Raw genomic sequence first — 56,362 nt, forward strand, 5'->3', positions numbered from 1 at the left:
CAGACTCCGCCGACACATGACCCTGGTAATGAATACTTATAGAAACTCCAAATAATAATAGGGCTAACTTTAATAATCTTCTTAATAACATATATTTCCTCCTGATTTTGTGTTATTTTCAGTATAATATTTTTCCTTCTTCCTGTATCTACCTATTTTTTAGTTTTTATAAGCTTTATTCACAACAAAAAAACAAGAAAGATCCCGAGATTTCTCTCGCGCCTTTCTTGTTTTTTTGCAGCAGATGACCCTACGCATCCCCCACCGACTCGCCCTTCACCAGCGTGACGTAGATCCGTTCATGCTCGACCTTCTCGCCGGCGATCAACTTCAAAAGCTGTTCCGCCGCCAGCGCGCCCCACTTGTGCTTGGAATAATCGATCGTGGCCAGCCGCGGGCTGACGTACGCCGACAGCTCGATATTATCGAAGCCGATAATATGGATGTGCTCGCCGATGCGGTAATCCGATTCCGCCACGGTATTATAGACGCCAACCGCCATCTCGTCGTTGAGACAAAGAACGGCAGCCGGCTCCTTATAGGCCTCCAGGATGCGCCGTGCGGCTTTCTCCCCGGACTCTTTGTCGAAGCTGCCCGGCAGCTCGGTGCAATCCACATCCTTGTAGCGCCCTACGGTTTGCCGCACGGCATGTAAGCGCTTGTCGGAATCGTAAGAATCTTGCGGCCCCGCTACCACATATAGCTTGCGGTGCCCCTTTTCCAGGACGTAATCGGCAGCCAAATTGGCCCCCGCCTTGTTGTCCAGAAGCACCTGATTGATGTTCGGGTGAATCAGCTCGCGGTCAAGCACGACGATTTTATGGCCCCGGTCCGCATGCTGCAGCAGTTCTTCGTCGGTAAAAGCGGCATCCAGGATAATGGCCCCGTCGATCATCCGTTCCGGCAGGAAGCGGTGGGATTGGGACCCGCTGCAGACGATAAGCTCGTAATCGTGCCCGTTTAAATACTCCTTGATTCCCTGCAAAAGATGTCCGTAGAAAGGTCCGCTGAAATCGGTCAGAAAGACGCCGATAATTTTACTTTCCCGCTTTTTTAGCGTACGGGCTGCCGCATTCGGGGTATAGTTCAGTTCCTTGGCGATCGCCAAAATCCGGGCGCACGTCTCGTCGGTTACCTTGGGGCTGCCGTTCAGCGCGTAAGATACCGTCGAAATGGACACGCCGGCTTTTTTTGCGATATCTTTAATGCTTACCACTATTCTCGCTCCTAACCTTGTTGCATTCGCTGTTTTCTCTGGTTTCGTTTAACCTTCTCACACTCCGTACTCACGCTTCTATTTATTTACTATACCATTAAATGAACCGGTAAAAGAGATGCAAAAGGGCGATCCGTGAAGATCGCCTTTCGCTTCGCCTTTAGCTGTAAATTTCGATCACGTTCGGCCCATCCTCGGTCAGGCTTTTCAGCTGCTCGCCGCTCAGACGGAGTCCTCCCGTCCGGTAACGGTTTGGCAGTCTCTCGGCGGACGCTTCGTGTCCGTTTAGCGTGACGCGGGAAACTTCACGGCCGCTCAGGTGATACTCGAAGGTAACAGGCCGGTCCAGAATGCGGAACCGGAAGCAGAGACCGTCCAGCTCCTCGCCCAGCACGGGGTCCACGATGAGACTTCCGGCGTCCATCCGGATGCCGAGACCGTTCGAGATGAGCTGGTTCATGTAAATTCCCGGACCGCTGGAGTAGATTCTCCAGCCGCCTTTGACCGGCACGCTGCCGTCACGCAGCTCGCTAAAGCGCTCCTGCGCCTCGTAACGGGTATTGAATTTGCCGTCGGAGCTGCTGAAGTACGCGTTGCTCTGGCGGAGCTCCGCATTCGGAACCACGTCCTGCAGGCGGACGGGGTTGATCATCTGGAGCCCGCGCCATACTTCGCCGGTCTTGCCCAGCTTCGCCATCGCTTCGACGAAGCGGATATGGGCGTGCACGTACTGGAGGCCGACTTCGCGGCCGAAGTTCGCGGCCTGCTCCGCGCGCTTGAAGTTCGTGCTGACGCCCCCCGCGTAATTCGCGGGCCGGTTCATGAGCCGGACGCCGTCCGGACAGTACATTTCCGCCTTGATGAGGCGGTAATGGGCTTCCGCCTGCTCCGGCGTCAGCAGCTCACTGATCATGCTGCGCGTCATCGGCAGCAGCCGGTAGGTGATCCCCGTCTTCGTATCCTCCGGATGGAGCATCTTCTCGGCTTTGCCGGGCTCCTCCATGTACAAGAAGCCTGGGATCACGGACGCTTCGGACGGCAGCACATAGCGCATGTAATCGGCCTGGATGCCGTCCGCCATGCCGCGCAGCTCCGCCGCCAGCGCGCTGCGGCTGTCCGCCAGCACGACAGAGAGCCGGCGGAAGACCTGGTAGGTCAGCGACACGGTCCAGGAGCTGACCATAAACCGCTTCAGCTGAGCGTTAGCCGGCTGAAGGGTGTCGTCCCAGTCTCCGTCCCCGTAGGAGGACAGGTGCGTATCGTGCAGGAAATGGCTGCGGATGTAGCCGATTTCCTTGACGGCATGCTCCAGCAGGGAAGCGGTCTCTTCCGTAAAGTCCCCTCCGTGGCGCCTCGTATACGGAAGCTGCTCGTCCAGGATCGAAAAGTCCCCGGTGGCGCTCAAATAATCGGCGAGCACCTTAAGCGGCCAGACGATGACGTCCCCGTGGCTTTCTTCCTGCTGGATATGGGAATACCGGTCGAACATGAACCACTGCGGCCAGCTGCCGTCGTCTTCGAACTGATGGGAAAACACGGTCCGGAGAATGTCCCGGACCTCACCGTATTTCCCGGTCGCCAGGAAGTATTCGGACGGGCCTTGGCATACGTCACGCGTTCCCCAGGCGGCTCCGCCGTACTGTTCCAGACCGTGCGGAACGGAATAATGAACGAGCATGTTGTGAGTGTACCACCAGGCAAGCACGTTCATTTTCGCCAGCTCCGGATCGTCCTCCCCGCCCGCCCGGTACAGGTGGAAGCCGTTCATGACGGACCCGAGGAATGCACGATAACGCTCCGCTTCCAGATCCGCTTCCCGGTCCGCAAACGTCAGCTCTTCCCCGCGCAAAAGACCTTGGACGGTCATACTCCAGGAGGAGCTTTCTCCCAGTTCCAGAACGGCCAGGGAGGCGGAGCCCGGCTCGGCCCCCGCAGCAAGACGCGTTTCGTCGGTCACGCGCAGCGGAGCGCCTGCGACCTGCATGCGGTAGGTAAGATCCGGCCATACCTGCGCACTGTCCGAGGCCGCGTCCGCCGTAAATAGGAGCGTTTGACCGTCTTCTTGTACCGACAGATGAAACGGAGCTTCATATTCGTTGTTGTTCATCGAAACCTGATGAGTAACCAGGTAACGGTAGGTTTTGCCCTGGACGGAACGGAGCTGGAGACGAACCTCCGGCGCATCCGCTGCCGTAAAGCCGGTTACGACGACCGTGTCATCGGCCAGTTTATAGTACCAACGGGTATAGTTGAACCCGATCTCGAACAGGGACGGCATCGTCAGCAGACGGTATTTCCTGCCGGTTTCGATATAAATGCGCTGACCCGACGTTTTGGAGACGTTGAGAGCGTTGCGGGCGTTCGTCAGCATTTTGTTAAACGAAGTATTGCCCACGGTCAGCTGGGAATTGAACAAGCCGTACATGTATGCGGTCGATGTCAGAACGGATTCCCGGAGTCGGGCGTTATCCCCGCTCATCAGAATATGCCCGTGCGGACGCTCTACGCGGAGCTCCTTGGCTTTCAGCACGACATGCTCATTTGTCTCCGTGAAAAAGGAAAGCAGCTCGCCTTCCAGCGTTTCTTCCAGACGGCGGTCGGGAAAATATCCGGCCACTTCTTCCGCAGTCATCGTCAAACCGGTAAGCGGAGCTCCGATGTCATCCGACAAACGCACCGGTTCCAGAGCGCCGGAGCCGCTTTCGCTTACTCTGCCGTTATTGCCGCCGTCGGCAGCCGCGTTCAAAGCCTCGGCCTGCTCCCAGGCTGCGGAAACTTCCGAGCCGTACTCAAGAGCGGTAACGGCTTCGGGGTGATTCTCTTTGAACAGTCCGTAAAAAACGAACCGGACCGGCTCCGCACCCGGAACGACACGACCGGATTGCAGGGCCGTATAAGCAAACTCGTACTGGTAAATCTCATTGGCGAGATGAGGACGGGCTAACGCTTCGGGCTTATCCGTTTCTTTATAGGAAAGCCCGTAAAATTGGAAGCCGTCGGTAGAGTATCCATCCGCTCCCGTCAGCGAACCCTGCTGCACATAGGGAAAAGCCCCCCCCTGCGGCTGGTTCTGTCTGGAACAGACGGCATACCCGCGCTTTTCGTCTTGGAAAACGCTGTGGTCGATATATTGGGACATGTACGCTTCGTTGCTCCGCACCGCTCCTTTGTCCGCTAGACCGAGATCCTGGCCGTACAAGATATCAACCGGGGTATCCCCGGTTCCTCCCGTCAGCAATACGTCCCAAAACCAGATATTTTGCGGAGTCAGCGTAAACGTTACTTCATAAGAAATGCCCTCAATTTCTCCGTTCCAAGCGATGCCGGACTCCTTCCGGCTCATGTGGCTGGCCGAGCGGACTCCGAGCAGAGGATACGCCTGAATGCCTTCTTCACGGTGCAGACGCAGATACAGGTTGTTCATGGAGCCGTCCAGCGGATTACCGATCCACTGGTTGATCAGGGTAGAACCGGATCCAATCTCCGCGATATCCCCGCTGTTCAGGAAGGAGAATTGCAGGCTGCCCGATTTCAGTTGTAACGACCGATCCTTCAACTGGGTCATGGTGATGTTCACTCGCTTTCTTTACTTCGTTAATCGGAACCGGAGCTCTGCGGTATCACGGCTGTTCGGGCCGACGAAGACGGCAAACTCTCCCGGATCGCTTGCAAAACTCAAGTCGGAATGATGGTAACGGAGCTGTTCTTCGGTTAAGTCGAACCGAACCTCGGCCGTTTCACCCGGTTTCAGGAACAGTTTCCGGTACGCTTTCAATTCCTTGACCGGACGGACGACCTCGCCTGCCATGTCACGTATATACAGCTGGACGACTTCTTCTCCTGTGGTCTCCCCCGTATTGATCACATTGACCCGTGCCGTCAGCGGCTGTTCCGCCGTCATACTTGCAGAGTCAAGTGTCGGAGTGTCGTAGGCGAAGGTCGTGTAGCTTAAACCGAACCCGAACGGAAGCAAGGGCTCGTTGGGAATATCCAGATATTTGGAAACGTAATGCTCCTGGGCGTCCGGCGCATCTTTGGGGCGCCCCGTATTAAAGTGATTGTAATAGACCGGCACCTGCCCTACGCTGTGCGGGAAGCTCATGGACAGCCTTCCGGACGGGTTTGCCCGGCCGAAGAGCAGATCGGCGATCGCCGCGCCGCCTTCGGTGCCCGGGAACCAGGCCTCCAGCACGGCGTCCGTCTGATCGATCAGGCCGTGCAGGTCGAGCGGACGGCCGTTGAACAGCACGGCCGCCATCGGCTTGCCGAGCGTCCGCAGCTCGGCGACAAGCCTCAGCTGCGCTTCCGGCAGCCGGATGTCTCCGCGGCTGCAAGCCTCGCCGCTCATGCCGGAGTGCTCGCCCAGCGCCAGCACGATCACATCGGCGCCGCGCGCCGCTTCCAGCGCGGCCGCGGTTTGCTCCGGCGTGCCGCTCTCGATGCCGCAGCCTTCCGCAACCGTGATCCGGGACGGATCGGTGTGCGCGGCCAGGCCGTCGTACAGCGGCACCGCTTCGTCCTGCGAGCCGAGCCACGACCACGGCCCGAGAATGTCGCCGCTCTTGGCGAACGGGCCGATCAGGGCGATGCTGCGGTCCGGCTTCAGCGGCAGGACGCCTTCGTTCTTGAGCAGAACGCACGATTTCTGCGCCAGTTCTCTTGCCGCGCTGCGGTGTTCCGCGCAGAGCACCACTTCCCGCTCGCGCTCTTCATCCGCGCCGCGGTAGGGGTCGTCGAACAAGCCGAGCTTCTGTTTAAGCCGCAGAATGCGGAGCACGCCTTCGTCGATGAGCGCTTCATCGACTTCGCCGGAGGCGACAAGCGCCGGGAGATGATGCACGTAGCACGCGGTCATCATCTCGATGTCGACGCCCGCCTCGATCGCCCGGCGGGCGGCTTCGGCTTCATCCGCGGCGGTTCCGTGCGGAATCAGCTCCTTGACGGCTCCCCAGTCGGAGATCAGGACGCCGTCGAAGTTCCATTCCCCGCGCAGCAGGTCGCGCATGAGGCGTTTGTTGCCGCTGGCCGGAATGCCGTCCACCGTATTAAAGGACGTCATAACCATCTCGCAGCCTTCCTCCAGAGCGGCCTTGTAAGCCGGCAGGTACTGCTCCCGGAGCTGGCGCTCCGACATGTCCACCGTATTGTAATCGCGGCCGCCTTCCCCCGCGCCGTAGGCGGCGAAATGCTTGACGCAGGCCGCCACCCGCTCCTTGTCGCCGGTCAGGTCCGCGCCCTGGAATCCGCGCACGAAAGCCCGCGCGTATTCCCCGTTCAGGTACGGGTCTTCGCCCGTCGACTCCATTACGCGTCCCCAGCGGGGATCGCGCACCAGGTCGACCATCGGGGCGAAGGTCACGTGCACGCCGGATACGGCGGCTTCTCTCGCCGCGATTTCCGCGCTTTTCTCGGCCAGCTCCATATCCCAGGAGCAGCCGGTGGCCAGCGGTACCGGGAAGATTGTCCGGTATCCGTGCACAACGTCCGCCATAAACAACAGCGGAATCGCTTCCGGTCTGCCGCGCAGGTGAGCTTCCTGGACGGCCTTGACCTGCCCGGCACCGGCTACGCCCAGAACGGAGCCCGCGTGGGCCGTCATCTCGCCGGTAATGCCCATGGATGCCATGGGACCGGTAATCTGCCCGTCCGCCCCTTCAAAAAAAGGACCCGCCAGCTGCAGCAGCTGAGCGATTTTTTCCTCCAGCGTCATTTCCTTTATCCTAGCCAGCAGCTGTTGTTCCGTCATTCCGCCGCCTCCTCGCGCAGATTTTTTCTTGCTTTTAGTTATAGAAGTTTTAATGGACACGAGTGCCGAAGCACTTCGCAAATTGCTTACATAGAATGTTAAGTGAAACGTTTCGATTTTCTTTGATTTGAATTATAACCCTCCTTCTCGAATGAAGTCAAACGGAGTTTATCAATAGAAAAGAGTTTTGTAAGCGGTTTATACTTATCCAAAATAGAACTTGAATACGGTTCCAGGATGTTTTATAATGATTTCGAAACGTTTCGATTGTTTTTCAGTTAACATTTAACCTTTACGATTTAGGGTAAACTATCACCATAATAAGGATTCCTACGGGAGGCAGACAGTATGAAACGGAAAAATTGGGCGGCAGGCATTGCGACTACGGTTCTTTTGACAAGCGTTCTATCGGGTTGCGGAGGAAGCAACGCAGGCGGCAGCGATAAAGGCAGCGGAGAGTCCGGAGGTAAGGTGACGCTGAATGTATGGGGAATGGGCGAAGAAGCGAAATCCCTTCCGAAAATCGCGGAACAGTTCGAGAAGGATAATCCGAACATCAAAATCAATGTGCAGGCGCTGCCTTGGGCCTCGGCTCACGACAAGCTGCTGACGGCGGTCGCTTCCAAGAAGGGTCCGGATGTTCTGCAAATGGGAACGACCTGGATTCCGGAATTCGCGGCGGCGGGCGCTTTGATGGACCTTAAATCGATGACGGACAAATATCCCGAAATCAAAGAAGACAACTTCTATCCAGGTTCGATCCAAACGACCAAATATGAAGATAAAACGGTAGGCGTACCGTGGTACATCGACACCCGCGTTCTCTACTACCGCACGGACCTTCTTAAAGAGGCGGGCTATAACGAGGCGCCGAAAACGTGGGAAGAACTTCAGGACGCCGCCCAAAAGCTGACTAAACGCGGCAGCGGCAAATACGGCATCTCGCTCGATCCGAAGGAGCAGTCTCTAACCTTCATGTTCGCCCGTCAAAACGGCTCCAAGCTGCTGGACGGCAAGCAGCCTTTGTTCGATCAGCCGCAGTTCGTTGAAGCCGTGGATTATCTCAACAGCTTCTTCAAGAACGGCTCGGCGCCGAAGGATCTCGGTATCGACGCTGTGCAGGGCTTGAGCGGAGACGGCATCGTGCCGATGTTCATCAGCGGCCCGTGGATGGTTAAGCTCATCAACGACAAGGCTCCCGATCTGAAAGGCAAGTGGGCCACGGCCGTCCTTCCGAAGAAAGAAAACAACATTTCCGCGCTGGGCGGCTCCAACTTGTCGGTTTTCCAGCATACGGAGCATAAAGAAGAAGCGATGAAATTCATTGCCTATATGAGCAAGCCGGAAACCCAGCTGAAATGGCTCGAAATGACACAGTCGATGCCTTCCACCAAGAAAGCATGGGAAGATCCTGTTCTGAAGGAAGATCCGAACTATAAAGTGATCGGCGAGCAGATGAAAGCTTCCGAGCCGATGCCGATGATCAAACCATGGGAAGAAATCGCCCAGGCTTACCTGAAAAGCTTCGAACGCATCTACCGCGGTCAGGCGGAAGTCAAACCGGAGCTGGACGCCTTCAACAAGCAGGCCCAGCAAATTTTGAACAAGTAAACGCACGGACGGGAAATAACCCGAAGCTGACCGGCCCGCAGGGGCCGGTCCGGCTATTAACGGTCCATCCTTTTTACCGGGCTGGACGACAGTGAAAGAAGGGACATGAGATGAAGGGCTTCAGCAACAGCAAAGCACCGTACTTTTTTATTGCGCCGACTCTGATCCTGCTTACGGTTTTCTCGCTGCTGCCGATCTTTATTGCGCTCATTATCAGTTTCACCGATATGGATCTCGCAGGTCTTGCCGATTATTCCAACATTAATTTCATCGGCTTCAAAAACTATATCAGCGTCCTGCAGGACCCGATTTTTATTAAATCGATTACCAACACGCTGTTTTACGTGATCATCGGGGTTCCGTGTGTCGTTATTCTTTCGCTCGGCATTGCGCTGCTGATTAATTACGGAGCCTCCCGCGTTTTCAAAGCATTCCGGGTCATTTACTACCTCCCTTCCGTTACCAACGTAGTCGCGGTAGCTGTCGTCTGGAGCTATTTGTACAACCCGGCGTTCGGTCTGTTCAACTACGTGCTGGAATCGGCCGGTTTCGATAAGGTTCCGTGGCTGACCGATCCCCTGATCGCGAAAATCTCCCTGATCCTCCTCGCCTTGTGGCGGGCCGTGGGTCTGAACATGATTATTTTCGTCGCCGCTCTACAGGGCATTCCGAAAACGTATTATGAAGCGGCTCAGCTCGACGGCGCCAGCACATGGAAGCAAATGATCCATATTACAGTTCCTATGCTGCGTTTCGCCATTTTCTTCGTGTCCATCACGACTATGATCGGCTGGCTGCAATTCTTCGAAGAGCCGTTCGTCATGACGCAAGGCGGACCGCTGGACGGCACTACGTCCGTGGCCCTGTTCATTTACAACAACGGCTTCAAGCTGAGCAACTTCGGTTACGCCGCGGCGGGTTCGTTTATCCTGTTCGTCGCCATCATCATTATTACGCTCATTCAATTCCGGTTTCAGAATAAAGATACGGACATGTAAAAAGAACGGAGGAAAAGCTTATGGCTGCAAAAGCTGCAAAATTACGTCCGGCTGGCGCAGGGACATCGGGATCGAGCCCCTTTTTCCAAGGACTCGTGTTTGTCCTGCTCGCCTTGGGCGGCATCGTCTTCCTCATTCCGTTCGTTTGGATGATTCTGTCGGCGTTCAAACCGGAAAGTGAAGTGCTGCGTATCCCGCCCACCCTGTTTCCCGAGACGTTTACGATGGAAAATTTCAAAAACCTGTTCGAACGGATGAATTTCGGCGTCTACCTGAAAAACACCCTGATCGTCGTGCTGTTCTCCTTCGTCGGCCTGTTCCTGAACGCGATGGCGGGCTTCGGCTTCGCCAAATACCGCTTCAAGGGACGCGAGGGTCTTTTCTACCTCGTGCTCGCCACGATGATGATTCCCGGACAGGTCACGATGATTCCCGTGTACCTGATCCTGAACTCCATCGGGCTGACCAACACGCTGGTCGGCGTCGTGCTGCCCGGCCTCGTCGGAGCGTTCGGCGTCTTCCTATTCCGCCAGTTCATGTCCACCATCCCGGACGAACTGCTGGAAGCGACCCGGCTCGACGGCGCCAGCGAGCTGCGCACCTTCGCTCAGATCGTGCTGCCGATCTCCAAGCCGATCCTGTCGGTGCAGGCGATCCTGACCTTCATCGCGGGATGGAACAGCTTCCTCTGGCCGCTCATTATCGCCAACGACGAGAAGCTGTACACGCTGTCCGTCGGCTTGTCGCTGCTGAAAGGCCAGTATGACAGCAACTTCGCCTTGCAGATGGCCGGTTCCGCCTTTATGGTCGTGCCGATTCTGATCATCTTCGCGATCTTCCAGAAGTACATCATCGACAACTATTCGATATCGGGGATGAAATAAGCGGAGCGATTGAAAAAATCATATAGGTTCGAGGATATAGCCGGTGCTGGGAACAGTACCGGTTTTCTTTTACCATTTTCTTGGTGGATGCTGTAAAATTAGGTATGACCATTTATGGGAAAGCGAGAACCGAAATGAAATTAATTAAATGGAGCATCTTATCCCTCTTTTTATTGATCATTTCCTGTTCAACTGCAGAGAAGCAACCTTTTAAAATTGAAAAGAGGATGGAAGAGAACGAACTCACTCTTCTTTTAAAACAGGATGTGGAAAAAAGCCAAGGGATTATCCTTGCGGAGTTTGAACCTCAGGAGATTAAGCACGAAGGCGAGGATACGTTTGTTTATTTCTTTTTTACAAAAGACAATCAACTCCACGAGGGGCTGTCCTATCTCACGTTTAAGGATAATGCATGGAAAATCATTCGTACGGAAACGGCTCTATCTCTTTCCGATATGGAAATAACCAATTTTCAAATAGGCGGAGAGACGGCAGGAGATGCAAAAAAGCCCTACTTCGTCATGGCGGGTTATTGCACCAATGATAAAATAAATGAAATTAGAATGACCGATTTCAGAAATGATTTGTTCCATCTTAAACTAGATAAGGACAAAAGAACTTTTTTACAGGTCAACATGAACAGCACAGTCGGGATCAAAGAGGTTCAAGGCATAGACGCTGACGGTAAAGTCATTTACCGCAGAGGCTCCTAGACGGTCTACGGGGACGCTGGCGCTTCAATGCACAGAAATCCCCGAACCGCGCCCGCAGGGCTCCTTATTCGCCCCTTGTCCCACCTTCCCCGCGTCCTCCTCCTTCATTTCCCGCTCCTATTTCGTCACTTCCTCCACGTCCTTCGCGCTCACCTTTCCGCCGCCTTTATCGAAGCGCGCGACGTATTTTACATAGCCGTACGGGTCTTTGCCCGCCTCGTCGTCCATCACGTTCGCGTTAATCGTCACGTGTCCGTAATCGTACCCTCCTGCGTCCAGAACGGCCGCGATCTCCGCCGCCGCTTCGGCAACCTGCTGCTTGGAAGCGCCCGCCGCATCCGTCACCACGTGGATGTACAGCGGTTCATCCAGCTTCAGGGACGGAGTCCAGGCGGTATTCTCCGCCAGCTGTCCTTTGACGACCTCAAGCTGGACGGTGACCTCCCGGACCGCAGGAACCCGCCGCGCAAAAACAGCTTGAAGCTCCGCCGCGGCATCCCCGCTCAACCGCTCCATCAAAGCCATATCGAGGTTGGCGGACCGGATGCCGTCCATCTTCACCACGGGTATCCAGCCGCCTACGGAGAATTCATATTCCGCTGGCTCTCCTTTATCCGCGTCTGCCCCGATTTCCTTCACCCGGAATTCGTAACGCTTAAATTTGAAGTCGTAAAACCCTTTCTCAATCCTTAGCCGCTTCTCCGGATAATGCTCCGCCAGAAACTGCTGCAGCTCGCGTCCGGCCAGCCATTTGCTAAGCGGATTCCCGTTCAGCGAGTTATACAGCGAACCGACAAGCAGACCAAGCAGCACCAGCAGGGCGATATACATGCCCTTTCTCTTCTTACGTGTCTTCATTCGGACTCTTCCCCCATCTTTCTGATCTTTACTGCCAACATCCCCATCAAGCTCCCTACAAAGGCAAACAGGCAGTGAATGGAGGCTGTCACAACAGCTACCAATAAAGGCGAAAAGACAAACACTCCCATTCCCCCGTCCCCCGAACCGTTTACGATTTCATAAATGCTGTCTCCTATGGACCATAGAAAAACAGGCGCAAACGAGAGGAAAAACACGATTTTCATCTGTTTATAAAACAGATACGTGACGAAGCCGAGCACGGCATACCACAAAACAAAGCCGAAGCTTTCGTTAAGCAGCGACGTGCGGATGGCCAGCACGAACGAAATCGCCATAAACAGCAGCTGATAGAGAGACAGCTTCCGGTTGATCTTCGCCATCATCTTCGCATAGTCCTCGGCCGGCTCCGGCAGTTCCGGTTTAGGCAAGCTCTGTCCCGACAAGCGGACGAGCTTCTCGTAATCGGCGTCGTCCGCGGTCTGCGCTTCCAGCCACCTGGCCGTCTCTTCGCTCAGCAAGCCTTCCTCGTAAAGCGGCAGCAGATCCTCGATAATGTGCCGTACCGTATGTTTATCGTTCATAATATCCCTCCAGCTCTTTGTGCAGTTGGAGCTTGATCCGGTGGAATCTTACCCGGACGCTGTTTTCCGTAGCGCCGATAATCTGTCCGATCTCCCGGAAAGACAACTCGGCATACATGCGCAGCGTGACGATTTCCTGGGAAACCTCATCCAGCCGGAAAATCCGTTCCAGCAAAATATCGCGGTCCTCGCGGTCCAGCACCTGCTTCTCCGTCGTGACGGATTCGCGGCTTTCCGCCGCAAGTTTTGCCGCCAGTTCCTGCCCGTATTTTTTGGACCGGTAATATTTGCTCAGCTTATACTTCGCGATTCCGAACAACCAGGTCCGGACCGTCGAATCTCCCCTGAAGGAGCCGTGCCCTTTGACCGCTTCGTAGAAAACCTCCTGGGTCAGGTCTTCGGCCGCCTCTCTGCTCTGCGTTTTCACATAGAAAAATGCATACATTTGCGGTTGAATCTCTCGATAAAGCTCTTCAAGCCCCATGCGCCCTCCTCATTCGAAGCCTCATCCGTTGGGCATGCTTTTGCCGTTCTTCTTATTTGTACCAGAAAGCGTCCGTTCGTTACAGGATTCGGAAATTTTTTTCCGTTTTTGCACAGAAAAAAAGCCCCTGGAACCGAGTAGGCTCGGTCCCTGAGGCTTACAAAAAATTCGGAGGCATTATTTGCCGCCGGTAAACGTGACGCCTTTGATGAAAAAGCGGTTGAACACCGCGTAAATCAGCAGGGCCGGAAGCGTGAAAACCATGGACGCCGCCATGATGTAGTTCCAGTTGCTGATGTATTGGCCCTTGAACGTGTTCAGACCCAGCGTCAGCGTGAACATCTTCGCATCCGAGATGAACATGAGCGGCTTCAGGAATTCGTTCCAGGCGCCCATGAAGACGAAGATCGTCTGGGCGGCCAGGGCCGGAAGGGCCAGCGGGAGCGCGATCCGGAAGAAGATGCCGAACCGACTGAGACCGTCGAGCTGCGCAGCCTCCTCCAGCTCCTTCGGAAAGCTGACGAAGAACTGGCGCATCATGAAGATGAACGTGGCGTTCGCCATCATCGGCAGCGTGAGCGACGAATAGGTGTTGAGCAGGTTCAGGTTCTTCATGATCAGATACGCCGGGACGATCGTCAGCTGCGCCGGAATCATCTGGACGGCCAGAATGAGAACGAACATCAGCTTGTTCCCGAAGAAATCGATCCTTGCCAGCGAGTAGCCGGCCATGGAATTGAACAGGATGTTGCAAACGGTGGCAATGACGGCGACGAGCGCACTGTTTAACATCCACCTGCCGAACAGAGGCTCTTTGACGAAGATGTCGTAATAATTTTGCAGGGTAAAATTTTTCGGTATGAAGTTAATGCTGCCCGACACGATCTCGCCCAGTGTCTTGAAGGACGAAGAGAGCGCCCATAGAAACGGAATGAGCGTAATGCACGCGTAGACGAACAAGATGGCGTACAGCAGCACCTTCACGAATTTGGATGATGAAGTCGTCATGAGTACGCCTCCCTAGTTTTTGTCTTCGGTGAACAGCCTGCGCTGGATCAGCGTAATGATCAGGATGACGGCCGCCAGGACGACCGCAAGCGCGGAGGCGTAGCCGAAGTCCAGATTTTTGAACGCGTACTGGTAAATGAGAAGCGCAACCGTCAGCGTGGAGTTATTCGGGCCTCCCGAACCGGCCGAGAAAATGTACGACTGGTCGAAAAGCTGGAACGTTCCGATAATGCCCATCACCACGGTAAAAAAGGTCGCCGGTTTCAGCAGCGGTAGCGTAATGGACCAGAACTGGCGCCATTTGCCCGCGCCGTCAAGCATCGCGGATTCATACAGCGCGTCGGGAATGTCCTGAAGCGCCGCCAGGAACACGACCATAAAGAACGGGTCCGTGGACCAGATGTTCATCATCATGATCGCTTTAAGCGCTACGGCGGGGTCCCCCAGCCAGTTGTAGCCGTGCAGGCCGACAGCCTCCAAAATTTTGTTCAGCAGGCCGTTCGTATTGAAAATCCACATGAAAATCAGCGTCAGAACCGCTGAGGATGTAACGGTCGGCACGAAAAATACGACCCGGAAGAAGTTCTTAAACTTGAGTTTGGCGTTCAGCACAACGGCAAGCAGGATCGCGAAAGCCGTCTGAACCGGCACGACGAAAAGCACGAACGAAGCCGTATTTTTCAAAGCGATCCAGGCCCGCTCGTCGTGAGCCATACGCGTAAAATTATCGAACCCCACCCACTTGTAGCTGACCTGGCCGAGCAGGCTGACTTTGTGGACGGATAAATACATCGAATAAAAGACCGGCAAAAATAAAAAGGTTCCCAGCACGAGCAGAGTGGGAAGCAGAAACAGATAACCGGTCACCGTGTTGCGGAGTTTCCGTTTCCAGGCCGCGTGAACGGTCATGAGCCTTACCTTCCTTTCGCGGAAAAGTTAAAGGGCGGCAAGGAGGAGCAGCACCGCTCCTCCTTCCTTCCCTTCTTGCTTTACTTGGCGGCCGAGATTTCCTTGTTGGCCGTATCCTGGGCTTTCTTCATCGCGTCCTCCAGCTTCGCCTTGCCCGAATACGCTTCGATGAACTGATTGTTAAAGTTGTTCATGATCGTCGGCAGGGTCGCTTTATCCACCCAAGGCGTAGCGTAAGAGGCGCCCGCCACGATAGCCGCGCGGAGCGGATCCTTGTCGTAGCCGAGCTCGGTCGCGACCGACTTGCGCGTCGGAAGCGCGAATCCTTTGCTGGTCCAGGTTTTCATGCCTTCTTTTCCCGTCAGGTAGGAGAGCAGCTTCCAGGAAGCGTCCTTCTGCTTGGAATCCTTGTTCATCACGTAAGCGACCGGGAACGCCATCGTGCCTTTTTTGCCGTTTACCGTCGGAAGCTCGGCCGTGCCGTATTCAAGGTCCTTGTAGTTGGTTTGCAGGAACGGAATCGCCCAGTTGCCTTCGAATACGATAGACGCTTTGCCCTGGCCGAACATTTCGCCGGTCCAGCCTGCGCCGACTTCCTTCGGCTCGCCGGACGTTTTCTCGACATTGTGCATATCGGTTACGAGCTGGAGACCTTTGAGCGCTTCGGGGGAAGCGAACGTCGCGTTTCCTTTGTCGTCCGAGACTTGGCCGCCGAACGCTTTCATCATGTACATTTGGCGGGCGATTTCCGGAGCGGCTCCGAAACCGTAACGGACCACTTTGCCGTTTTCGGTTTTGGTCAGCTTTTTGGCGGCGTCCTGAAGCTCTTCCCACGTCTTCGGCGGGTTCACTATGCCCGCTTCTTTAAAATCTTTCTTGTTGTAAAACATCGCCAGCGTCGAGAAATCCTTCGGGAAGCCGTACGTTTTGCCGCCGTTCTGGAAAGCCGCGAGAAGCGGCTGCTCGAAGTCGGCCGTATCGAAATCGGCCGTTACGTAGCCGTCCAGCGGTTCGACGACACCGGTCTGGATCAGGCCGGGCGCTTCGAAAGCGTCCAGATAGAACACGTCCGGTCCGTTTCCGCCGATCAGCCGGGTTTTCATGACGTCCATATACTGGTCCGCGATAACCTCGTAGTTGACTTTGATGTTCGGATTTTTCTTCTCGAACTCATTTAGAGTTTGCTGCAAAAGCTCTTTCTCATCCGCGCTGGACGTCCAGCCGGCCAGGGTAACGGTTACTTTCTCGCCGGAAGCGCCGCTGGACGGCGTTCCGCCCGGTGCGGGCGTTCCCGTTGAAGAATCGCCGCTGCCGCAGGCGGAAAGCACGACGACGGAGCCGAGGAGCACGGACGTTAAGGTTGCGAAAGATTTTTTCATCATAAACAATAAACCTCCCTAAAAATATCTGTAGGCATGTATTCATTCGGATTTATTCAATCAAAGGGAGCTGCCCGCAAAAGGTTCCATCAAAGCGCTTCATCGTACCGGCTGAAGCCGCTATGTCGTGCAGGACATTCTCTCCGGCAGCTCCCGGTCCTATTCGTTTTACAAGATTTCCAGCTCGTAGCCCGTATCGTTGCCCAGCACGCTCACATCCACGCGGCCTGTTCTCGCATCCCGCTTCAGCAGCAGGTGCAGGCGACCGCCGCCGATGCGCAGCCGGTCCACCTCCAGCTCGCTCATGTCCGGCAGAAGCGCCGGTTTCAGCGTCACGCGCCGTTTCAGCGCATCCGGCACGATACCGAGCATCGCCTGCACGAACGTCAGCGAGGTGCCCGCTGCCCAGGCCTGCGGCGAACAGGCTACCGGATACTTCACCGGGTATCCGAGCGAGTCGTCATAGCCGCAGAACAGCTCCGGCAGGCGGGCGTACTCGAAAGCCTGCGAGGCTTTCAGCAGCCCCTGCATGACGGTGAGCGCTTCCTCCCGATAGCCGCTTCGGCTCATGCCGAGCAGGCAGAGGGAGTTATCGTGCGGCCAGACGCTGCCGTCATGATAGCTCATCGGGTTGTAGCCCGCCGCCCCCGTGCTCATCGTGCGGATACCGTAGCCGCTGAACATGTCGGCCGCCACAAGCCGCTTCGCAACCGCTGCCGCTCTTGCTTCCGAAGCTATGCCGCTCATCAGGATGTGTCCGGCATTGGAAGTCACGGAGTGCACCCGGCTCTTCGCTCCGTCCAGCGCGATCGCGTAGAACTGCTCGTCGTCCATCCAGAAATCGCGCTCGAAGCGCTCTTTAAGCTCAGCGGCCTGCGCTTCCAGCCGCTCCGCCCCGGCCTCCCGGCCAAGCGCGCGGAACAAAGGAGCCAGCCGCGTCTTTGCCTGGTACACATACCCCTGTACCTCCACCAGCGCAATCGGAGCCTTCGCATACTCCCCGTCGGCATTGACCACGGAATCCGCCGAGTCTTTCCAGCCTTGATTCGCTATGCCTTTGGACGATTTCTGGACGTATTCGACGAAGCCGTCGCCGTCCTCGTCCCCATAGGAATCCACCCATTCCAGCGCCGCCTCGATATGCGGCATCAGCTCTTCGATGAGCGGCGTATCTTCGGTCCAGTGGAAGTATTCCGCCGCGAGCAGCAGAAACAGGGGCGTGGCGTCGATCGTGCCGTAATACGGCGTAAACGGTACTTGGTTCGTTCCCGCCAGCTCACCGTAGCGGATCTCGTGCATGATTTTGCCCGGCTGCTCGTCACGCCATTCATCTTCCTTCGTCCCCTGGTAGGAAGCCATCGTCAGCAGCGTTCCCTTCGCGATGGCCGGATTAAGCGGCAGCATCTGAAGCGCCGCGATCAAGCTGTCGCGTCCGAAAGGAACCGCGAACAGCGGCAGGCCCGCCACCGGAAACGGCCCGTGGCCCACGTCCGTCAGCAGGACGCGCAGGTCCTGGACACTCCGGCCGAACAGCTTGTCGAAGGCCGGAAGGTCGCTGCGCACGCCGGTGCTTCCGCCGTTCCACTCCGCATAAGACGCGTCCAGCTTCGCCATCGCTTCCAGAGGATCGTGGAGCCGGGGCTGTTCGCCGTTAATCGAAGGACTCACGGTAAAGGCGATTTCACAGGATTCCCCGTGGTTAAGCTTGACGGGAAAATGCAGACGTCCATCGCCATCCACCGTATGTGCCGGGCCTTGCCAGCCAATCCGGGTTTCCCGGTCCACATTGTCCGCTCCCCGGTAAGTGATGACCCGGCCGTTCGAAGAGAAACTGTCGCCGGTTTTGTGCCCGATTTCTCCGTATTGGAACCCGCGGACCACAAACATGTCTGTAAAATCGGCGTCCATCGCCACGGAAAAATCAAATTCAACCGCCTTCGGATAGTAGCTTGTGATCCGAAACGTTTCGTATAGAGATTCATCGTATATAAAGCGCTTTCTTTCGATTTCGACCGATTCTCTCCATAAAATAAGCTCTCCGTCCCGCTCCATATGCGGATTCGTAAGCCGGATGACGGCAATGTAATTTTCATCCGCGGCCGACGAAAGCAGGATGGGCTTCTCCCCGTTGATTCCGATCTCAAAACGGCTTAAAAACCGCGTATCGGAAGTATACAAGCCGTGTCCCGTCTCGGGATTTATATCTCCGTTTACATCGGTAATCAGAAACAGATTATTCTCTTTAATCACACGGTAATCCAAAATATGACCTCATTTCTCTCGTTGACTTCATGCTGATTCATTTATCCGAAGCGTTTCGGATAACAAGCAAAAAAATACGAGACCGAAGCCTCTTTTTTCCAATCAGCCCTTTCCAAAACGTTTCGGATGAACTATAATTGCATTATAAGCGAAGGTGTAAGCATTTACAACCCCAATTTTAGACACCGGTTATAACTATCCATCCGATAACGTCCAAAACGTTTCTGAATAAAAGGAGAACAACCATTGGTCACTATCAAAGATATTGCCAAAGCCGCACAGGTTTCCGTCACCACCGTATCTCGCGCGTTAAACGGCTATGACGATGTAAACGAAGAGACACGCAAGAAGATAAAGCGTTTCGCCGACCAGCTCGGCTACAGCCCCAACATGGCGGCCCGCTCCCTCGTATCCAAGAAAACCAAGACGCTCGGCCTTCTGCTTTCCAACGTCACACGCGCGAGTTCCAAAGATAATATCGCCTTCGAAGTGCTCTGCGGAATGAACGACCGGGCCGGAGAGCTGGATTACGATCTCGTGCTGTTCAGCACGACTCCCCAGAAGCAGAAGATCAAATCCTACAAGAACTTGTGCCAGGAACGGGGCGTCGACGGCGTCATTATTATGGGCATTCGGCTGGACGATCCCTATTTGGAGGAGATCGTTTCCTCGGACATCCCATGCGTTCTGATCGATATTCCGCTCCAGGGCCCGAATGTCGGCTATGTTACCTCGGACAACATCAAAGGCGCCTATACCGCCGTAAAGCATCTGATCGAAAACGGCCACAGCCGCATCGGCATGATCAACGGCCACGCCCAGGCGGACGTTAGCATCCAGCGGTTGAAAGGCTACACGGACGCGCTGAATAACAGCGACATTCCGTTCGATCCGACCCGCGTCCTGGACGGCTCTTTCTCCGAATCCGGCGGCAAAGAAGCGATGTACAGGCTGCTGTCGCTGCATCCGGAAACAACCGCCGTGTTCTGCTCCAGCGACCTTATGGCGCTCGGAGCCGTGCAGGCGGTCAAAGGGCTGGGACGGCGTGTGCCTGACGATATTTCGATCATTGGCTTCGACAATATCGATCTGACCGCGTACACCTCGCCATCCCTTACTACCGTCAACCAGCACAAGTACGAGTCCGGCTATCAGGCCGCACAGCTCCTGGTCGATTTGCTGGAAGGCCGGAATGTAAGCCATCATATCGTCCTGAATACGGAGCTGGTAAAACGGGAGAGCGTCAAGCGCCTGCCGCTCTAAGCGAATAGGAGGCAATAACAAAATCCCCTTAGGGACCGAGGAAGCAGGAAGCTTTCATCGGCCCTCAAGGGGATTTTTGCGGCGGCCCGCCGGCATTCTTCCGTGCTATGCGCACCTCGCAAGGCACCGGCGCCGGGGTACCGCGCCGTATGACGGGCGACCCACCGTCCGGCCGCTTGTAGCCGCACTCGCGAGACCACGCAAATGCAGACGCAGACATTCAGCGGCCGGTCATGCGCCGGATGATCTCGCGGCTTTTTTCCAGATAGCCCACGGATTTGTCGTACTCCCGGCTGGCTACGCCCAGATACAAAATATCAATGACATTCAGCTGCGTCATCCGTGATGACATGGCTCCGCTGCGGATTTCGTTCTCCGTCGAGGAGGTATACAGCGGATAATCCGCGTGCGAGCTGACCGAATTGTTGCCGTATTTCGTGATGGAAATCGTTTTTGCCCCGCATAGACGCGCTTCTTTCAAACATTCGATGACATGATCCGTTTCGCCGGAATAAGAAATGCCGACCGCCACATCGTCCTCGTTCAGCATCACGGCGGAAGTCAGCTCAAGATGCGGATCGGTAAACGAATAGCTGGTCTTGTTGATCCGCAAAAACTTGTGCTGGGCATCCTGAGCGATCAGATTCGAAGCGCCGAGGCCGTAGAAGTACGTCCGTTTCGCCCGGCTGAGAGCCTCGACCGCTTCTCTCACCGTATCCGCATCCAGAATGGTCACCGTATCTCGAATGGACTGGATATTGTTGGCCGATACCGTATGGATAATCCGGTCGATGGAATCGTTCGGACGAATTTCCCGGTACTCGTATCTTTCCTCGCTCTGGTTCAAGTCACCGGCTACTTTGAGCTTCAGCTCCGGGTAGCCTTTCACGCCCATCGACTTGCACAAACGGATAATCGCCGCCTGGCTGCCGCCGCTTTCGGCCGCTAATTGCGCTACGGACATTTCCAGCATTCGATGCGGATGACTGAGCACAAATTCCGCCACCTTGCGTTCCGATGGCGTGATATCGTCCAGAATCTCGCGCAGCCTGACTAATCCTCCGTTCATAATTCCTCTCCTTTGCCTGCGTGCCGCGCTTTAGAAAAATTGTACGCGTTTCGAAAGCGCGCCCGTCGGTACCGCGAACGCTTGAGCCCGCTTGAAGTTAGCCGGTGCGCCGCGCACGATCGTCAACGCTTTATAGTATTCGATGAACGGAAATCCGTAAGTTTCACCGCGTGCGTAGGCATACACATTCATCGCTTTAACCCAAGTCTCGTATGCTTCATCGGGAATGTCAATAAAAATTTCAGGGTTGAAATCGTACGGATCTTCCCAGTTATCCGCGTAGTACAGATGGTTCGCATAGTGGGACGGAAGCTCTCGCTCGATCGTCTTCAATCCGGCGTAAAAACGCGCGTCATTGACAATATAATGCGTATTCGCGTGGTCTTTATGAATGCTGCCCTTCCAATGGGTGAGAATGATATCCGGTTTCACTTCGCGGATCACATCGGCGACCTGGTATTTCACTTCTTCGTCGACGGGAAGCTCGGCGTCTTTATAGGCCAGAAACTTGACGTCGGCACCGACGATATCGGCGAATTTATGGGCTTCCTCGATCTTCTGCTTCGCATATTCTTCCGGAGTCAGGCGGGGATGCCCTTTCTCTCCCGGCGTCAGATGCAGGAAGGTGGCTTTATGGCCGGCCTGCGTATATTTCGCGATAACGGCGCCCGCCGTCAAATCCAAGTCGCCGGCGTGACCGCCGATCGCCAAAATATGATGCTTTTGCTCTGTCATGTGAAATCGCTCCTTTGGGTTGGATTACTCGGTTTATCGTCCCATCAAAATCTTTGATTCGTCACGACCGCTGCCGCAAGCGCGTTATGCACGCAAGCGCGAAGCGCCTTCACCGTTTTGCCCCGTCCGTAGTAGACCCGGTTCGTCAGCAGCACGACAGCCAGATCCCGCTCGGGGTCCAGCCACAGGCTGGTGCCTGTGAAGCCCGTGTGGCCGAAGCTGCGCGGCCCCATCCAGTCGCCCGAGGCATCCAGCGGATCGCCCTTGAGCGCCCAGCCGAGCCCGCGGCGCGCGCCGGGGATGCTCTCCGTGAAGCTGCGCACGGAGGCAAGGGCCGCCGCCCGCGAGAGGAGACGCGGCCGGGGCGTTTCCGCTCCCGCCGCGTCATGACGCGCACCGGCGGCCGGGGCGGGGACGAGCCCGCAGCCCAGCCACATGCGGGCATAGCGGACCAGGTCGCCGGCCGCCGCGAACAGCCCGGCGTGGCCGCTTACGCCGCCGAGGGCGCGGGCGTTCTCGTCATGGACGACGCCGTGCAGGCGGACTCCTGCGGAGGCGTCGTACTCCGTTGGCGCTATATCCGCCGCCCGCCCGGCAGGCGGGCAGAACAGGGCGCTGTCCATGCCCAGCGGCCCGAAGATTTTGTCGCGCGCCGCCTCGTTCAGCGGTACGCCCAGCATCTCCTCGGCTATGCGGCCGAGGGTCATGTAGCCGACGTCGCTGTATGCCATCCGCGTGCCGGGTTTGGCCTGCAGCGGGGTGCGGTACACCGTCTGCCACATCTCTTCCCACGTCAGATGAGCCGAGTACAGATTGACGAGCGGCGGCAGTCCCGACGTATGCGTCAGAAGCTGGCCTACCGTGACTTCTTCTTTGCCGTCGCTTGCAAATTCAGGCAGCAGGGATGCCGCCGGTGTATCCAGGGTCAACCTGCCCTCGTCAATGAGCCCGAGCACCAGCGGCAGCGTTACGGTCACCTTGGTGAGCGAGGCGCAGTCGTATAGGGTGCCCGCATGTACCGGCGCCGGACCGTGACCGTCCGGATCGGCAGCTCCGGCCGCGTATACGAGTTCCTCGTCACCGCGTACGACGGCCAGCACCGCTCCGGGAGTAACGCCTGCCGCGATCTCGCGGTCAACAGCCCGGCAGGCGGCGATTACCCCTTCCGGCGAAAGGCCCAGTGCCGAAGCTCCGGAAGCGGCCGCCTCATACCCCATTGCCGCGGGCCTCCGTGGCGGAAGCCTCCGCGGCCGCTTCCGGTCCGTAGAGCAGATACTTGCTGCGAATGCCGGCCCATTCCTTCCCGTCGCGTTCCCAAGAAGCGATAATCGCTTCCAGAGCGCCGGGCTCGTGCAGGGTCAGGCGAATCCGGTCGCTGCCGCTCAGCAGGTCGATGAAGGTGGACTGGCCTTCCTTGAAAGGCGCCAGCCATTCGAATTCATCGGGATGAAGCCTTTGGATCATACTCAATAAGTGAAGGCCGGTGACGGCTGATTTGTACACTTTCGGGTCCGTAACGAACGTCATCACGCCGTTGCACAGCTGACCGGCATGCTTCGAGAAGGTCGGCGTAAACGTGACCGGGTGGAACCGGACGCCGGGAAGATTCAAGGCATTCAGCTCACGGCAAGTTTCCTCCGCCTTAAGCCAAGGCGCTCCCACCTGCTCGAAAGGCTTGGTCGTACCGCGTCCTTCCGACAGGTTCGTTCCTTCGAACAGACAGTGCCCCGCGTAGATCCGGACCGTATCCATGGTCGGCATGTTCGGGGACGGCGGAAGCCACGGCAGCCCGGTATCGGGATATTCCATCTCCCGCTCCCAGCCCTCCATTTTAACGACATACAGCTCGCAAGGTGTCTTCATTTGATCGGCCGCCAGCAGAGCGAATTCGCCGATGGTCATACCGGTACGGGCGGGCATTCTCCACGCGCCTACCATCGACAGCAGGCTTTCGTCCAGCAGGCCGCCTTCCCACTCAAGTCCGCCCAGCGGATTGGGACGGTCCAGCACAATCACGCGGACACCGGCTTCGGCGCAGGCTTCGAGCGTATAGATCAGCGTGCTGAGATACGTGTAAAACCGGACACCGAGATCCTGGATGTCGAAAACCATCGCCTGAAGCCCCGAAAGCATGTCGGCCGTCGGTTTTTTATGCTTGCCGTACAAGCTGTAAACCGGAATCCCGAGCTCCGGGTCGATTTCATCCTCGAACCGGACGCCTGCCTGGCGCTCCCCCCGGATACCGTGCTCGCAAGCGAACAAAGCGCCGAGCTCCGCTTCTTCCAATGAAGCGCAAACCTGAATGGTGGACTGAAAGTCGCGGTTGATCCCCGTCGGGTTCGTCAGCAGTCCGAATTTACGGCCCTTGAGCAGCGCGGGCGCCATTTCCGGAAACCGGTCGGCTCCCGTTTTCACCTTCCCTTGCATGAGGTTCCCTCCCCTGTTGGATAATAAAATCGGGTCTTCTTTTTCCAATTATCTGTAACCGCTTTCTATGTGTCATTATACCGTTTACGAAATTTTATTTCAATTATTTTTTACAATATAAAATTTTGTTTCCCGTACGTTTTTACGAAACTTCCCTTTATTAAACGGATGATTTAAGGCCTTTGGAAAATGACCTGCCGCCCTCTTTTCAATCAAAATTTTATTTCAGAAATTTTAAAAATATATAAACTTTTATTTTACAATCTTCCTGTGCTTCCGCTATACTATTGTCAGGGACTTCAACTGCATTCTCCTTTTTTTCCTCCAGTTTCCACGCCACACTTTTCTTTGACGGCCTGGAACTTCTTTTTATGTTTGCCTTACAGCCGTTCTCAACAGCGAATATCCCGAACCCGCCCGGCTCTGACCGAGGCAGGCAATCGGGCTGAGTTTTATACATCATGCTGGCATTCTTTCAGTTTCTACAAAAATAACGGAAGAAAAGGTGACTCCCATGGATTATGTCATCGGCCTTGACGGCGGCGGCACCAAAACCGAAGCCCTCGCAATCGACTTGAGCGGCGCAGAGCTCGGCACTTGGACGGGCGGCCCGGGAAATCCTCACGCCGTTACTTTCGCAACCGCTTCGACGGAACTCGGCCGGCTTCTCGCCACGGTCAAAGATGCTCTGCCGGGACGCAGATGCCTGGCCGTTTGCGCCGGCCTTGCCGGAGTAGACACCGCCGAGGAACGGAGCACAATGGAGCGGTATCTGACCCAAACGCTTACGGGAAGTGCTTACGAGGGTGTATCTCTTCTGATTAAAAACGACGCCGAAATCGCGCTGAAAGCCGCCCTCGGCTCCAGCAAAGGCATCATCGCCATTGCAGGCACCGGTTCCATCATTTACGCCTTCGATTCCGAAGGGAACAAGTACCGTGCCGGAGGCTGGGGGCATCTGCTCGGCGATCAAGGCAGCGGCTACGACATCGGGCTCTCCGTTCTTCAAACCGTCATGAAAAGCTACGACGGCGTACTTCCCGCGACCGTGCTTACAGAAGCCGTCCTTCAAAAACACGGCATCCGGGATGCGGCGGAGCTGCGCGGAATCGTTTATCGGCCCGGCGTGCAGAAGGCGCAGATTGCCGAGCACGCGGAGCTCGCTGTCCGTGCAGCGGCGGCGGGAGATATGCTCGCCCGGCAAATCATCGTGCGTTCAGCCGAAGATCTCGCCGACCTCGTCGTTGCGCTCCGGAACCGCCACCCCGAGCTTGACCGTCTGAAAATTGGCGCGGCCGGGTCGATTTTCGCGCATTGTCCGCTCTTCTACGATACCTTCCGAGTGAACGTATCGCAGGAAAACGATTTATCGGACGTCGTCTTGTCCGGCCGCCGCTCATCTGCAGGTGCTGCCGATTACGCCAGGGAGCTTGCGGCCTCCCAAGGGGTGAAGTAAGCGGCCGCCTAGTATGCCGCGTTGCGACCGCCTTTATATCCCTTTTTAACTATCGGAGGTACCTTATGAAAGAAAATATACACAGTCTCACGACCGAGCAGCAAAATCCCCGGACCCGCCAATTGGACCAGAGATCTGCTTTGGATATCGTCACGCTGATCAACCAGGAGGATTTAACCGTCGCGGAAACGGTCCGGCAGGTACTTCCGGCCGTGGCCGAAGCGGTTGATTGGATCACGCAGCGGCTTTCCGCGGGCGGCAGGCTCTTTTACTTCGGGGCGGGAACAAGCGGCAGGCTCGGAATTCTTGACGCATCCGAATGCCCGCCCACTTACGGAACCGATCCCAAGCTGATTCAAGGAATCATTGCCGGGGGACCCGATGCGATTTTGAAAGCCGTCGAGGGAGCGGAAGACAGCGAGCAGCTCGGACGCGACGATGCGGATGCCTGCGGCGTCAGCTCCAAGGATGTCGTTGTCGGCATCGCGGCAAGCGGCAGAACGCCCTACGTGATCGGCGCCATGAAGCGCGCCCGCGAACAAGGGGCAAAAGTCATCGCCTTGTGCAATAACCACGGCACCCCGATGGCAGCCATCGCCGATCTGGCCATTGAGCCTGTTGTCGGTCCGGAAGTCGTGCTCGGGTCGACCCGCATGAAAGCGGGCACCGCCCAGAAAATGGTGCTGAACATGCTCACAACGGCCTCGATGGTACGTCTAGGCAAAGTTTATGATAATCTGATGGTGGACGTTCAGCCTTCCAATTACAAACTGGTCGAACGCGCCAAACGCCTCATTGCGATGGCAACGGGCTCGGACAGCGAAGAAATTTCCCGGGCTTATGCGGAATCGCAAGGTCACGTCAAAACCGCCATCGTCATGATTCTGGCTAAAATGTCCTATGAAGAAGCTTCACGCAGATTACAGGAAACCGGCGGCAAAGTCCGCATGGCGGTTGAATCGTCCGAAAGTGCCTCATAAGCGTTTATTTCTCAGCGAAAGGTTGCATGCACATGAATGTCCGCTTAGTGAAACCTGATGAAATGACCGAAGCCGCGGCGCTTGCCGACTCGATTTTCCGGGACGGCGAGCAGGTATCGATGGCCGCCGGCTTCCCTTATTTGTTCTCCGCCGTCACTTCCTCCTCGTTCGGAGCTTATGGAGAAGACAGCCGCATGACGGCTTTTATGGGACTGCTCCCGTCCGCTGTCCGAATCGGCTCCTCGCAGCTGAACGTGTTCTCCGTCGGCGCGGTCTGCACGGCCCCGGAAGCACGGGGCCACGGGGTTGCCGGCAAGCTGCTCGATGCCGTGAAGGATCAAGTCGCCGCATCGGACGGCGACCTGATCCTCGTGTCCGGCACGAGAAGCCTGTACACGCGCGCAGGCTGCCGCGAGTTTGGGACGATCCGGCGCTACACGCTTACGCCGGAAATGGCCCCGGCGCTGCGGGAAGCAGCCGCTGAGGCTCCGCAAGCCGGCGTAAGCGAGGGCAGCACGGCCTCGCTTACGGGTGCGGGTGCCTCTGCCCGTGCGGCCTCGCAGGTCGGCGCCGGCGCTTCCCGCGGCACGGATGCGGCCGGACCGCTCCGCTGCCGGGAATGGACGCGCAGCGACCTGCCCGCTCTGGCCAAGCTGGCCGCTTCCCGCGAAGTCGCCTTCGAGCAGAGCCAGTGGGACCTGGCCGTGCTCATTGACGCGCAGGCTTACGCGAGATGCGTGAAGCTGGGGCACCGCGTCTACGTTGCGGAACGCGGAGGCGTCCCCGCCGCGTTCATGGTCGCCGCGCTTCCGGGAAGCCTCCGGCCGAAGATGACGCCGTTCGCCATCGAGTGGGCGGGCGAGCCTTCGGCCGTAGCCGCTCTGCTCGCGCATGCGCTGGAGACAGCGGCCCCGGAAAAGCTGGACGTGCTCGCTTCCCGGCACGATGCCGGACTGGCCGCTCTGCTGCAGAAGCATGCTCCGTACGCGGACGAGCGGATTCTGGGGACCGTCTATGTGCCCGATGCGGCCCGCCTTTTCCACCGGCTGAAGCCGTACTTGGCTGCTCTTCAGCCGGAAAAGGCTCCCCTGCTGGAAGGCAGCTCCGGCGCGGCCGAACGCGGCATCCGGCTGTCCTATCCGGGACTGGACGACTTGGAGCTGGATGCGGACGCGTGGATCGCGCTTCTGTTCGACGGTCCGTTCTTACTGCCGGGAGAGGAAGCGGCAGCGGACGCGAATGCGGCGCCGGTCCTTCCCGACGATACTCCGGCACAATGGCACGAGGCGCTGACAGGTCTGTTCCCTGTCCCGTTTCCGTCGACCTCCGGTCTCAACTACATCTGACGCGCACTTTATCGCCTCCCCGTCGATACCGGAGTTTTCATTGAGGCGGCGGGATATGCGGTATTGTGCTGCCTATACAAAAAAAAGCGCCACCCCTTGACGGGCGGGCGCTTTTTTCCGTTCCTAACGTTACGTTCGGCACAAACATGTACAAGCGCTCGCCTCTTGTCCAAATTCCCCCAGTCGCAGAAGTTTTTCCGTGAACACATGTTTTGACGACACTGCTTGTACGGCTCATTGCTTTGCTGCTCCTTGCTTGTACTGCTAGTATTGCTAGTACCGCTTGTACCGCTTGTACCGCTTGTACCGCTGTACCGCTAGCACTGCTTGCATTGCTTGCGCTTCTTGAATGGCTTGCCTCTCCCTCCCCACTTGCCAGATCGTTCAACGTTCCCCGTGCTTACCCGCCTTATCCGCCGGGGCGCTTCCAACAAACAGATGGCGGAGCAGCTGACGCTTTTCGAGGGCACCGTCAAGGTCTACCTCTCCCAATTGTACGAGAAGCCGGGCGTTTCCTCCCGTACCCAAGCGCTCGTTACCGCCCAGGAGCTTAAGCTTCTGGATGCGGAATAAGCATGCCTGCTTGGCTGAAACGATGCTTGTTTCAGCTCTTTCCGGCCCGCTGTGCGCCAAGGCCACTGCGCCGCTTAACCCCTCCGGGTCATATCCGGAGAGGTTTTTGTGTGGCTCTTGGTTCTGCTCTGCTTCTGGTCTTGCTCCTGCTCTTGCTTCTGCTCTTGCTTCTGCTCTTGCTTCTGCTCTTGCTTCGCTCCCTGTGTCACTCTTCGGCCCGTTCTTCTATCCGCACTTCACTGCCGTTCTCGTATTTACTTTCCCGATTGCTCTATACCGTTTTTGCTTTGCAGTCTCCCCCTCAGATTTCAGAGCAGATTCAGGTTGATTTAATCCCGTTTTAAGAAGTGCCGGGTACAATGGGTTCAGGACAGCGGATCAAACGTTTGCCTTAAACCGTTTTAGAAGGAAATTTGCCGGGTAATAATTCCGGCCGCGCAACGGAAACCCGTGTGCTTCGTATAAGACTTAGAAGACGTCCTTCCAACTTACATACGAATTACTCCATTCGCTTATCTGCCTACTTACGCTTATAGATACCGTTGCTCGTCTGATCCCACCTATTCGTTTACAGAAAAGAGGAAATACACATGAGACCCAAACATATTTTAATCGCAGGCACTGTCGCTTTTGCCATCACAATCGGTGCGGGATTTTGGAATGAAGAAAGCACCGCGGAAGTACAAATTATGATCCCGGATAACCCGGCCGCATTCGATAAAGTGAAAACCTCCGCCACGCAAACCGCAGCCGCGCCCGTCCAGGACGAACTGCATCAGGCCCTGGGCGTCACTTCCGACGAAGAGATTTACGACGCTTTGTATAACGGGCAGTCTCTCGCTGAGGTAGCGGCCGGCCATTCGCGCGATGTGCAGGATGTCATTGCCCTGCAAACGGCGCAATTGTCCGCGCAGTTGGATGACCGTCTCGCCGGTGGAAGCTTGTCCCGGGAAGCTTATGAAGCCCACAAGGCAGAGCTGGTCGAGGTCATCACCCGAAGCGTCGCGAACGTAACTTGACCGGTCTTTGCTGGCCCGCCGCCACCCCTCAAGCATCACGTTGTTAAAAAGAAAAAAGGCGCCCCCGATTTTACGGGGGCGCCTTTTTTGATTGAATCTGCCGCATGCCTCATCGGCACTCGCGGTTAATACTACTCGCCGGCACGCGATCAAGACTGTCACCGGCGTAACCGCCCGACAAAACCGAGCCTGCCGCAGCAGGTCGACCACGAGACTTACGTCTGCTGGAAGTGGGTTGCGGCGACTTGGCATTCCTTGCATACGAACGCATAGGTAATTCCTTCGCCGTAATCATCCACGTCCTCCCAGGAGAATTGGGCCAGGAAGGTCATTTTCCCCGAGCACCCGGGACAATCCGGGTACTCCGCATCCTGAATCCACGTGGGATGGCCCCCCACCTGCGAAGCCACCGCCGGCTCCTGAGTCCAGACGGCGGCGTAGTAAGTTCTCCGCTCCTTGCCTGAGAACCGCAGGGCGGGCCGCCCTCCGGCCTCCAACGGCCCATCCTCTTCCGGCACCGGGGAAACGGCGGGGGCGGCATTGTACCGGCTCCAACTGCTTCCTCCCTTACCGTCTATATCGGTAAAAAGAAAGCCATAGCAGGTGCAGCTCAAGCAGGTCGCAATCTTCAATCTTTCGCCTTCCATACCCAGGAACTGAAGCGAAGGATGTCTGAGGTCCAGATCGAACAAAACAGTCATTTCGCCGCCGCAGCCTCTGCAAAACTCTTCGGTTTCTCCGAAAAGCGATACAGGCTCGCCGCCGGAGGCTATGCCTTTTTCAAACGTCCGGCACTCCCTGTAAAACAAGTCGCTTCTCAAACCTTCCCCGTTCAGCATCCATCCCGCCTCAAGCGAGTACTGGTGTGGAGGAACATACAGTTCTTCGGCCCAGACAGGCGGAGTTTCCCGCCATTGGTTAAAGCGGGCCGCCACCGCTTCATCCCCGATCCAGGCCAGCGCGAGCAGCAGGAAATTGCGGTTCTCCGCATCTTTTTCCACTTGGTCCAGCAGAAAATCCCGGATAGCGGCGGGAGCCTGCTTGTAGAGAATACCCGGATGGTAGCATTCCTTCCTAATAAGCGCGGGCAGACAGTCGTGCACCGGTATTCCCGTGAAGCATGCCAGCGATAACAGAATGTCTTCCGCGATATCCGGCTCATCTTCCGATAGCAGCGCCGCCGCGTAAGCTTTCATCCTCTCCGCATCCGGTGCGGACAAAGAGGCATACAGCTCCTCGGCCGTTTTCTCGTATGCCGTATAGCGGATGAGAGGGTCCGGAACTCTCGGCTCGCACATGACTTTCAAAATCTCCACGGGGTCCGTTATCCCCTCGTAGAGATTCACATCCCTGCGTTTCCGGCGGATGAACTCCTCCCGCTCCAGCCGCTGCCGGTCCTGTACACAGGGCATACAGTAACCGCCCGTCTTCTCGGCTGTCCGGGGAAGAATCGTCGCCCGGCAATCCGCGCTTTTGCACGGAATACGCTCCGTCATCACACTTCATCCTTTCACCGTCCGGCGAGCTTACATGGAGAGCACCGCCGGATTTTTCGCTTGAAATTCTTCCCGAGAACAGGAAGCCTGCCTTCCGCGCTCCTATTCTTTCTCCCGGGCTCCTAAGCTTTACTGCGGATTTCTTCGAGAATCCGCCCGCAAATCTCCTCAATCGATTGCGGGCCCAAGTCCCCTTCTCCGCGCTTGCGGACGGCTGCCGTGCCCGTATTTTTTTCGTTTTCGCCAAGGACGAACATGTACGGCACTTTTTCCAGCTGCGCTTCACGGATCTTGTAGCCCAGTTTCTCGTTTCTCAGATCGGCTTCCGCACGGATGCCCGCTTCGTCCAGCGATTTCTTCACGAGCATGGCGTAATCGGCGTAATGGTCGGACACCGGCAGAAGCTTCACCTGCACCGGTGCCAGCCAGAGCGGGAAAGCGCCGCTGTAATGCTCGGTGATGATGCCGATGAAGCGGTCGACCGAACCGTACACGGCCCGGTGGATAACGACCGGCCGGTGTTTCAGGCTGTCCTCGCCGATGTACGTGAGGTCGAATTTCTCCGGCATTTGAAAATCGAGCTGAATCGTCCCGCACTGCCAGCTGCGCTTGAGCGCATCGAGAATATGGAAGTCGATTTTCGGCCCGTAGAACGCGCCGTCGCCTTCGTTGACCCGGTATTCGATGCCCCGGTTATCGAGCACGTTTTTCAGGGAAGCTTCCGCCTGATCCCACAGCTCTTGGGAGCCCATGGAGTCTTCGGGGCGCGTGGACAGCTCGATTTTGTACTCGAAGCCGAAGACGCCGTAAATATGGTCGATCAGTTCGATCACCCGGCCGATTTCTTCTTCGATCTGATCGGGGCGGACGAACAGATGCGCATCGTCCTGACAGAACGTGCGCACGCGCATCATGCCGTTCAGCGCGCCCGACATCTCGTGCCGGTGCACCTGCCCGTACTCGGCAAGGCGGATCGGAAGTTCCCGGTAGGAATGCAGGCTGTTTTTATAAATCAGCATATGGCCCGGACAGTTCATGGGCTTCAGCGCAAAACTCGTGTCGTCCACATCGGTAAAATACATGTTGTCCTTGTAATGGTCCCAGTGGCCCGACTGCTCCCAAAGGCGTCTGTTCATCATGAACGGCGTACGCACTTCGTCATATTCCCGCTGCCGCTGCAGTCCGCGTGCGAAGCTTTCCAGCTCCGTGCGAATCGTCATCCCTTTGGGCAGGTAGAACGGCATGCCGGGAGCTTCTTCGGAGAACATGAACAGGCCGAGTTCCTTGCCCAGCTTGCGGTGGTCGCGTTTCTTGGCTTCCTCCAGCAGATGCAGGTGCTCGTCAAGCTGCGCTTTTTTCGGGAAAGCCGTGCCGTAGATGCGCTGAAGCATCTTGTTGGCGGAATCCCCGCGCCAGTAAGCGCCTGCCACGTTCAGCAGCTTGAACGCTTTGATCCGCCCCGTCGAAGGCAGATGCGGTCCCCTGCACAGGTCGAGAAATTCTCCCTGTTCGTAGACGGAAATTTCCGCATCCTCCGGAAGGTCGCGGATCAGCTCCAGCTTCAGGGGATCTTCCATGTCGCCGAAAATGCGAAGAGCCTCCTCCCGGCTTACGACCCGGCGGACGATCGGCAGGTTTTCGCCCGCGATCTTCTCCATCTCCTTCTCGATTGCGGCGAGATCTTCGGTCGACAAGGGCTTTTCGAGATCCAGGTCGTAATAGAACCCGTCCTCGATAACCGGGCCGATGCCCAGCTTCACGGCTTTGCCGCCGTAAATCCGCTTGATGGCCTGCGCCATGAGGTGCGCCGTGCTGTGCCGGTAAATGTTCAGCCCCTCGGCGCTATCCGGCGTGATAATCTCGACCGCGCTGTCCCGGTCGATGGACGTGTTCAGATCGACTGGTTTGCCGTTTAGTTTGCCGCCGAACGCGTTCTTACGAAGTCCCGGACTGATGGACTGGGCCACCTCTTCAATCGTCGTCCCTCTGGAGTACTCCCGGACCGATTCGTCTGGCAAGGTTACTTGAATATTCATCGTCTATCCCTCCACGAGTGTTTTTGTTGAACGCAAAAAAACGCAGCTCATCCACAAAGGGACGAGTGCGTTCAGCTCGTGGTTCCACCCTCATTTGATCTGCCGCGAAACGCGCAGAATCCTCATTTGGCATCCGGTAACGGAGATGATCCGGTGTCATCTACTGCCGCTCGGATCTTGTGCGGGTTCGATGCCACGGCTGCAAAGGGGTAATTCCGCATCCGTCGGCAGGAGAAGCTTTCAGCATGCGCTTCTCTCTCTGGGCAGCCCGTAAAGGGAATCGTGTCTTTGGTCAATGCCTGTATGGGTAGAAATTATAGAATCGCTCCTGAAGGATGTCAAGCCGCGAATTTCTACTTTTCTCCATTCCAGGTCACTTCATGCCGCCTGCCGTGCTGATTTCGACCGGCTCGGAATTATTTCTTCCCCCGACGGCTTTAACGACAAACTCATAGGTTTGCGCGGAGTCGGTGCCGCTCAACGTATAGCTGTAGGCGGTCTGCCCGCTGACGGCCGGAACGTAGGCGCTCCAGTTGATGCCCGCCCTGCCGTTCTTCTCGTAAATGCGGTAGCCTCTAACCGGCTCGGACGTGCTGGCGGGAGCTTTCCAGGAAATAACCGCCTTGCCCGACTGTTTGACGGCGCTCGCATTTTCCACCTTGGCGGGCTTGCCGTCCGTCCGCTTGATGCTGTAGGACTCATAAACAGCGACGGGTTTGTCTTTTACGGCCGTATAAGACGTGAATTTGAGCACATCGCCGGTGATCGACACATCCACGAACATCTTTTTATTCGGCTGCTCGTTCTTGGCTGCGAAGAACGTATCCGCTTTCGGGTTCAGATCGTAGAACTTCGAAGCGCCGGAGTTGCCCATCAGGTATACGGTGCCTTTCGGATTCACGACGTTGCCCTGCTCGTCGATAATGACGTTTTTGATGGGAACGTTATTCAGCATCTGGTAGGATCTCATGTACATATGGTCATGTCCTTCGAAAACCATATCCACGCCCAGCTCGTCGAATACCGGAATCAGATACTTGCGGTAAAACTTCACCCGGTCGTCTTCCGCCGACGCGTTGTCTCCCGAGGAATAAGGTCCTTTATGCATGGAAACGAATTTCCATTTTTTATCCGACTTGGCCACCTGATTCCTCATCCATTCCAGCTGCTTCGTAAATTGGGGATCGGCCTTATACGGGGAAACCTCCCCTTCGTACTGGGAATTGATCTGCATAAAGAGCGCATCGCCGTATTCAAACGCATACACCGATCCGTCATGGGCGCCTGTCCCGACATCTTTGGGCAAATTGAAGTGGTTGTAAAAATTGTTGTTGGGATAGTCCTCTACCTCGTGATTGCCGATAATCGGGGCGAACGGCACGTTAGCGAATTCCTTTTTCGGAACGCCCAGGAACCACTGCCACAGCTGCTCCAGATCCCCGTCATCCGTCAAATCCCCCGTCAGCAGGACGAATTTGGGATCTACCGTCTTCTCGATGGCTCTCTTGAACGTATCCTGCCACAGCTCGAAGTTGGATTTGCTGGAGCCCTGCGTGTCGGTCACGTACAGGAAGTGAAAGTCCTGATTGTCGGCCCGGTCCGTCGTAAAAGACCCGGTCTCACTCCAGCCGTCCGCATCCCCGTTGCCGGCCCTGTAGACGTACTTCGTACCCGACTTAAGCCCGCTTGCAGTCGCTTTGTGACTGGCGAATTTCTTGTATTTCTTCGAGCTTCTGTCGCCCGCGGTCATCAGCGTGTCGATGACGGTGACACTGCCCGTGTAGCTCTGCGCCAAATCAGCCGGGAACGTGCCGCCCGTGGCTTTGGATGCTTCCACCACCTGGACAACCGTGCCCTTCACCGTTTCGGCCGTATACCAGTCGAACGAGATGCTTGTTTTCGGGTCGCCGTTGAACGTCATGTTCAGCAAAGACGGCGTTTTGATGCCGGAGTCCGGCAGCCTCGTCGTGAAGCTCCACGTAATGTCGGCGGACGGGGCTGCGCCGTCCTGAGCGCCTTTTACGAGTCCCTTGGGAACAGTGACCTTGTAAGTTTTTCCGGCCGCCAGATCGGGATGGCTGATTTTGAGGGTGCTGCCGCTCACCGCCGACGAAACGCCGGAAAGCGAAGCGCCGCCGCTGTCCGTGATCGCCGCTTTATACGCGTTGTCCTGCACCACGGCTTTGTTGAAGGTCACGCTGATTTCGGTGTTCACAGCCGCGTCGGCCGCTCCCGGAGCGGGAGTTCTGCTTACAGCCGTCGTCGGCTGTTCCCCGGGTTCGCCGCTGCCGCGTTCGCCGGTCACGAGCACATCCTTGATCCGGCTGGAACCCGAGCTGGATACCGTGCCGCCGCTTACACTGGCGGCCGAGCTTACGACCCAGCGGATGTAAAGCACATCCTGATCGCCGGCCCCTTGCGGCAAAGAGAGATTCGTTAATTTGCAGGTATTGTTCGGACAGCTGAAATTATTTTGGGCCAGGACCAGCTTCCCGTTCGGAATGTCCGTCCACGTCTGCTGATCGGTGCTGAATTGAACTTTGAAGTCACGCGGACCCGTGCTTGAGGAAGTCTGCTGCGATGATAGGGTGATGTTCTCATACCCTTTGGTGGAGAGTGCCGCGAGCCAGTATTTCTTGCCGCTGCCGTCGTGCCAGCCCTGATTGCGGACGCTGTTTTCGCCGGATTCGTATGTGTACTGGTCGGTATTGGTGCCTATGTCCCGGATCGAAGAAGCCGTTTGGAACACGCCGCCCGTGGCGGGAAATACACCGTTATTGCCTTTGTCCTTGAAAATCCACTGCGCCAGCGTTTCTTTAGTCGCCGCCGCTTCCGTCCGTGCGCCATTGCTCGCTCCCGCCGTACCGCTTGCCGAAACGGCTCCGGCCAAGTCGAGCGCCAGCAGCAGGAACACGACGAACAGACTGATGGAACGCGTCATTCTTTTTCCGGGAAAAGCTCGATACTTCCGCATTTCGCTTCCTCTCCTCATGTGATCAGATGGGTAAAGCGGTGCATCCACAAAATTAAAGCGCTTTAATTTTGCTTCATTTATCTTATCACGGATTCCATTTTTTTGTAAATTATCAAAGATAAGCGAGTAACCAAACAAAAGGGCACCGGCAGTTCGTTCTCACAATGACGCAGCACAAAAAGCACGGGTCCTCGCGGACTCGCGCTTTCGACAAAGCCGTGCGGCTTTAAGGCTCCTCAGCCTTTCCCCTAAACCGAGCGGGCCGCCCGGGTCGTCAGCCTTTCATAACACTGTCGGAACTGTACGTATCCGAGTATTGAGTCTCGCCTTCCTTCAGCCACACATCCGCAAATTCGTCCGAATTCTGCTTAAATTGCTCCAATACGTACGAGCAGGCGGGAATGATTTTTCTGCCGTTCTCGCGAGCCTCGGCTACGACATAATCCAGCAGCATTCGACCCAGGTTGCGGCCCCGGTACTTGGGATCGATAAACGTATGATTGACGATCCATGTGTCCACGTCGACCATATGATACGTCATTTCTCCCACTGTGCCGCCTATGCCTGTCAGGATATAGCTGGTTCCCTGCTTCTGGACCACAATGTCCACATATCCCTCTTCGCCCGTCTCGCCAGGGGCGGAATTCTTTTCCTCCGGCGGGTTCTGTTTCAATTCACTCATTTTATCGCACCTCCTGAAAAGAGTTATCGTTCTGTAGGCAAGCGGATGAAACCGCGCTATAGAACCTCTTTACCCTAAGAGTGGGGTTGTGAAGCTGATTTGAACCGGCGACAGCCTTCCAAAACCTCTCTTCAACTCTCCGAAAAGAAAGGGGGTTTTTGGCGAAAAAACGAAGGTTCCGCGCCTCGATTCCGCATTCCGTGTCGAATGGAGCTAATTTCTACAAATAAGGACAAAATCTGAACAAAAATTGTCGATTACTTTTTTAATTGGTTGTGGTACTATAATTTGTAAAATAACTTTATCTAGATAAAGTCCTAGGATTCATGATTTTTGCAAGCGCTTCGATTATCTGAAAATCACGACTCCCCCCCCAATTAACTATGAAAATGGATGAATGGACATCTTATTTTAGCAAGGAGGTGAAAAAAGAACTATGTACCTTCCAAAATGGAGCGGCTTGTACGTCCACGTCAAATGGTTTACCGAAGACCACGTTTGGAACCCGCAGCCCATGACCAAAGTCATCACGCCCGCTTTTCTGCTGTGGCTCGGGGTCACACTGGCCGCCCTGCTTATCTGTGTCCTCTTCAGCGAATCGTTGGAGCGGATCGGTCTTGTACACCGGGTTCATCAGTTTTTGAACGGATTAAAGCGCTATCACTTGCTTATTCTGCGCGTCGGTGTCGGTTTGGGTCTGCTGATGCAGCTTTTTACGGGCACGTATCTCGCGCCGAGTTTCGTATCGGACCATGTCTGGGTATACGCCGTGCTGATTCTGGCTATCGCCGGGCTTCTCCACCGCAGACTGCTGGTCGTGAGCGGTGCCGCTCTCGCTGTCCTGTATGGGTATTCCCTCGTTACATACGGGCTCTTCCACGGGCTTGATTATTTTTTCTACGCCGGCGTTATTTATTACCTGCTCGTCACCGAGAGCCGCTGGAAGCAATCGGCTACTCCCATTCTCTACCTATGCACGGGGCTGTCTCTCGCCTGGCTTTCCATGGAAAAAATGACACTGGCCAAGCTCGCCTGCTCGCTTATGCACGAGTACGGACTCCCTACGCTCGGCTTCACGGTTGAGGATTTCGTGCTGATCAGCGCGTTTATCGAAATGGGGCTCGCCTGGGCTTTTATCATGGGGATCATGAACCGCTTCACCGCTCTTCTGCTTACCGGCGTTTTTCTCATGACGACCACCTTTTTCGGGTTCAAAGAAATCGTGGGCCACACCATTATGCATACGATTCTTATTTTGTTCATTATCGAAGGGAGCGGTGCCGCCAAAACGTTATACCAGTTCCACCGTACACCCGTCATGCGCTGCTTGTTCGTTGCCGTTAACTTCTGCATCGTCGTGTTTGGTCTGATGGGCATTTATATCTGGCTGGGACAATTTAATCCACTCTAATTTTCGGAAAGAAGGAAACTGATAACAACTTCTCCCTCAACAAAAAAAAGGACGCAGGCTGATCAGTTGGAACAGCCCCGTCCTCTTTTACATGTCCGTTATCGGCCCCGGTTGGCACGCAGCCCCAGACTCTCCAGCTCCGCCAGGGCGTCTTTCGCGCTCCGCTGCGGATTTAGCGCCGCTATAAGCTCTTCCGTAACAGCCGCACCCGCGAATAGCCCGCGTACCGCTTCAAGATCGACCGGTTTCTCGTAGTAGGACACGGCCCATTCCGCATGTTCTTCCGGTGTATTCTTCAGATAGCCGAGCAGAAAATCGGACCCGTCGTCCTCCCCTTCGGCCTCCTGAAGATCTCCGGTCTTCCACGCCGAATCGCCGGCCTGCCGCCAGATGCAGAACGTAACGTCCTCCCGTTCGAACAGGTCGTTGTCCAGATAGGCCAACAGTCCGGCGGGTGCCGTCTCATACATGCCCGGCCATACGCCATACTCCTCGCGGGCATGCGGGCTGAGAGGCGACATGTGGTCAAAGCCCTTAATGATGACTCCCTCTTCCGCGAAAACCACGTACACGTCATCGCCCGCCCCGTTCTCGACGATCCCTAGAGCGGCGTCTGCCTTCCAGTCCGGCACGTACCGGTACACTCTCAGCCATTCTTCCCCGTTCATGATTACATCCAAAGCGGCCATATGCAGCAGCTGCCTTTTCAGCTCAGCCGGTTCCGGCAGCGGACGTTCCCAGTTTTTCATTCGTTCTCCCCCTGTCGGCAAGGTTTCCCCGGCTCCTCGCGAGAGCCTTTTTTATCCGAATCCTATTCCTCGTTCTCTGTGCGGTTCATCCTTATCGTACAAAAGTCTTCCTGCCTGTACAAGCCGTGAGGTCCCGTTGAGTTTATCCCCGTCCTATCTCACCTCAAACGCCACACTCCAGACCTCGCAATTAACGCTTGAAAAGCGTTACTCGGCAGCCGCCCGATGTTCCACCGAGTCCGCCTGAGCACGGAATACGCTCATTTTAATCAGGATCAGGAAGAACGCCAGGACAGCGAACATGATCCCGCTCCAGACAAGTTGATGTACACCGATCCGGGAAATAAACCAGCCTCCGGCCGCGCTTCCTATCGTAATCCCCAGATTCGAAAACGATACGAAAAGACTGTTCCCGAACTCGGGAGCTTCCCCCGATTCCTTCATCAGCCATGTCTGGCTGATAATGAGCCCGCCTGAGTGTACAATCCCCCACAAGACAATCATTCCGATCATCGGAACCAGGTACGACCCGAGCCAGTAGTTCATCAAATAAATGACGGCGTACAGAAACGGAAACAGCAGAACCGTCTTCGTTACGCTCTTCTGCAGCAGAACACCGAACAGAAAATTTCCCATAATCATAACGACACCGAACACCATCAGCATCGCGCTGATTAACGAACCTGTCATGCGGGTCACTTGGCCCAGATACTCCGCAAAGTAGCTGTACACCGAGAACATAGCCGCAAACAAGCACATAACGGCAGCAATATTCAGCCATAAGCCCGGTTTCCGTAAAATACCGAGCTGTTTGCCGTACGACATTCTTTCCTTAACCGGCATGGACGGCAGCCAGAAAAGGATGCCCATAAATGCGGCCCCGTTCACAAGGGCACCGAACAGAAACGCCGCTTCCAGCGAAAGCTGCTCCGCCAAATAAGAAGTGAGGGGAACGCCGAAAGCGAACCCGACCGTAATGCCGGCAAAAACTTTAGTCACCGCTTGGCCGCTCTTTTCCGGAGGAACGAGTTTGGCTGCAGTCACCAGCGCTACCGAGAAAAACACCGGGTGGAAGAACGCCGGGAGGATGCGGAACAGCAGCATCACGTTGTAGCTGGCCGTCATCATGTAAACGAGGTTGGAAATCGTGAAGACAAGGACGGAAAGAAGCAAAATCCGTTTGCGATTTATTCCCGAGGCAAGCAGTGTCAGGAACGGTCCAGACACAGCCACCACGAGGGCAAACAAGCTGACCAGCAGGCCGGATTGGGAGGCCGTTACCCCGAATTTCTCCGTAATTTGGGGCAGCACTCCGACCACACCTATTTCTGTCGTAATAATGCCGAAAACGCCCAAGGCGAGAATCACAATGAGCAGCGTATTTCTCTGTTTCATGCAGTAAACACTCCTGTCTGACTCGTATTTTGTATCTATGTGGAATGAGAAGTGAATTCTCCTGAATAAGGAGAATTCATACTTTTATTCATATATCTAAATATATAGATTTATTTGAGTAAAAAAAAGCGCTCCTTCCTACAGTTCATTCCGGATATAGTCGGCAAACTCCCGGATTGTTTTTTCATTGCGTCTGTAAAACGTCCACTTGCCTATCCGTTCCGATTCGACTAAACCTGCCTTCTGCATAGTGGCTAAATAGCTGGAAATTACCGATTGCGCGAGACCCGTCTTCCCCTGCATATCCGCTACGCAGACCCCAGTTTTGAATGCGATGCCGTGCTGGATATACGGCGCCGGGTCGAAATGCTCGGCAGGATTTTTGAGCCAGTCGAGAATTTGCCGCCTTGTTTCGTTGGCCAATGCTTTATAGATCAATAAAGGTTCCATGTTCCCTATTATATCTAGAATTATAGATTTGTAAACCATCTCTCCTTCCTAAGCCGCCAAAGAACCACTTTTCACCAACTCCGCGGCGGGCTATACTTAGGGAAAAAGCGGTAAAGGGGCAATCTACGTTGAAAAAAGCACTTGTGATCATCGACATGCAGGAAGTGTTCTACACGTTGCCGGAGAATCACCTGTACCGAAAAGACGAGCTGGCCGGCCGGATTAACGTCCTTATTGACAAAGCCCGCTCCGCCGCAGTTCCCGTCGTATTCATCCAGCACACCAGCTCCGATCCCGGCGATGAATTTTACCCGGACAACCCGGATTGGCAGCTTTATCATGGATTGGCGCGGCGTGAAGATGACACGGTCATCCGCAAAACGACGTGGGATGCTTTTCACGAAACGGAGCTGCCGGACTTTTTGCAAAAGCAAGGGGTCGAACAACTCGTGTTTGCGGGCGCCCAGACCGAATTTTGCCTGGATACCACCCTGCGTTCGGCTTACAGCCACGGATACAAGTGCAATCTAGTCGCAAAAGACTGCCACAGCACCCTGGACAGCTCCGTTCTGCCCGCATCCAAAATTATTGAGCATCATGAAAATATTTGGAACGGAAGGTTTGCTTCGCTGCAGCCTATGGAAGCCATCGCTTTTTAAGCGCCGGCAAAAAGCAAAAAACCGCCTGCAGATCAGCTTCGCGCTGGTCCGTCTCGGCGGTTTTGCTTTATTCGCCTGTGGCGGCGAACCGCCCCATGCGCTCCCCGATCTCGTCACGCACCCGCCGGAAAACAGCCCGCTTCATTCACGCCAGAATCCTTAGCCAGAAGTACAGGCCCAGCAGGGTAATGAACAACGTAGGAACGGTAAGAAGAATCCCCGTTTTAAAATAAGTGCCCCAGGAGATCTTCACTCCTTTGGAATTCAGGACATGAAGCCAGAGCAGCGTCGCCAGGGAACCGATAGGGGTAATTTTGGGTCCCAGGTCGGAGCCGATCACATTCGCATAGATCAACGCTTCTTTCGCGGCACCTGCCGCGCTGGTTGCGTCAATGGCGAGGGCGTCAATCATGACGGTAGGCAGGTTGTTCATGAGCGACGATATCAAAGCGGCAAGAAAACCCATCCCCATCGTCGCCGCGAACATCCCCCGGTCAGCCGCCGCCTGAATAACACCGGCCAGCAGATCCGTTAAGCCTGCATTGCGCAGCCCGTATACGACCACATACATCCCGACGGAAAAAAAGACGATCGCCCACGGAGCGCCCTTCACCACTTCCCGGACCGGAACGGTGGAGCTTTTACGCGCCATCAACAGGAAGAAACCGGCAATAACACCGGCGATAACCGACACGGGAATGTTCAGAAACCCGCTGACGAAATACCCGGCCAGCAGAACTCCCAGCACCACCCACGACAATCGGAACATGGCGGGATCTTTAAGCGCATCCGCCGGTTTTTTCACCTGCTCCGCGTCAAAATGCCGGGGAATACTTTTCCGGAAGAAAAGATACAGCACCAGAATGCTGGCAGCCAGCGAAAATAAATTCGGCACGATCATCCGCCCGGCGTATTCCATGAAACTGATCCCGAAAAAGTCTGCCGAAACGATATTCACCAGATTACTGACGACCAGCGGCAGCGACGTCGTGTCCGCAATAAAACCGCCTGCGATAATGAAAGGGAACACTTTCTTCTCGTCGAAACGAAGTGCCCGCACCATGGCCAGCACAATCGGAGTCAAAATCAACGCGGCTCCGTCATTGGCAAAAAACGCCGAGACAAACGCTCCGAGCACCGATACATATATAAACATGCGAAGACCGCTGCCTTTGGCCGCTTTGGCCATGTGCAGCGCCGCCCACTCAAAAAAGCCGATCCGGTCCAGAATCAGCGAGATCAGAATAATCGCCACGAATGTCAGCGTTGCGTTCCAGACGATATTCGTGACATCCCACACATCCTGAAAGGTGACCACACCCACAAGAAGAGCTGCCGCCGCTCCGCCGCAAGCCGACCAACCGATAGACAAATTTCGGGGCTGCCAAATAATCAGCGTCAACGTAATCAAAAAAATGAGACATGCCCACACTACAGTACTCACTGCTCCAACCTCCAATTTAACGCTTCGTTCACGGTTACCAATAACTATTCGTTATAAGAGCCCTGTAATCCGGAATATCCTATAACAATTTCAAGCCGACATTATTATATAACCATATACTTATATATAGAACCTCTTTTTCCTGATTTCAAACATACTTGCAACTTGCAATAATTTATTGTATAACAAATTCAGGAGGTGATTCCTTTGCAGGATGAACGGGAGCTTTTTCAAATGATGACCCGGCGTTTCGGGCTGCTGAACAAAAACTGCTGCACAGTCGGCGGATGCGATATTTCCCTCGTCCAAAGCCACATTCTTTATGAAATCGACCGCCGGCACAAGCCTTCCATGCAGCAGGTAGCCGAAATACTCGGAACCGACATCACAACATTCAGCCGGCAAGTGCAGTCTCTGATCAAAATGAAGCTCGTTCAGAAAACGCCCGATCCTGTCGACCGCCGTATCCACACGCTCTCTTTGACAACGGAAGGAAAGTTCGTCGCGACCGCGATCGATACCCAGATGAACGATTACCTCGAAGAAGTTTTTTCTTATATGAGTGAATTTGAAAAGGAGACGCTGATCCGCTCCATTAAGCTGTTTAACGACGCAATGGGGAAATCAAGCCGCTGCTGTGCCCCGGTTTCGGGGTAAGTTTTTCCAACAAATAGTTGCATTTTGCAAGTATACCAACAGACTATTCATTCATTAAGGAGTGATTATAATGACAAAAGAAAACCGCAACCACGATCTGATTCGTCACAATGTACGCAGCAAATACAAAGAAGTAGCCGTCAAATCCATCCCGTTGACCTCCTGCTGCTCTCCCGGTGCGCACGCGGAAAGCCAGGCAGAAAACCAGACGGAAAGCTGCTGCGATACCCCCGCCGATTTCGATGCCATCTCGGCCAGGCTGGGCTATTCCGGAGAGGAACTGACCGCCGTGCCCGAGGGTGCCAATCTGGGTCTGGGATGCGGCAATCCTCAAGCCATAGCGGCTCTGAAGCCCGGCGAAATCGTGCTGGATTTGGGCAGCGGCGGCGGATTCGACTGCTTCCTGGCCTCCCGACAGGTGGGTGCAGCCGGCCGAGTCATCGGAGTCGACATGACTCCCGAGATGGTCACCCGTGCGCGCCGCAACGCGGAGAAGGGCAATTTCTCCAACACCGGCTTCCGGCTCGGAGAAATTGAGCACTTGCCTGTCCGCGACAATTCTGTCGATGTGATTATCTCCAATTGTGTCATCAACCTCTCGCCGGATAAACAGCAGGTGTTCCATGAAGCTTTCCGCGTCCTTAAGCCGGGAGGCAGACTCGCCATTTCCGATATTGTCACCACGGCCGAGCTTCCGGAGGAGATCAGAAACGACATAAACGATCTCTACTCCGGCTGTATTTCCGGCGCTTCTTCCATCGCCGATTTGGAGCGTCTGCTGCAAAACAGCGGCTTTACCAGTATTTCAATCGAGCCGAAAGATCAGTCCAAAGCTTTTATTAAAGACTGGGTTCCAGGCGCGGCGATTGACCGGTACATTGTCTCGGCGGTCATCCAGGCCGTTAAGCCTTCAGGCGCTGACAGTTGACAACCGGAATGCTTCAGCGTCTCTCCATACGGCGGATGCTGCAAGAATCGGATGTTCCTCATAAACCAATGGCATCGTACTCAGGCATCCTGCTGAGCCCAGCACTATGCCTGCCTGTACTTGCCCCGAAAGCTGCCTACCACCGGATCCGCCGGATCAGATCGAGAACCTTCTGCCGGTCCTCCGGTTCCACCGGCCACTGCATGATCTCTCCGGCAACCCGCTCCAGGCTCGTGTAGCCTTTGGCCAGTCCGTTCAGCCGCGCCGCCAAAGTCGAATTCACCAGCTCGCGGTGAGAAGGATACAATGTGCCGAGCTTGTCGACGGCATCGGGAAATCTTTTCAAATAATATTTCTGGTGCCGTTCTTCAGCCGGATAAAAAACCGAGTAGGGAGCCGCTTCCGTCTCTGTCTCCGTGCTTCCCTGCTTCTTGCGCCGGGAAATCACCGCTTGTACGGCCTCCTGCTGCTCCCTGTTATGATACAAAATCAGCGACAAATACTGCCGCCCTTTATACCCGTTAATGTTGACGGGATTGTGGTTGTCCCAAAACACGTCCAGAATATCCTCAAACGTAATCACCGCCGGATCAAACTCCAGCTCTACCGTCTCCGAATGGTCTCCCATTTCGCGATAAGTCGGCTGTTCGGTCCTTCCTCCGGCATAACCTGTCCTGGTGCGGATTACACCGGGCAAATGGCCGAACAAGGCATCCGGGCTCCAAAAACAGCCCATCCCGAGCGTTGCCGTTTGCAGATTGTTTTGCGGAAGCGTAAGCTCCGCCGTTTCCTTTCCGGCATGACAATCGTCCATTCAATCCGGCCTCCTCCATATGAATAAGCCTATCCGGGCTATTGTTCCCCACCCGCAGGTGCAACTAATAAAAAAACACCTATCCAGGTGTTTTTTACCGCTCCAACAGCTCGTCTATTTCCTTTTTCAATAAAAGGTACCTATGAACGCTTCTCATGATCGGCACCTTGGTCAGCGTGCTTTTATCTACATAAGTCTTCATCTGATCTTTGGACAGCCCCAGTAAATTTCCCGCTTCCGTAACCGTCAAAACAACCTCGTTACTCGTCGCATTGAACGTCTTTTTTACCTTTTGATTCCAATCCTGGAATGCTTGCATAGGGACGGCAACCTTCCTAATCTTAGCCAGTACATTTCTTGACTGATTGTATAAGTATACCACAAGAAAGGAGGTTTACCTAAGCTCATCGGAATTTGGCAAAGCCTATTTTTACCTCTAGCTAGGCACCGTTTATGACAGAAGCCCATACAATACCAAGGTCAAATACCTACACCATTAGACAGGGAGGCAGCACATATGAGTTTTCACGGAGGCTTCGGAGGTTTTGGACCCGGTGGTTTCGGGCACGGCGGCTTTGGGCACGGAGGTTTTGGAGGCCCGTTCGGGTTTGGAAGTCCGTTCGGATTTGGAGGATTTGGAACTCCGTTTGGGTTCGGGGGTTTTGGCACTCCGTTTGGGTTTGGAGGCTTTGGAACCCCCTTCTTTAGTCCTTTCTTTTTCCGCGAAAATAATCAAGGAACAGCTAACCCGTATTTCCCTGGACAATCAACCCTACCTTACACAGGAGCTTCTCACTACACATACCCCGGTCAGCAAACGGCACCTCAATTTTACACCGATCAACTATGACCGCTTTGTGAAGAAAACAAAAAGAGGAGCTGCCGCCGCAGCTCCTCTACTCATTTAACCGGCCAATTTCAGCCCGCCGACAGAGAATATAATGCCAAGAATACAACCGATCCGCATCCAGCCTCCCGGTTCCTTGAAAAATAACATCCCCACTACGGCGGCCCCGACCGTTCCGATTCCCGTCCATACCGCGTAAGCCGTCGCCAGAGGGATCGTTTCCATCGCCCGGACAAGCAGTTGGAAGCTTACGAGAAATCCCCCGATAAGGATAATGTTGTTGGTGACATTGTTATTTTGGGCGACCCGTTTGATCCCGATCACCCCGATCACTTCCAGCAATCCCGCCGAAACGAGCAGCAGCCAATCCATCACGCCTCACTTCCTTTACCCGACAGTTTCAAACCGACGATACACGCCAGCAGAAGAAGTATAAAAAAAATCCGTACCATGCTGACAGCCCCTCCGGACATGACGATTTCCACAATCGTAGTCCCGAGCGTCCCCATACCTGCAAACACGGCATACACCGTCCCCACCGGTAAAACCTTGGTTGCTTTAATGATTAAATCGAAGCTCGTCAACAGGGCGATGAGAACGACAATACCGGGTACATTTTCATATTTGAATCCGCTTGCCCACACAATCTCCAGCAGTCCCCCCAGAATCACATAGGTCCATGCTCTGGCCTCACTCATCCGTACTTCCGATTTGACTCCCATTCTACGACTGCCCCTCCTCCAAATGCTGTAAATACCAATCGACAATCCGGTCGATATAATCCATCACGTCGGCTTCCATTCCGTACACCTTCGCTTCTTCTCCTTCATCGGGACGGATTAATGTCCAATATTTCTCGATGAGCTGCTCATCCTGCTGAAACCAATCCATCGAAATTTCTACGATCCGAGCCGCAAGCTTTTGAGAAACAGCCGAAGACGGCGGCTCATGCAGATTTCCCTTGACCTCCCGGATCAATTTTGCCCACGCCATATTCCGAGGATCGTCTGCACTCAGGTCCGGCAAGCTTTTGATGATTCTAATTTCCTTATCCGTAAAATGTTGAGTCAGGAACATTTCCCTGCCCTCGGACGGAGCGTTTAGAGACCGGATGAATAGAAAAATGTCCTCCGACTCGACATCTCCCTTCATCTCGAACGCGTGCCGTGTGATCTGAAGCAGCTTTTCCATCTCATCCAGCCGCCTTCTCTCTTCCGCAATTGCGGCCAGTTCAAAATCCAGATAAGCTCTCCAATTAATCTCGCTTGTCTCTTCCTCGGAAGAGAGCATTTTTTTGATCGAGGCCAGCGTAAAACCCAGCTCCTTCATCGCCGCGATATGCTGGAGCAGCTTAATTTCCCTGCCGGAGTAGTACCGGTAGCCCGAATCCGCTACCTTGGCCGGCTTCAGCAGCCCGATTTCATCGTAATATCTCAGCGTTCTTATCGATATGTTCGTCTTCTTGGACAACTGTCCGATACTGTACATCTAAGTCCCTCCTTACCCCATAATTATACAGTCTCCAGTATAGGAGAGAGTCAAGAGTATATTTCATACCTATACAGCCTCTATGTTGAAAAAACTGAACAACAAAAAGGCCCCAGCTTCTCTGCCGGGACCTTCCGGGTTGTCTCGCGTCGTCTTATGATTGAACCGTACGCCCGGTTTCATTGAAGTTCAGACGTTCCAACCGATCAATGAGCTGCCGCAGGCTTGTTTGGTCCTTGCCGTAGGACCTGACATCCTCTCCCAGCATTTTTTCGGCTTGTTCTCTTGTGAGCGTAAAGCTGTACGCCGGGCCATCATTCGGACCCGTAGGGTCCGCAATCGAATAGGTGATCCAATCGACGTTATCAATCAGACTTAACAGCAGAATGGAATTCCGGTAAAAAGCTTCTCCGCTGACTGCTCCGTCTTTTAACACAACCGTATCGTCGTTCACGACATAATAGACCGTAACTCCGTAAGGCTGCGCCTTCGTTTGAAGCTCAATGCCCCTGCCTTCCAAGCCGCTTGGCCTGGGCATTCCGCCGATGAGGCCGCCTACTTTTATATGGTTGCCGACATAGAGCGTTTTGTTCCCCATAAGCTTTTCCATATCATACCCGGAATAGAGCGGCTGCGAGGATAGCTGGGACGAATGCGATAAAGGCTTGGGCTTGGGATCGGCCGAACAACCTAGTACCAAGGCTGCAATAACAAGCATGGAGCCTGCGGCTATCCAAGAGGAGGGCTGACGATAGGCGAGAATATTTTTAATCCTTGCCTTAATATTCCCCTCTCCAAAAGCAAGCGGACTGCCGGTCCGTAACCCGCTCCTCCTTACCGCAAGTGAAAGCAAGGTCGTAGAGTAGCTTCCTTTAATCTGGTCGCCCATCTTGTCCACGACACACTCATCACAGGACATCTCCATGTCCTTGCTCATGAGCGCATAAGACAGCCACATAAGAGGGTTAAACCAATGGACAGTCAGAATCACGAACGCCAGAGGTTTTATCCAATAATCCCGTCTCCGGATATGTGTCTCTTCATGCAGTAAAATATACGACAACTCTTGCTCACTAAGACCGGTCGGAATGTATATTCTCGGCTTCAGAAAACCGCATACAAACGGTGTGGTGATCCGGTCCGTCTCAAATAGCCGATCCTTGACGAGAGTTGCCGTTCGAATTCTTGCTCGTATTCTCAAATAAGACAGGACACTGTAAAAAAGGAGAACGACCGTGCCCGTTACCCAGATTATACTTGCAAGCCACAGGATGATTTGCATGGGATTTACGCTTGACGTTGGCGCGGCAACCGGGAGAGTCGAGTTAATAAAATGGCTTATTCCGCTTATTCCGGCATCCACCACAGGATTTTTTTGCATCCCCATATTCTGCGGCACAAACTCCATGAAACCTGTTCCGGACCTGCCTTGGGGCTGTACCAGCCGTAACAGGCTAAAGCTTGAAGTGAAACTAACGGGAATGACCAGTCTTACGGCTACGGCCAGCCATAATAGATAAGAAAATATCTTAGGAGCTCGTTTCAAAAAAAATCTCGTGATAATAACCGCAATTGCGACATAGCTGGCCGTAATGCTCATATTAAGGATAGTAAGGAACAGGCTCGTCATCGGGTTGCCTCCTCAATAATCCGCTTCAGCTCCTCAGCCTCCTTCTCCGACAGTTTCTTTTCACCCAGAAAAGCGGTTAAAAACTGCGGTAAAGATCCGTTGAAGGCTTTATCCACAACCGTCCGGCTTTCGTATTTCTGCGCGTCGGTTTTCTTAATGATTGCGGTGACCGTCGCTCCCTCGTTTTTGAGGATTCCCCGCTCACAAAGCTTTCTTAACACGGTATAGGTTGTGGACTTCTTCCAACCAAGTTTTGTTTGGCTTAGCTTTACGAGATCGGTAGAATTGACCGGTTCATGATCCCAAACCAGGCATGCGAATTTGTATTCGGCATCGAACAATTTGTACGGTTCCAATCGGATCGCCCCCTCGCGGGTTTATTGTGATAAACCTTAATGTAATGAGTTTATTGCAGTAAACCTCTGTTGTCAAGAGTTGGATCGGCAAAAAGACCCAGCCAATCGGCCGGGTCTCTTGTATGTATGGGGCGGCTCGTAAAGTGTAAATTCAAAATCCGTCGCCGCGTAAGGTTTGAAATATTCTGGGATAGCGCAGCTAAACCCTCGCGCCTACAGTCAATTCTTTAGAATTGATCACTAACCCCGCAGCCTGGATGAAATCAAAACCTAGTATTCCGTCAATTTCCAACCCGTAATTCATTTCTCCTATCTCTACTTCAAAAACTTCCAAAGAAACCTCGCCTGTCCTCACGAAGTCAAAATATTTAGAGTAAACGACTTCTACTCCCCCTACACCCCTTATCTTATTCAGAACATCCTCAGGCTCAACCTTAACTCCGATCGCATCTACTACATCTGCACTGAAAATTGTTCCCGCCGAACCAGTATCGAGCAAAACGTGCTTCAAATGAAGTTGTTCGTCCCGATAACAAATCACAACTTCTATAAATGGTAACCCGTACTTTACCTCAATATTCATCTGGGCCCTCTAACCCCCGCCCACTTCTCGCGAAGCTTCAGCTCTTCACGAGATGTGTGAAAGAACCCATACTCCCGGTAAGGCTGTTCCCGATGCAATTCGTAATAGCGCTTCATTGCCACTGCGGAATCATCAAATCGATCAATAAGTGCCACTTCATCAATGAGCCAGTAGCCGTCTTCTGAATGAGACTTCAAAGCCTCACAGACCACCCACTCGTCTGGAAATTGCTCTCTAACCTCTTCCCAACGCATCTTCGTCACCTCTGAAAGTTAGTACTTTTTTACTTTAAGTATAGCACACAAAATGCTTTGCTCCTCTCAATTACTAATAACCATTCATGTATAACTCAACCTTATTTTGAATGTTCTCGATAATATGCTGTATTTGTGAAACCGAGACTCCGAGGTGCCTAGATATCTTAATCAAATCGCGATCTTCTATTAAATGGAGGACAACTCGCTTCTCTATTATTGACAAATTCTCTATAAAATAATTCACTTCAAAAATAGTTTCATCGTGAGAGTTTGAACCTAAGAAGTTAGACAAGGCGGAGAAGGTACTATTGTTGTTGAACAACGGGGCGTCTAGAGAGAGCAAAGACTCCAACTTCCTTGCCTTCCATGCCTCTTTATTTTTGTCCCTCATAGTGAATTTCAGTTGTAAAAGCATGTATTCTTCAAAACATCCATACTGCACCTTATATGTACGTATTGCATGGATTAGGGCAAGTGCACCTTCTGCAATTCGGTCCTCTAGCTCCAGGCCTTTATAGGAGTCTTTACATTCCTGTGTGACAAGAGATATATAATGTCTCACAACATCATCTTCAGTAATTTTTTCCATTGCCTTATTTCTTCTTTGGAAGCATAGCTTTAAGTCCATTTGTTCTTGGTTTTTTAGGAGTCGCTCTTGGAGTTGTTGGTGCAGGGGTAGAGGGGATTAACGTGGCTAACCATAGTTCATCTATTTTTTCAACTGAATATCTTGCGGGCAAACGAACTCCGCGTTCCTCCATGCAATGAACCAAGTACTCATCCCTGACTACTCCATTCTTCGGAATGCGATAACCCTCTTCAGGAAAGCCTATCAGTCCCAGCATGGTACCGTCTGAATTGATCCCAATTTTAATTTTTTGCGGGATACTTTCACAGAGACTTTTATTAAAAGTAATCATTTTCTCTTTTGATATTGTTATAGATAAAACCGGCTTGGGGGGACGTGGTAAAAACCATTCAAATTGTGGTAAATCCATCTTAATCTTATTTTCAGATCCATCGACCATGAACATAGCCTCCTATAGAAAATTTTGGTTTTTATGATCTGATATTACCTTTATAGTTATCTTTAGTCAATACATATAAACATAGAATTTAGTTGATATAATAGACCGTCTACATTATGCTTGAGTTGTCGGATGGATGATATTTATCTTTCTGGGGATTGAAACTATGTCTATATTTATTCGGAAACAGGTCAAAAAAGCTACCTCGAAAACGTAACTCTCTGTTCGAAGTAGCTTTTTGATTAATTGGTATACCATTAACTAGAGAACCGATATGGCTCCTATTTCTGTTCGATATCAGCAAACTTCATGTTATGCTCACGCCTCCATCCCCTCATAACGAAAAATCGGTCACGCCCTTCTTGTAAGCATATTTCAGGGTGTAGGCGTCTCCGTTCTCATAGGGCATAGCTGCAATTTTAATGCGAGTATAATCCAGCCTGTATTCTCTTAAAACTCTTTTGATCAAAGCAATACCGCGTGCTTCATCCGTAACGACGCAAAATATGTTAAGAGCATACGCAGTCGGGTCGGAAACGCATTTTCCCATATCAAACCCGTCCACATAGCCCAGCTCGGCATCCGATAAAAAAATCCCCAAATACTCCATCACTTTGTCTTTTAACCAGTGGTCGCGCTGGCTGCCTTTTACGCTTTTTAGGGGAAACTGCACGACTAGCCAACTTTTTTCATTCATCTAAGTCACCGCCTAAACGCTAAGTTATTTTCCCCGGCTTGCGGGGAACGAAGAGTTTACCCGTTCGAAGATATTTCTATATATTAACAAGTCTTATAGTCAAGTTTACATGCAAGCTATATCCAATGCGACCTATTTTTGAGTTTAAAAGATTGTGATCCCGCGCGCTTACCTCCCTGCTCCCGGAACAGCAAAAAGGCCCCGTTCAACGCCGAGACCTTCTGCGTGGTATAAAAACGAGCCGCAGCTCAGTAAATCCCTAAAAGCTCGCCGCAGCCATGACAAATGTCCAACTGCATCCATTCCCTATTCGTGCACTTTACGGAACATATCCGCTCCTGTGACATAGCGATATTTTTTCGTTCCACCCTTACCGGTGATCTGAAAAACTTGGTTATCCGGATTATAAGTTACCGTATCTCCATATCCAGCCTTCAACGCCGCTTGAACATCAACCGATTGGATCTGACCTTTTATATTTTTGTAAATATAGATTTCTTTTGCATAGGTCGATGCGACAACCTCGGTTACTCCATCCTTATCCAAGTCTTGCTCGTAAATGCTCCATGCATCCATTTGTTCGTAGGCCACAACCTCATCTTGGTTTAAGGCAATCCAATACACACATCTTCTTTCGGGTCCGCATTTGCCATCCAGCCGAAGATTCATCAAACCAAAGGCATCACTTTTTTGAAGTTTCGCTTCACTCATTTTTCCATAGCCAATTTCATAAAACTCATCCTCGGTAGAACCAGGATGGTTGGTAAGCTGAAAACCGAAATAAGAGATTGGGTCTTTATCCGATTTTGTGTAATCCATTTTTGTGTAATCCATATACTTGCCGATTCCTTCAATAGACACCGTCTCTTTTACATGTACAGACGCTAACGGCAGCCGCGACAAAGTATATCCCCTAATTCCCTTATCTGTATCAGGGATGACCGACAGTTCCTTTGCAGGCTCGTAATGCAGGGTGATATCTTCACCAGAAATTTCTTTCGACCCCATGGTCACCATATTTTCCGTAATTTTAAATGCTGCCGGGAAACGATCAAAGACCTGAAAAATAGAGATGCAGATCAGAAGGCCTATCAGCGGAGCAGCCATATAGAGTAGTGGGTTTTTCAGTTTCTTTCTTTGATTCTGTTCAACCCGGGTAAGCACCGTTTGTTTCATCTGTTCAGTGAATACGCCTCTCCCGACGGAGCTTGCCTTAACCAACGCTGCCCAATTCGGTTTCTCACGATTCATGGTTCAGATTCCCCCATCTCTTTTCAACTTCCTTACGCGCTCTGCTCATTCTTGACTTTACCGTTCCTTCAGAAATGTGAAGTAATTCCGCTATTTCTTGAATAGTCAACTCATGTTCCAAACTTAGAATAAGAACCTCTCTTAGTTTTCGAGATAAACCCATAATAATTTCCCGGAGATCTGCAGCCGCCTGATTCGCCATATAGGAAACCTCGGCTGACTGTACTGTCCGAGTGCTTTTCACATTTCCAAACAACAGAATCCTCCGAAAATAACTGGATTTCATTTCATTAATCGCAATATTTCTCGTAATGGAAAACAACCAGGTTTTGAAAGAGGATTGTCCTCTAAAGGTAGACATCTTCAAATGAACCTTAAGAAAGACTTCTTGCGCAATATCATTGGATTGTTCGTAATTACCGGTTAATGCATAGGCATACCTCCACACATCGTCCCCATATTGAGTCATAAGATTGTACAATTCCGTATTATCGACTTCTTGAAAATATTTTAGGTACTCCGTTTCCATCTATCTCCCCCCTCCCAACCTATTAGACAAGATAGCGTGCTCAAAGTTCCCTAAATTGAATCGACGCTATGAAAATATTTTTGAATACGGAGGAGAGTCTACGTACGAGTGGTAGTATGAGGCAGAAAAACTGCCATGAATGAGCTCCTGACCTGCTAAGGGGCAGCTAAAAAATCCCATCCGGCCAATAACGGCTCCAGGTGGGATTTTCGCTTCAGACGAATGTAAGTTTGTCCTAAGAAAATAAACATTAGACCGGATTGACCAGCGCTCAATCGCTTAACACTGCCAGACCAAGCCGGCTTATTCGTTCAGGATCGGAGATCAGGTCGACCTCGACAATTTTTTCTTGATTCATTGTAAACTGGAGTACATAGAGCAATCTGCCCCGTGGAGCTACTATAATTCCTGCTTGTCCTTTCACGAGGGCTAGTTGTGCCGCTTTCTGTGCACGTCCCGAAACTTGTTTCGCTAGTGCGAGCGCTCCTCGCGTTACTCTGGAAGATCCTGTTTGACGATCGTCACGAAGGATAACATCCGGATCAAGCATAGCTACAAGAGTTTCGAAATCGCCTGAGTGAGCCGCGGCCAGAAAAGCTTTAACGACGTCGCGTTGGTAAGCAAAATCGACTTCCGGCATTGTTTTCGCTCCGCGAATCCGTTGGCGTGCCCGGCTCGCAAGTTGTCTTGTTGCGATCTCCGACTTTCCTACAATAGGAGCAATCTCATTAAAGGGCATGGCGAAGACATCGTGGAGTACGAACGTGATGCGTTCAACAGGATTCAACTTACCCAGCACGACTAGCAGTGCAATACCGACGGAATCAGCCAATACGGCTTCTTGTTCGGGATCGACTATATTCTCTTGGCTCGTGAAAGAATGGGGCAAGTGAGTTTCTAACGAATCTTCGCGCCTGGATTTTCGCGATCGTAACATATCTAGACATATACGCGAAACAACGGTAGTCAACCATCCCCCCATGTTCTCGATGCCTCTTCCATCCTCGCGACTAAGACGCAGCCAAGCCTCTTGTACGGCGTCCTCCGCTTCACTCAATGATCCCAGCATTCGATAAGCCACTGCCTGGAGGTGCTTCCGGTGTGCTTCGAACGTATTTGCCAACCCAACTTGTTTGCTCATCCTTCTAACTCCTCGCACAAAATAGAATCCTCTATAAATACTGACGAATTCAGCCCGAACAATGTGACAAGACAAGGTGCCAAACATTTGCTGATTTTTTTCCAAAAAAATGTTGTCACATATCCCATGAGTTGATTCGTCAGCTTATTAAAGGGCCGAAACAGGTTCTAATCAAAATTAAAGGAGATTCCCCCATGAAATCGAGAATGGAAAGTCCCGCTATAGTCGTACCCGATGTGCCCCAAGCCTTACAAGCCCTAGGCAAAGCCCTGTTTGCATCCGCAGAGAAGACAGGGATTCCGAGTCGTACGCTCTTCCTTTCGTATCTTCGGGCAAGCCAGATCAACGGGGACAGCGTATGTGTCGAACTTCATTCACGCAATGCCTTAGCGGCAGGCGAAACTACAGAGCGCTTACTAGCCGTGTCGGCATGGCGTGAGACGGAACACTTCAATGACGCCGAACGCGCTGCCCTTGCGCTTAGTGAATCTGTTACCCGACTCAGTGATCGAGAAGATCCAGTGCCGGATAAGATCTTTAATGAAGCGGCCCGACACTTTGATGAGGTTGCTTTGGCCACCCTTATCGCCGGAATCGCCACGGCCAACCTCTGGAATCGTTTTAACGTTTCTACAAGACAGATCGCCTCAGTTCCTGCGGGAAAATAACGAAAATTAATTATACAGCCGTTAATGGAGGGGGTTGAGCGGCAGCTTTCTTCCCCCCGATATGATTGTTTTTCAAAAAAAGCGGAAGAAGGTACTTTCAATATGGCAACAGTGTTATATATTACGGCAAATCCACAGGATGAAGAAAAGTCATACAGTATGTTAGTCGGTAAAGAGTTTGTACAGGCGTATCGATCCGCAAATCCATCGGACGAAGTGATCCATCTTGATCTTTATAAAATGGAAATACCCCAACTTGATAAAGATATTTTTAGCGGGTGGGGAAAGCTGAATACGGGTATTGCATTTGAAAAATTAACCCAACCAGAGAAAATGAAACTAGGCCGTATCGGAGAGTTAGTTGACCAATTTGTTGCCGCAGACAAATACATTTTTGTTACTCCGATATGGAACTACTCGTATCCGCCTGTTATGAAGTCATATATCGACTCCGTTTGTATAGCGGGCAAGACCTTCAAGTATTTACCCGATATCGGCCGTGTCGGCTTGCTGAGCGATAAAAAAGCTTTGCATATTCAAGCTAGCGGAAGCTTCTTATCACCGGGCTCGGATGATGCAGACTTAGAAATGGGTCACCGACACCTGAAAGCCATTATGGAATTTTTGGGTGTTCCTAGCTTTGAGGGGATATTTGTTGAAGGAATGGCCGCT

55 protein-coding genes (2 of these 55 cut by a window edge) are annotated in these 56,362 nt (G+C 53.7%); 17 read left to right on the forward strand and 38 right to left on the reverse strand.

Going from position 1 to position 56,362, the window contains the following annotated elements:
* The 4 genes from AC2TF6_RS26505 to bglX form a co-directional block, all read right to left on the reverse strand.
* On the reverse strand, positions 1–91 hold the 5' end (the start) of the coding sequence (locus AC2TF6_RS26505) for a copper amine oxidase N-terminal domain-containing protein (protein ID WP_491309216.1). Its footprint begins 1,526 nt before the window's first position; 91 of the gene's 1,617 nt are visible here — the first part of the coding sequence; the start codon lies at positions 89–91; its stop codon lies beyond the left edge, outside the window.
* A gap of 159 nt (positions 92–250) precedes the next feature.
* Positions 251–1,216 (reverse strand): LacI family DNA-binding transcriptional regulator, encoded by a 966-nt coding sequence (locus AC2TF6_RS26510; protein ID WP_491309217.1) that lies wholly within the window; start codon positions 1,214–1,216, stop codon positions 251–253.
* 160 nt (positions 1,217–1,376) lie between these two features.
* Positions 1,377–4,781: a GH36-type glycosyl hydrolase domain-containing protein gene (locus tag AC2TF6_RS26515; protein ID WP_491311721.1), complete on the reverse strand. Its 3,405-nt coding sequence runs from the start codon at positions 4,779–4,781 to the stop codon at positions 1,377–1,379.
* Positions 4,782–4,802: 21 nt separating this feature from the next.
* Entirely contained in the window at positions 4,803–6,962 is a 2,160-nt protein-coding gene (bglX, locus tag AC2TF6_RS26520; RefSeq protein WP_491309218.1) for a beta-glucosidase BglX, read from the reverse strand.
* Between the two features lie 348 nt (positions 6,963–7,310).
* Here bglX and AC2TF6_RS26525 point away from each other — a divergent pair, with 348 nt between their 5' ends.
* The 4 genes from AC2TF6_RS26525 (at position 7,311) to AC2TF6_RS26540 (ending at position 11,168) form a co-directional block, all read left to right on the forward strand.
* Positions 7,311–8,573, forward strand: coding sequence for a sugar ABC transporter substrate-binding protein (locus tag AC2TF6_RS26525; RefSeq protein ID WP_377596218.1), 1,263 nt, complete (start codon positions 7,311–7,313; stop codon positions 8,571–8,573).
* A gap of 110 nt (positions 8,574–8,683) precedes the next feature.
* Positions 8,684–9,571 carry a carbohydrate ABC transporter permease gene (locus AC2TF6_RS26530; RefSeq protein WP_491309219.1) on the forward strand — a complete coding sequence of 296 codons (888 nt, stop codon included), beginning with the start codon at positions 8,684–8,686 and terminating at the stop codon, positions 9,569–9,571.
* A gap of 20 nt (positions 9,572–9,591) precedes the next feature.
* The gene (locus tag AC2TF6_RS26535; RefSeq protein ID WP_491309220.1) at positions 9,592–10,455 is read left to right on the forward strand and encodes a carbohydrate ABC transporter permease; all 864 of its coding nucleotides are present in this window, start codon (positions 9,592–9,594) and stop codon (positions 10,453–10,455) included.
* A gap of 134 nt (positions 10,456–10,589) precedes the next feature.
* Positions 10,590–11,168 carry a hypothetical protein gene (locus AC2TF6_RS26540; RefSeq protein WP_491309221.1) on the forward strand — a complete coding sequence of 193 codons (579 nt, stop codon included), beginning with the start codon at positions 10,590–10,592 and terminating at the stop codon, positions 11,166–11,168.
* 117 nt (positions 11,169–11,285) lie between these two features.
* Here AC2TF6_RS26540 and AC2TF6_RS26545 read toward each other — a convergent pair whose 3' ends face one another.
* The 7 genes from AC2TF6_RS26545 to AC2TF6_RS26575 form a co-directional block, all read right to left on the reverse strand.
* Positions 11,286–12,026 carry a YfjL-like protein gene (locus tag AC2TF6_RS26545; protein ID WP_491309222.1) on the reverse strand — a complete coding sequence of 247 codons (741 nt, stop codon included), beginning with the start codon at positions 12,024–12,026 and terminating at the stop codon, positions 11,286–11,288.
* Complete coding sequence (locus AC2TF6_RS26550) at positions 12,023–12,610, reverse strand: anti-sigma factor (protein ID WP_491309223.1); 588 nt, start codon at positions 12,608–12,610, stop codon at positions 12,023–12,025. The genes AC2TF6_RS26545 and AC2TF6_RS26550 overlap by 4 nt, the downstream gene beginning before the upstream one ends.
* The gene (locus AC2TF6_RS26555; protein ID WP_491309224.1) at positions 12,600–13,094 is read right to left on the reverse strand and encodes an RNA polymerase sigma factor; all 495 of its coding nucleotides are present in this window, start codon (positions 13,092–13,094) and stop codon (positions 12,600–12,602) included. Before AC2TF6_RS26555 ends, AC2TF6_RS26550 begins: the two co-directional genes overlap by 11 nt.
* A 177-nt stretch (positions 13,095–13,271) precedes the next feature.
* Entirely contained in the window at positions 13,272–14,102 is an 831-nt protein-coding gene (locus tag AC2TF6_RS26560) for a carbohydrate ABC transporter permease (protein WP_009675326.1), read from the reverse strand.
* A gap of 12 nt (positions 14,103–14,114) precedes the next feature.
* The gene (locus AC2TF6_RS26565; protein ID WP_491309225.1) at positions 14,115–15,011 is read right to left on the reverse strand and encodes a carbohydrate ABC transporter permease; all 897 of its coding nucleotides are present in this window, start codon (positions 15,009–15,011) and stop codon (positions 14,115–14,117) included.
* Positions 15,012–15,091: 80 nt separating this feature from the next.
* On the reverse strand, positions 15,092–16,393 hold the full coding sequence (locus AC2TF6_RS26570; protein ID WP_491309226.1) for an ABC transporter substrate-binding protein: 1,302 nt from the start codon (positions 16,391–16,393) through the stop codon (positions 15,092–15,094).
* A gap of 165 nt (positions 16,394–16,558) precedes the next feature.
* Entirely contained in the window at positions 16,559–18,652 is a 2,094-nt protein-coding gene (locus AC2TF6_RS26575) for an amylo-alpha-1,6-glucosidase (RefSeq protein WP_491309227.1), read from the reverse strand.
* Positions 18,653–18,898: 246 nt separating this feature from the next.
* Between AC2TF6_RS26575 and AC2TF6_RS26580 the strand changes: the two genes are divergently transcribed.
* Positions 18,899–19,915 carry a LacI family DNA-binding transcriptional regulator gene (locus AC2TF6_RS26580; RefSeq protein ID WP_491309228.1) on the forward strand — a complete coding sequence of 339 codons (1,017 nt, stop codon included), beginning with the start codon at positions 18,899–18,901 and terminating at the stop codon, positions 19,913–19,915.
* A gap of 220 nt (positions 19,916–20,135) precedes the next feature.
* Here the strand turns inward: AC2TF6_RS26580 and AC2TF6_RS26585 are convergent, their stop codons facing one another.
* The 4 genes from AC2TF6_RS26585 to AC2TF6_RS26600 are packed head-to-tail and all read right to left on the reverse strand — an operon-like array spanning position 20,136 to position 24,146.
* Positions 20,136–20,984: a MurR/RpiR family transcriptional regulator gene (locus AC2TF6_RS26585; RefSeq protein ID WP_491309229.1), complete on the reverse strand. Its 849-nt coding sequence runs from the start codon at positions 20,982–20,984 to the stop codon at positions 20,136–20,138.
* A 30-nt stretch (positions 20,985–21,014) separates the two neighbouring features.
* A complete protein-coding gene (locus AC2TF6_RS26590) occupies positions 21,015–21,719 on the reverse strand; it encodes a PIG-L deacetylase family protein (RefSeq protein WP_009675323.1) in 705 nt (234 codons plus the stop codon).
* A 44-nt stretch (positions 21,720–21,763) separates the two neighbouring features.
* Positions 21,764–22,936 carry a serine hydrolase domain-containing protein gene (locus AC2TF6_RS26595; protein WP_491309230.1) on the reverse strand — a complete coding sequence of 391 codons (1,173 nt, stop codon included), beginning with the start codon at positions 22,934–22,936 and terminating at the stop codon, positions 21,764–21,766.
* A complete protein-coding gene (locus AC2TF6_RS26600; protein ID WP_491309231.1) occupies positions 22,926–24,146 on the reverse strand; it encodes an exo-beta-N-acetylmuramidase NamZ family protein in 1,221 nt (406 codons plus the stop codon). The genes AC2TF6_RS26595 and AC2TF6_RS26600 overlap by 11 nt, the downstream gene beginning before the upstream one ends.
* A gap of 514 nt (positions 24,147–24,660) precedes the next feature.
* Between AC2TF6_RS26600 and AC2TF6_RS26605 the strand changes: the two genes are divergently transcribed.
* The 5 genes from AC2TF6_RS26605 (at position 24,661) to AC2TF6_RS26625 (ending at position 29,520) form a co-directional block, all read left to right on the forward strand.
* Positions 24,661–25,602, forward strand: coding sequence for an N-acetylglucosamine kinase (locus tag AC2TF6_RS26605; protein ID WP_491309232.1), 942 nt, complete (start codon positions 24,661–24,663; stop codon positions 25,600–25,602).
* A gap of 65 nt (positions 25,603–25,667) precedes the next feature.
* Entirely contained in the window at positions 25,668–26,582 is a 915-nt protein-coding gene (gene murQ, locus AC2TF6_RS26610; protein WP_009675332.1) for an N-acetylmuramic acid 6-phosphate etherase, read from the forward strand.
* 32 nt (positions 26,583–26,614) lie between these two features.
* Positions 26,615–27,928 (forward strand): GNAT family N-acetyltransferase, encoded by a 1,314-nt coding sequence (locus AC2TF6_RS26615; RefSeq protein ID WP_491309233.1) that lies wholly within the window; start codon positions 26,615–26,617, stop codon positions 27,926–27,928.
* Between the two features lie 396 nt (positions 27,929–28,324).
* The gene (locus AC2TF6_RS26620) at positions 28,325–28,501 is read left to right on the forward strand and encodes a response regulator transcription factor (protein WP_491309234.1); all 177 of its coding nucleotides are present in this window, start codon (positions 28,325–28,327) and stop codon (positions 28,499–28,501) included.
* A 590-nt stretch (positions 28,502–29,091) separates the two neighbouring features.
* A complete protein-coding gene (locus AC2TF6_RS26625) occupies positions 29,092–29,520 on the forward strand; it encodes a hypothetical protein (RefSeq protein WP_491309235.1) in 429 nt (142 codons plus the stop codon).
* A 215-nt stretch (positions 29,521–29,735) separates the two neighbouring features.
* Here the strand turns inward: AC2TF6_RS26625 and AC2TF6_RS26630 are convergent, their stop codons facing one another.
* The 4 genes from AC2TF6_RS26630 to AC2TF6_RS26645 form a co-directional block, all read right to left on the reverse strand.
* Positions 29,736–31,016 (reverse strand): DUF1963 domain-containing protein, encoded by a 1,281-nt coding sequence (locus tag AC2TF6_RS26630; RefSeq protein ID WP_491309236.1) that lies wholly within the window; start codon positions 31,014–31,016, stop codon positions 29,736–29,738.
* A gap of 122 nt (positions 31,017–31,138) precedes the next feature.
* Complete coding sequence (gene thrS, locus AC2TF6_RS26635) at positions 31,139–33,052, reverse strand: threonine--tRNA ligase (RefSeq protein ID WP_491309237.1); 1,914 nt, start codon at positions 33,050–33,052, stop codon at positions 31,139–31,141.
* 373 nt (positions 33,053–33,425) lie between these two features.
* Entirely contained in the window at positions 33,426–36,026 is a 2,601-nt protein-coding gene (locus AC2TF6_RS26640) for a metallophosphoesterase (RefSeq protein ID WP_491309238.1), read from the reverse strand.
* Positions 36,027–36,300: 274 nt separating this feature from the next.
* Positions 36,301–36,708 carry a GNAT family N-acetyltransferase gene (locus tag AC2TF6_RS26645; protein WP_491309239.1) on the reverse strand — a complete coding sequence of 136 codons (408 nt, stop codon included), beginning with the start codon at positions 36,706–36,708 and terminating at the stop codon, positions 36,301–36,303.
* 436 nt (positions 36,709–37,144) lie between these two features.
* On the opposite strand from AC2TF6_RS26645, the gene AC2TF6_RS26650 reads away from it, so the two are divergent.
* Positions 37,145–38,119 (forward strand): hypothetical protein, encoded by a 975-nt coding sequence (locus tag AC2TF6_RS26650; RefSeq protein WP_491309240.1) that lies wholly within the window; start codon positions 37,145–37,147, stop codon positions 38,117–38,119.
* A gap of 98 nt (positions 38,120–38,217) precedes the next feature.
* Here AC2TF6_RS26650 and AC2TF6_RS26655 read toward each other — a convergent pair whose 3' ends face one another.
* From AC2TF6_RS26655 to AC2TF6_RS26665, 3 genes are all read right to left on the reverse strand, one after another.
* Complete coding sequence (locus tag AC2TF6_RS26655; protein ID WP_491309241.1) at positions 38,218–38,868, reverse strand: hypothetical protein; 651 nt, start codon at positions 38,866–38,868, stop codon at positions 38,218–38,220.
* Between the two features lie 207 nt (positions 38,869–39,075).
* A complete protein-coding gene (locus AC2TF6_RS26660) occupies positions 39,076–40,263 on the reverse strand; it encodes an MFS transporter (protein WP_491309242.1) in 1,188 nt (395 codons plus the stop codon).
* Between the two features lie 138 nt (positions 40,264–40,401).
* Positions 40,402–40,713, reverse strand: coding sequence for an ArsR/SmtB family transcription factor (locus AC2TF6_RS26665; RefSeq protein ID WP_491309243.1), 312 nt, complete (start codon positions 40,711–40,713; stop codon positions 40,402–40,404).
* A gap of 128 nt (positions 40,714–40,841) precedes the next feature.
* Between AC2TF6_RS26665 and AC2TF6_RS26670 the strand changes: the two genes are divergently transcribed.
* The gene (locus tag AC2TF6_RS26670) at positions 40,842–41,372 is read left to right on the forward strand and encodes a cysteine hydrolase family protein (protein ID WP_491309244.1); all 531 of its coding nucleotides are present in this window, start codon (positions 40,842–40,844) and stop codon (positions 41,370–41,372) included.
* A gap of 145 nt (positions 41,373–41,517) precedes the next feature.
* Here AC2TF6_RS26670 and AC2TF6_RS26675 read toward each other — a convergent pair whose 3' ends face one another.
* On the reverse strand, positions 41,518–42,816 hold the full coding sequence (locus AC2TF6_RS26675; RefSeq protein ID WP_491309245.1) for an arsenic transporter: 1,299 nt from the start codon (positions 42,814–42,816) through the stop codon (positions 41,518–41,520).
* Between the two features lie 207 nt (positions 42,817–43,023).
* Here AC2TF6_RS26675 and AC2TF6_RS26680 point away from each other — a divergent pair, with 207 nt between their 5' ends.
* Both AC2TF6_RS26680 and AC2TF6_RS26685 read left to right on the forward strand, forming a co-directional pair.
* A complete protein-coding gene (locus AC2TF6_RS26680) occupies positions 43,024–43,473 on the forward strand; it encodes a MarR family winged helix-turn-helix transcriptional regulator (protein ID WP_491309246.1) in 450 nt (149 codons plus the stop codon).
* Between the two features lie 70 nt (positions 43,474–43,543).
* A complete protein-coding gene (locus AC2TF6_RS26685; RefSeq protein WP_491309247.1) occupies positions 43,544–44,401 on the forward strand; it encodes an arsenite methyltransferase in 858 nt (285 codons plus the stop codon).
* A gap of 136 nt (positions 44,402–44,537) precedes the next feature.
* Here AC2TF6_RS26685 and msrA read toward each other — a convergent pair whose 3' ends face one another.
* Together msrA and AC2TF6_RS26695 are read right to left on the reverse strand one after the other, a co-directional pair.
* Positions 44,538–45,215 (reverse strand): peptide-methionine (S)-S-oxide reductase MsrA, encoded by a 678-nt coding sequence (gene msrA / locus AC2TF6_RS26690; protein WP_491309248.1) that lies wholly within the window; start codon positions 45,213–45,215, stop codon positions 44,538–44,540.
* A gap of 94 nt (positions 45,216–45,309) precedes the next feature.
* On the reverse strand, positions 45,310–45,534 hold the full coding sequence (locus tag AC2TF6_RS26695) for a MerR family transcriptional regulator (RefSeq protein ID WP_009672945.1): 225 nt from the start codon (positions 45,532–45,534) through the stop codon (positions 45,310–45,312).
* A gap of 289 nt (positions 45,535–45,823) precedes the next feature.
* Here AC2TF6_RS26695 and AC2TF6_RS26700 point away from each other — a divergent pair, with 289 nt between their 5' ends.
* Positions 45,824–46,123, forward strand: coding sequence for a hypothetical protein (locus tag AC2TF6_RS26700; RefSeq protein WP_491309249.1), 300 nt, complete (start codon positions 45,824–45,826; stop codon positions 46,121–46,123).
* Here the strand turns inward: AC2TF6_RS26700 and AC2TF6_RS26705 are convergent.
* From AC2TF6_RS26705 to AC2TF6_RS26765, 13 genes are all read right to left on the reverse strand, one after another.
* A complete protein-coding gene (locus tag AC2TF6_RS26705) occupies positions 46,120–46,434 on the reverse strand; it encodes a DMT family transporter (RefSeq protein ID WP_491309250.1) in 315 nt (104 codons plus the stop codon). The genes AC2TF6_RS26700 and AC2TF6_RS26705 overlap by 4 nt on opposite strands.
* The gene (locus AC2TF6_RS26710) at positions 46,434–46,784 is read right to left on the reverse strand and encodes a DMT family transporter (protein WP_491309251.1); all 351 of its coding nucleotides are present in this window, start codon (positions 46,782–46,784) and stop codon (positions 46,434–46,436) included. Before AC2TF6_RS26710 ends, AC2TF6_RS26705 begins: the two co-directional genes overlap by 1 nt.
* Position 46,785: 1 nt before the next feature.
* Positions 46,786–47,550 carry a MerR family transcriptional regulator gene (locus tag AC2TF6_RS26715; RefSeq protein WP_491309252.1) on the reverse strand — a complete coding sequence of 255 codons (765 nt, stop codon included), beginning with the start codon at positions 47,548–47,550 and terminating at the stop codon, positions 46,786–46,788.
* A 154-nt stretch (positions 47,551–47,704) separates the two neighbouring features.
* Positions 47,705–49,180 (reverse strand): M56 family metallopeptidase, encoded by a 1,476-nt coding sequence (locus tag AC2TF6_RS26720; RefSeq protein WP_491309253.1) that lies wholly within the window; start codon positions 49,178–49,180, stop codon positions 47,705–47,707.
* Positions 49,177–49,536: a BlaI/MecI/CopY family transcriptional regulator gene (locus AC2TF6_RS26725; RefSeq protein WP_009676362.1), complete on the reverse strand. Its 360-nt coding sequence runs from the start codon at positions 49,534–49,536 to the stop codon at positions 49,177–49,179. Before AC2TF6_RS26725 ends, AC2TF6_RS26720 begins: the two co-directional genes overlap by 4 nt.
* A gap of 199 nt (positions 49,537–49,735) precedes the next feature.
* Entirely contained in the window at positions 49,736–50,119 is a 384-nt protein-coding gene (locus AC2TF6_RS26730) for a retropepsin-like aspartic protease (RefSeq protein WP_491309254.1), read from the reverse strand.
* The gene (locus AC2TF6_RS26735; RefSeq protein ID WP_491309255.1) at positions 50,116–50,316 is read right to left on the reverse strand and encodes a hypothetical protein; all 201 of its coding nucleotides are present in this window, start codon (positions 50,314–50,316) and stop codon (positions 50,116–50,118) included. The genes AC2TF6_RS26730 and AC2TF6_RS26735 overlap by 4 nt, the downstream gene beginning before the upstream one ends.
* A gap of 130 nt (positions 50,317–50,446) precedes the next feature.
* Positions 50,447–50,965, reverse strand: a complete 519-nt coding sequence (locus AC2TF6_RS26740) for a sigma-70 RNA polymerase sigma factor region 4 domain-containing protein (protein ID WP_491309256.1) — start codon at positions 50,963–50,965, stop codon at positions 50,447–50,449.
* Positions 50,966–50,969: 4 nt separating this feature from the next.
* Positions 50,970–51,404 carry a hypothetical protein gene (locus AC2TF6_RS26745; RefSeq protein WP_491309257.1) on the reverse strand — a complete coding sequence of 145 codons (435 nt, stop codon included), beginning with the start codon at positions 51,402–51,404 and terminating at the stop codon, positions 50,970–50,972.
* A gap of 334 nt (positions 51,405–51,738) precedes the next feature.
* On the reverse strand, positions 51,739–52,101 hold the full coding sequence (locus tag AC2TF6_RS26750) for a hypothetical protein (protein WP_491309258.1): 363 nt from the start codon (positions 52,099–52,101) through the stop codon (positions 51,739–51,741).
* A gap of 306 nt (positions 52,102–52,407) precedes the next feature.
* On the reverse strand, positions 52,408–53,352 hold the full coding sequence (locus AC2TF6_RS26755) for a hypothetical protein (protein WP_491309259.1): 945 nt from the start codon (positions 53,350–53,352) through the stop codon (positions 52,408–52,410).
* Positions 53,342–53,881: an RNA polymerase sigma factor gene (locus tag AC2TF6_RS26760; protein WP_009676356.1), complete on the reverse strand. Its 540-nt coding sequence runs from the start codon at positions 53,879–53,881 to the stop codon at positions 53,342–53,344. The genes AC2TF6_RS26755 and AC2TF6_RS26760 overlap by 11 nt, the downstream gene beginning before the upstream one ends.
* 271 nt (positions 53,882–54,152) lie before the next feature.
* On the reverse strand, positions 54,153–55,022 hold the full coding sequence (locus tag AC2TF6_RS26765; RefSeq protein ID WP_491309260.1) for a sigma-70 family RNA polymerase sigma factor: 870 nt from the start codon (positions 55,020–55,022) through the stop codon (positions 54,153–54,155).
* Positions 55,023–55,216: 194 nt separating this feature from the next.
* Here AC2TF6_RS26765 and AC2TF6_RS26770 point away from each other — a divergent pair, with 194 nt between their 5' ends.
* Both AC2TF6_RS26770 and AC2TF6_RS26775 read left to right on the forward strand, forming a co-directional pair.
* The gene (locus AC2TF6_RS26770; protein ID WP_491309261.1) at positions 55,217–55,690 is read left to right on the forward strand and encodes a carboxymuconolactone decarboxylase family protein; all 474 of its coding nucleotides are present in this window, start codon (positions 55,217–55,219) and stop codon (positions 55,688–55,690) included.
* A 102-nt stretch (positions 55,691–55,792) separates the two neighbouring features.
* Positions 55,793–56,362: the 5' portion of an NAD(P)H-dependent oxidoreductase gene (locus AC2TF6_RS26775; protein ID WP_491309262.1), read on the forward strand. It continues 72 nt past the right edge of the window; the window shows 570 of its 642 coding nt (coding positions 1–570); the start codon lies at positions 55,793–55,795; its stop codon lies beyond the right edge, outside the window.

Source organism: Paenibacillus sp. JNUCC 35 (assembly GCF_058269095.1).

What these genes read in the sequence shown, in the direction of transcription:
- AC2TF6_RS26515 (WP_491311721.1), bottom strand. Translation starts at nt 4,781, where the DNA reads ATGACCCAGTTGAAGGATCGGTCGTTACAACTGAAATCGGGCAGCCTG.
- bglX (WP_491309218.1), bottom strand. Translation starts at nt 6,962, where the DNA reads ATGACGGAACAACAGCTGCTGGCTAGGATAAAGGAAATGACGCTGGAG.
- AC2TF6_RS26525 (WP_377596218.1), top strand. Translation starts at nt 7,311, where the DNA reads ATGAAACGGAAAAATTGGGCGGCAGGCATTGCGACTACGGTTCTTTTG.
- AC2TF6_RS26530 (WP_491309219.1), top strand. Translation starts at nt 8,684, where the DNA reads ATGAAGGGCTTCAGCAACAGCAAAGCACCGTACTTTTTTATTGCGCCG.
- AC2TF6_RS26535 (WP_491309220.1), top strand. Translation starts at nt 9,592, where the DNA reads ATGGCTGCAAAAGCTGCAAAATTACGTCCGGCTGGCGCAGGGACATCG.
- AC2TF6_RS26540 (WP_491309221.1), top strand. Translation starts at nt 10,590, where the DNA reads ATGAAATTAATTAAATGGAGCATCTTATCCCTCTTTTTATTGATCATT.
- AC2TF6_RS26545 (WP_491309222.1), bottom strand. Translation starts at nt 12,026, where the DNA reads ATGAAGACACGTAAGAAGAGAAAGGGCATGTATATCGCCCTGCTGGTG.
- AC2TF6_RS26550 (WP_491309223.1), bottom strand. Translation starts at nt 12,610, where the DNA reads ATGAACGATAAACATACGGTACGGCACATTATCGAGGATCTGCTGCCG.
- AC2TF6_RS26555 (WP_491309224.1), bottom strand. Translation starts at nt 13,094, where the DNA reads ATGGGGCTTGAAGAGCTTTATCGAGAGATTCAACCGCAAATGTATGCA.
- AC2TF6_RS26560 (WP_009675326.1), bottom strand. Translation starts at nt 14,102, where the DNA reads ATGACGACTTCATCATCCAAATTCGTGAAGGTGCTGCTGTACGCCATC.
- AC2TF6_RS26565 (WP_491309225.1), bottom strand. Translation starts at nt 15,011, where the DNA reads ATGACCGTTCACGCGGCCTGGAAACGGAAACTCCGCAACACGGTGACC.
- AC2TF6_RS26570 (WP_491309226.1), bottom strand. Translation starts at nt 16,393, where the DNA reads ATGATGAAAAAATCTTTCGCAACCTTAACGTCCGTGCTCCTCGGCTCC.
- AC2TF6_RS26585 (WP_491309229.1), bottom strand. Translation starts at nt 20,984, where the DNA reads ATGAACGGAGGATTAGTCAGGCTGCGCGAGATTCTGGACGATATCACG.
- AC2TF6_RS26590 (WP_009675323.1), bottom strand. Translation starts at nt 21,719, where the DNA reads ATGACAGAGCAAAAGCATCATATTTTGGCGATCGGCGGTCACGCCGGC.
- AC2TF6_RS26595 (WP_491309230.1), bottom strand. Translation starts at nt 22,936, where the DNA reads ATGGGGTATGAGGCGGCCGCTTCCGGAGCTTCGGCACTGGGCCTTTCG.
- AC2TF6_RS26600 (WP_491309231.1), bottom strand. Translation starts at nt 24,146, where the DNA reads ATGCAAGGGAAGGTGAAAACGGGAGCCGACCGGTTTCCGGAAATGGCG.
- AC2TF6_RS26605 (WP_491309232.1), top strand. Translation starts at nt 24,661, where the DNA reads ATGGATTATGTCATCGGCCTTGACGGCGGCGGCACCAAAACCGAAGCC.
- murQ (WP_009675332.1), top strand. Translation starts at nt 25,668, where the DNA reads ATGAAAGAAAATATACACAGTCTCACGACCGAGCAGCAAAATCCCCGG.
- AC2TF6_RS26615 (WP_491309233.1), top strand. Translation starts at nt 26,615, where the DNA reads ATGAATGTCCGCTTAGTGAAACCTGATGAAATGACCGAAGCCGCGGCG.
- AC2TF6_RS26625 (WP_491309235.1), top strand. Translation starts at nt 29,092, where the DNA reads ATGAGACCCAAACATATTTTAATCGCAGGCACTGTCGCTTTTGCCATC.
- AC2TF6_RS26630 (WP_491309236.1), bottom strand. Translation starts at nt 31,016, where the DNA reads ATGACGGAGCGTATTCCGTGCAAAAGCGCGGATTGCCGGGCGACGATT.
- thrS (WP_491309237.1), bottom strand. Translation starts at nt 33,052, where the DNA reads ATGAATATTCAAGTAACCTTGCCAGACGAATCGGTCCGGGAGTACTCC.
- AC2TF6_RS26640 (WP_491309238.1), bottom strand. Translation starts at nt 36,026, where the DNA reads ATGCGGAAGTATCGAGCTTTTCCCGGAAAAAGAATGACGCGTTCCATC.
- AC2TF6_RS26645 (WP_491309239.1), bottom strand. Translation starts at nt 36,708, where the DNA reads ATGAGTGAATTGAAACAGAACCCGCCGGAGGAAAAGAATTCCGCCCCT.
- AC2TF6_RS26650 (WP_491309240.1), top strand. Translation starts at nt 37,145, where the DNA reads ATGTACCTTCCAAAATGGAGCGGCTTGTACGTCCACGTCAAATGGTTT.
- AC2TF6_RS26655 (WP_491309241.1), bottom strand. Translation starts at nt 38,868, where the DNA reads ATGAAAAACTGGGAACGTCCGCTGCCGGAACCGGCTGAGCTGAAAAGG.
- AC2TF6_RS26660 (WP_491309242.1), bottom strand. Translation starts at nt 40,263, where the DNA reads ATGAAACAGAGAAATACGCTGCTCATTGTGATTCTCGCCTTGGGCGTT.
- AC2TF6_RS26665 (WP_491309243.1), bottom strand. Translation starts at nt 40,713, where the DNA reads ATGGAACCTTTATTGATCTATAAAGCATTGGCCAACGAAACAAGGCGG.
- AC2TF6_RS26685 (WP_491309247.1), top strand. Translation starts at nt 43,544, where the DNA reads ATGACAAAAGAAAACCGCAACCACGATCTGATTCGTCACAATGTACGC.
- msrA (WP_491309248.1), bottom strand. Translation starts at nt 45,215, where the DNA reads ATGGACGATTGTCATGCCGGAAAGGAAACGGCGGAGCTTACGCTTCCG.
- AC2TF6_RS26695 (WP_009672945.1), bottom strand. Translation starts at nt 45,534, where the DNA reads ATGCAAGCATTCCAGGATTGGAATCAAAAGGTAAAAAAGACGTTCAAT.
- AC2TF6_RS26705 (WP_491309250.1), bottom strand. Translation starts at nt 46,434, where the DNA reads ATGGATTGGCTGCTGCTCGTTTCGGCGGGATTGCTGGAAGTGATCGGG.
- AC2TF6_RS26710 (WP_491309251.1), bottom strand. Translation starts at nt 46,784, where the DNA reads ATGGGAGTCAAATCGGAAGTACGGATGAGTGAGGCCAGAGCATGGACC.
- AC2TF6_RS26715 (WP_491309252.1), bottom strand. Translation starts at nt 47,550, where the DNA reads ATGTACAGTATCGGACAGTTGTCCAAGAAGACGAACATATCGATAAGA.
- AC2TF6_RS26720 (WP_491309253.1), bottom strand. Translation starts at nt 49,180, where the DNA reads ATGACGAGCCTGTTCCTTACTATCCTTAATATGAGCATTACGGCCAGC.
- AC2TF6_RS26730 (WP_491309254.1), bottom strand. Translation starts at nt 50,119, where the DNA reads ATGAATATTGAGGTAAAGTACGGGTTACCATTTATAGAAGTTGTGATT.
- AC2TF6_RS26740 (WP_491309256.1), bottom strand. Translation starts at nt 50,965, where the DNA reads ATGGAAAAAATTACTGAAGATGATGTTGTGAGACATTATATATCTCTT.
- AC2TF6_RS26745 (WP_491309257.1), bottom strand. Translation starts at nt 51,404, where the DNA reads ATGGTCGATGGATCTGAAAATAAGATTAAGATGGATTTACCACAATTT.
- AC2TF6_RS26750 (WP_491309258.1), bottom strand. Translation starts at nt 52,101, where the DNA reads ATGAATGAAAAAAGTTGGCTAGTCGTGCAGTTTCCCCTAAAAAGCGTA.
- AC2TF6_RS26755 (WP_491309259.1), bottom strand. Translation starts at nt 53,352, where the DNA reads ATGAATCGTGAGAAACCGAATTGGGCAGCGTTGGTTAAGGCAAGCTCC.
- AC2TF6_RS26760 (WP_009676356.1), bottom strand. Translation starts at nt 53,881, where the DNA reads ATGGAAACGGAGTACCTAAAATATTTTCAAGAAGTCGATAATACGGAA.
- AC2TF6_RS26765 (WP_491309260.1), bottom strand. Translation starts at nt 55,022, where the DNA reads ATGAGCAAACAAGTTGGGTTGGCAAATACGTTCGAAGCACACCGGAAG.
- AC2TF6_RS26770 (WP_491309261.1), top strand. Translation starts at nt 55,217, where the DNA reads ATGAAATCGAGAATGGAAAGTCCCGCTATAGTCGTACCCGATGTGCCC.